This window comes from Dryocola sp. LX212 (assembly GCA_041504365.1).
Taxonomy (GTDB): domain Bacteria; phylum Pseudomonadota; class Gammaproteobacteria; order Enterobacterales; family Enterobacteriaceae; genus Dryocola.
In genome coordinates this window covers 3,449,820-3,507,490 of the sequence record CP167917.1, presented here as the reverse complement: position 1 = coordinate 3,507,490, position 57,671 = coordinate 3,449,820, and the positions used below count along the sequence as shown (strand labels likewise).

The window sequence follows — 57,671 nt, the reverse complement described above, 5'->3', positions numbered from 1 at the left end:
CCGGCAGCGTGAGGGTAAGCTGCGCGGACTGCCCGCCAAGCAGCGGCGCGGTCAGCCAGGTTTTTTCCACCTTATATTGCTCGAACTGCTGGGTTATATCGTTGAATTTGTAAATATAAAGGTCGAAGGTCGACAGCAGCGCCACCCCACCCACGTTCGCCTGCAATGTCAGGGTGCGCGTAGAGCCTTCATCCACGTCGAAGATTATCGGGTTGGCCATGTTGGCCAGCACGTTCAGGCTCAGCACGTTGCCCAGCCCGACGCCAACCACCGAGAAGCCGCTCTGGGAGGAAGGCCCGTGGTTGACCGCTTCAACATCGGTACTGTAGGTCAGCGCCGCCGTGTTATCCGTAGGCGTGACGGTGCTGGCAGGCAGCGGATTACCCAGCGTGACCACCAGCTGAGCCGAATCGCTCACGCCGTTGTGGGTGATGGTGTAGGTAAAGTTCTCCGTGCGGCCAATGACCGACGGCGATGTACTGGTCAGCGTGTAGGTGTAGCTGCCGTCCTGATTAATGTGCAGAACGCCGTACTGCCCCTGAATATCTACCCCGCCAGCGCCGACCGGCGTACTGACGCCCATCGCGTTGGCGACCGAGGTGACGACCGTTCCGGCCGGCGCGTTATCCTGCCCGCCGTTCGGATCCACATCGGTGATCACGTTGCCCGGTACGGTTGTGGTGCCCGCGAGCGTGCCCGGGCTGGAGTTAAGCAAGGTGACGTCGAGGCTGGTCAGCGAACCTGTTGCCAGCAGGCTGGTGTTGTAGCTCAGCACCCGGTAGGTGCCGCCGCTAAGCCCGGCGATGTTCATGGTGACGCCGCTTGCCCCGAGGGTCAGCAGGTTGGCAAACTGCGGCGCCGAGGAGTCGATAATCGTGCTCCACGTGCCGGTCGTCGAATCATACTTCTGAATCGCGATTTCCAGCGTATTCAGCAATGAGAGCACTACGCCGGTTGCGGCTGCGTCAATGGTGACCGCGCCGCTGCCACCCTCGGCGATGGTGAAGCCGACCTGCGCGGTGTCATTTCCCAGTACCGAAGCCGTATCCCCCAGCGCGCCTACCAGCAGCACGCCGTAATCGCTGTAATGTTCGGTGGTGACGGTGGAGGTGGTGGTTAACGCCAAATCCACTACGTTGCTGTCCGCCGCCAGCGGCAACGTTGGCGCGTTAACGCTCAGCGCTGGGCCGGTGTTGCCCGCCGCGTCCGTTGCGCTGACCGAAAGCGCCTGGCCTTCAATCTGGCGCACCGGCAGCGTGGCGCTGTAGTTTCCGCTGGCGTTGGCCGTGGCGGTGATGCTTCCGCCGCCGGTCAGGGTAATGGTCACCGTGCTGTTGGCTTCAGCGATACCGCTGACCGTTGAGCCATCCGCACTGACTATCGCTGTCGGAATCGCTGGAGGCGTAATATCCACTATGACTGTTGCGGCAGAAGAGAAGCTGCCCGTGCCGTTGGCGTTGGTCGCCGTGGCGGTAAAGGCGTGGGAGCCTTCGCTGAGCGCACCGGTTGGCGTGAAGCTCCAGCTGCCGCTGCTGTTGGCGGTAGTGTTGCCCATCAGCACGCCGTTGTTGTAGACGTTAACGGTTGCCCCGGCCTCGGCCGTCCCGTTGATGGTCGGCGTGGTGTCATTGGTGCTCAGCCCGTTCGCCACGGTGCCAACCTGTGGATTAGTGTCATCCACAATGCTGGAGATAAGCGGCACTCCCGGCACGCCGGTGAACGGCGCGGTAAAGCCTGCGGAGACCCCAAGGTTCCCGGCCGCATCCGTTGCAAAGGCCAATAGCGGCTGGGCGCTGGTCTGGGCTGGGGAAATGGCGATGGTGAACGTACCCGTACCGTCCGCCGTTGCCGTACCCAGAACGGTCCCGGTTGCGCTGGTGATGGTGACGGTGCTGCCCGCTTCGGCAGTCCCCGTGACGCTGGTCCCCGTGGCGTTCACCGTGATACCCGTTGGTGCCCCCGGCGCCACGGTATCCACAACGATCGCCGCAGGCAGGCTGGTGGAGCTGGTGTTACCCGCCGGGTCCGTTGCGGTGACGGTAAAGGTGTGGTTACCCTGAGCAAGCGCTGCCGTTGGGGTATAAGTCCAGCTGCCGCTGCCGTTGGCCGTGACGGTGGTGAGAAGCAGGCCATTATCGTAAATGCTGACCGTCGCGCCCGCTTCCGCCGTGCCGTTAAGCGTAGGCTGCGCGTCGTTGGTTGGCAGGCTGCCAATTGCGCCGACGTTTGGCCCAACATCATCGACAATCGAAGTGATGGCGGGGGTAGCCGGCACGGTGGCATCCACCACCAGGGTGAAACCAGCCGTTGCGGCGCTGGCGTTCCCGGCAGCATCCGTGGCGATGGCGGTCAGCGTGTGGGATCCTGCCGTCAGCGGTGTGGTGGGGGTAAATGTCCAGGCACCGTTGACTACGGTTGTGGTACCGAGCAGCGTGCTGCCGTCGTAAATGGAGAGGGTGCTGCCCGTTTCGCCGGTACCGTTCAGGGTAGGGCGTGTATCGTTGGTCGCCTGCCCGTTGGTGAGCGGCCCGTTAAATACGCCGCCCGCCACATCGTCCACAACCGTTACCAGCACCGGCAGGGTTGGCGCAACGCTGTCGATAACCAGGCTGAAATTACCGGAAATTGGCCCGACGTTGCCCGCAGCGTCCGTGGAGGTCGCGGTAAAGGTATGGCTTCCTTCGCCCAGCGCGGTGCCTGGCGTGAAGGTCCAGGCGCCTGCACCATTGGTGGTCGTAGTGCCCAGCAGATTGCCGTTATCGTAGAGGGTGACCGTGGAGTTCGCTTCCGCCGTTCCGCTCAGCAGAGGCTGTTTGTCGTTCGTGGTCTGGCCGCTGACCAGCGGACCGGTGCCCGGTGCGGCGTCATCAAACGCCTGGATGACCACCGGAGAGGTGGGTGCCTGCGTGTCCACAACTATCGTGAACGGGCCGGTCGCCGGGCTTACGTTGCCCGCCACATCGGTAGACGTTGCCGTAAAGATGTGGCTGCCGTTGCCGAGGGCATTGCCGGGCGTGAACGTCCAGGCCCCCGTGCCGTCCGCAGGCGCGGTGCCAATCAGCGTCCCGTTGTCGTAAATGTTAACCGTGGCGTTGGCTTCCGCCGTGCCGGTGAGTTTCGGTGTCGCGTCGTCCGTTGTCTGCCCACTGGTAATGTTGCCAACGGCGGTGCCCGCGTCATCTGCCACTGTGGTTATTGTCGGCGCAACCGGTGCTGCGATATCCACCACCAGGTTAAACCCGGCGGAAGGCGCGCTGATGTTGCCGATAGAATCCGTGGCGGTGACGGTCAGGCTGTGCGATCCGCTGGCGATCGCGGTGGCTGGCGTAAAGCTCCAGGTTCCGCCAGCGCCGACCGTGGTGGTGCCGATAGCGGCGCCATCGTTATACACGGTGATAGTCGCACCGACTTCTCCCGTACCGGTCAGCGCCGGACGAGTTTCGTTGGTGGCGATGCCGCTGGTCACTGGCCCAATGGACGGTGCGGTGTTGTCCGTAACCGTCACGATGGCCGGTGGCGTTGGCGGCGTAGAATCCACCACGATGGCAAACGCAGATGACGGATTACTGATGTTCCCGGCGACATCGGTTGCGGTGACGGTCAGGCTGTGGCTGCCCTGGCCGAGCGGTGCGGTTGGCGTGAAGGTCCAGTTGCCGGTGCCATCTGCCGTGGTCGTGCCGATAACGTTGGCACCCTCACGAATAGTCACAATGGCGTTGGCTTCGCTGGTGCCGTTCAGTGTCGGCAGGGTGTCTTTCGTCAGCTGCCCGTTGGTCAACGTCGTATCGGTGCCGATCACCGTCTGGTCATCAATCACCGTGGTAATGACCGGAACGACAGGCGCTGCGGTATCGACCACGACGTTGAATGCTGCGGACGCAGGGCCAGCGTTGCCCGCTGCATCGGTAGCGGTAAGAGTCAAATTATGACTGCCCTCTGTAAACGGCGTGGTCGGCGTAAAGTTCCAGTTGCCTGTGCCATCGACGTTAACCGTGCCGATTATTACGCCGTTATCGCGGACGGTGAGCGTGGTGTTCGGCTCCGCGGTGCCGGTCAGGGTAGGCGTATTGTCATTGGTTGGCTGGCCGGAGATAACCGGTCCAGGCGTTGGGCCATCATCAGCCACCGCCGTGATAACAGGGGCGGATGGGAGGGTGGTATCTACGTTCACCACGAACCCGGCCGAAGAGACGGTTGTGTTTCCTGCGGAGTCCGTGGAGGTTACCGTCAGGTTATGCTGCCCATCAGGAAGGTCGGCACCGGGAATTAAGCTCCAGCTCCCCGTAGGGCCAACAACAACGCTGCCGACGGAGACGCCGTCGCTGAGCACATTAATAGTCGAGCCAATCTCGCCGGTACCGGTGATTGTCGGGCGCGGGTCGTTAGTGGCATCATCGCTGTTCAGCAGGCCGGTTCCCGGCGTGACGTCGTCAGTTACTGAGGTAATTGCCGGAATGGCTGGCGCAGCGGTATCTACGACGATGGTGAACTGCGGCGACTGGCCGCTGGTCAGGAAATCCGTTGTCGTCTGGCTGACGGCAAAGGTGTGTGTCCCCTGGGCGAGCGCTTGTGTGAACTGGTAGTTCCAGTTGCCGAGGTTATCCGCTTCCACCGTGGTGAATAACACACCATCCACATAGATATTAACGATGGCGTTAACCGCCGCACCCGATCCGGTTAGCGTTGGCAGGGTATCGTCGGTGCTTGCGCCGTTTGTGAGGTTGCCGACAATTGTGCCAGCATCGTCCGCCACGGTATTGATCACCGGCGGCTGAGGAAGGCCGGATGTTACCGCAGTAAACCCTGTTTCACCGCTTTGGTTGCCCGCCGGATCCTGTGCGGTTGCCGTTAGTGCCCCTCCCCTGGTTTGTGCCGGGAAGACAGTTACCGTCCAGTTGCCGGTAGCGCCTGGCCCCGGCGTTCCATCGGTTACGGCGCTGCCTAATATATTCCCCTGGGCATCTTTGATAATTACCGTGCTTCCGGCTTCCGCCGTGCCGCTAATCAAGGTTCCGGTAGGATCGGTCGGAGCCGTAACAACAGGCGCATCCGGCGGCGTGTTATCCACGGTGATGCTGATGGCTTCCGCTGGTGCAATGACGTTGCCAGCCGCATTGGTCGCACCCAGTTTCAGCGTATGCTCGCCGTCTGCGAGCGTTGAAGTAGTAATCGTCCAGGTGCCATCCGCACCGACCACAGCGCTGCCCAGCGCGGTAGTCCCGTCGTTTTCATAAACGGTAATGGTGCTGCCCACGGTGCCGGTGCCGCTCAGGGTTGGCGTGGAGTCGTTGGTGGCGCTGCCGTCGAGCAGTTGAATCGGTGTGGCTGGCACGTCGTCGTCTACCGCTGCGTTCAGGACCGGTGCGTTCAGCGGCGTGGTATTAACGATGAGATCAAACGTATTCGATACCAGGCTGATGTTGCCAGCAGGATCTGTGGCCGTTGCGGTCAGGCTGTAGGCACCGTCAGGCAACGGTGTAGAGGGGGTAATCGTCCAGACACCACCCGTGGTCACTACCGCCGTGCCGATAACATTGGTACCGTTATAAAGCGTGATGGTGTCGCCTTCGTTGCCCATCCCCTGGAAAGCAGGAAGGTTGTCATCGGTAGTGCTGCCGCTAATCTGGTTGCCCGTGAGATCGCCAACATTATCGTTTGCGAACGTAATTTCTGGCGTATCAGGAGCCGACGTATCCACATCGAAACTGACCGTATTGGACGGCTGGCTACTGTTACCTGCCGGGTCCGTTGCAACCGCGGTGATGTTATAGGTGCCTTCCGGCAGCGGCGTGGCAGGTGTGACGCTCCATGTGCCATCGGCACGGACCGTCGCGCTGCCCAGCTCTGTCGTACCGTTGTTATAGATCGTGATGGTATCGCCAGCCGTACCCGTTCCGGTAAAGATTGGCGTGGTGTCGTTGGTTTCACCATCCGGGGCGACGGTGCCCAACCCTGGCGCCTGGTCATCGTTGATAACCGGCGCTTGTGGCGCGTCAGGCACCACGTTGTCGACCGTCAGCGTAAAGCCTGCGGAAGGAACACCGGCGTTGCCTGCAACATCCGTTGCGACCGCGGTCAGCGTGTGTGTGCCCTGTCCCAGAGCCGGTGCTGGCGTGAGGGACCATGTGCCGTCACCCAGCACGGTAGTGGTGCCCAATGAGACGCCATTCTCAAAGATCTCAATTTTCGCGCCCGCTTCGCCTTTCCCGGAGAGAAGCGGATCGCCGCTTTGCGTGCTGCCACCGTTGGTAATATCGGCAGGCGTACCGGCTACATCTCCCTGCGCCAAAAGGATTTGCGGTGCGCCAGGAGGGGTGGTATCCACCGTCAGGGTAAAGCCTGCTGCCGGACTGGCGTTACCGGCTGCGTCAGAGGCGATGGCTGTTAGCGAGTGCGCCCCTTCGCTTAACGGCTGTGCAGGGGTAATGGTCCAGTTGCCGCTGCCGTCTACGGTTGCGGTGCCGATGGCCGTTGTGCCTTCATACAGCGTAATGGTCGAACCGCTGGCCCCCGTGCCGTTGAACTGCGGCTGGGTATCATCGGTCACCGCGCCGCTGAGCAGCGGGGTTGTCACCGAGCCTGCGTTATCGAACGCGTTGGTAAACGCAGGCGTTGCCGGAATGCCGGTGTCGATGGTAACGGTGTAAACGTCGGAACGAGGCGTGGTGTTACCAGCCCCATCCGCAGCGGTGACCGTGAAGCTGTGTACGCCGTCAGCCCTGTTCGCCGTGGTGTAGGTCCAGGTTCCCGAGTCGCCCACTGTCAGGGTAGTCAGCAGCGTATCGCCATCGTAAATGCTTACAAAGGTGTTTGGTTCGCCCGTACCGCTAAGGGTTGGCGTTGGATCGTTGCTGACGCCGTTATTAGCAACGGTGCCCGTGAGGGTTCCCACGTCGTCGCTGATCTGCGTGATCGTTGCCGCGAGCGGCCTTACGGTATCCACGACGAAGCTGAATGTAGCCGCCGGGCTGGTGTTGCCTGCGGCATCGGAAGCCGTAACGGTCAGATTATGCAGGCCCTGACCCAGCGCGATGGCTGGGGTAAAGCTCCAGGTTCCCGTGCCGTCGATGACAATGCTGGTGAGAAGCGTGCCGTTGTCATAGATATTCACGGTTGAGCCAACGTCTGCTGTGCCGGTGATCTGGGGCCTGTCGTCATTGGTTGGCTGCCCGCTGATGACGTTACCGGTGACGGTATCCACATTATCAATAACGGCTGAAATAACCGGCGTATCTGGTGCGGTGAGGTCCGGGGCGGTCGTTTCGGCAGCCGGACCCGTATTGCCCGCTTTATCCGTTGCCGTCACGTCCAGCGTTTCGCCGTTGGTCTGCGGCGGGGTAATCGGTACGCTGAAGCTGCCTTTATCGTCGGCCTTACCTTCGCCAATTGTGGTGCCGGTATCATCTTTGACGGTGACGGTGCTACCCGCTTCGGCGGTGCCCGTCACCGTCGTACCGTCGTCGGAGACAGCTACGCCCGTCGGCGCTTGCGGAAGGGTGGAGTCCTGGGCGACTACGTTGCCGTCCGGGCTGGTGTTTCCCGCACCGTCTGTCGCATTTACGGTAAGCACTTCACCGTTAGTCTGGGCAGGATCCAACGGAGATATATCGAAAGCGCCGGTGACCGGGTCGGCCTGGCCTGTGCCCAGGACTTTGTTATCAGCGTCTTTGATAATGACCGTGCTGCCTGGCTCTGCGGTGCCGGTGACATGAAGGCCATCAGCAGATACGACGAGATCGCCTGGTGCTGTTGGGGCCGTATTATCAAGCGCGTTGAAATTTGTCGCGCCGCTGGCGTTACCTGCCTTGTCAGTTGCGGTTGCCGTGAGCGCTTCGCCATTGGTCTGCGCCGGTGAAATCGTCACGCTAAAATTACCGCTACCGTCGGCGGTAGCGGTGCCGATCGTGTCGCCGCCTGCGTTTTTAATCGCGATCTGACTGCCCGCCTCGGCTGTCCCGGTCACCGTTAACCCATCTACGGAAACAGCCTGCACTACCGGGTCGGCAGGGGGGGCCGTGTCAACGCTCAGCGTGAAGGACGAAGATGTGCCGCTGGTGCCTTTGTCGTTTGTCGCGTTGAAGGTGAGGTTGTAGGTGCCGTCTGCCAGAGCGGGATCTGGCGTGAATGTCCAGTTCCCAGACCCGTTAACGAGAGCCGTGCCAATGCTAGCCCCGTTGTTTAAAATAGTGACCGTGCTGCCCGCTTCTCCGGTGCCGACCAGGGTCGGCGTGCTGTCATCGGTCGCGCTGCCGCTGCTTATCGTGCCGACGATCGCTCCCGTATCGTCGGTTACAGAAACCAGCACAGGGACGGTTGGGAAGCCGGAATTGGAGGCGGGAACCGTCGCGTTGTCGCCAACGTTCCCGGCACCGTCCTCTATTTTAACCGTCAGGTTCCCGCCCTGTGTCTGGGCTGGGGTGATATCGGCGGTAAACTTACCCCCTGTATCCACGGTTGCCGAACCGAGGAATGTACCATTGCTGTCGTATACGCTGATGCTTGCACCAGCTTCTGCCGTGCCGCTGACTGTAGTGCCATCAAGGCTTGTAGCAAGTTCCGTTGCGGCATCAGGCGGCGTCGTATCAATGGTAAAGGTCGGCAGGGTCGTGGTGCTGCTGACGTTACCTGCCGGGTCTGCCTGTTCCAGGGTGATAGTATGAGTGCCGTCTGCCAGCGGGTCTGTCGGGGTATATGTCCAGTTGCCTTCGCTGTTTACCGTTACCTGCGCAATCATGACATTGTTGTCGTAGATAGTGACGGTATCGCCCGGCTCTCCTTTACCGTTAAGCGCTGGTTTCGATTCGTCCGTAGGCGCGTTGGTACCGATGGCTCCTGTAATGGTGCCCGCGTTATCGACCAGCGGGGTGACGGTTGGCGCATCCGGAGCAATGGTATCAACAACGACGGTGTAGCTTGCAGAAGGAGAGCTTTCCCCCTTGATATTGACCGCTACCGCCGTAAACGCATGGCTGCCGTCGGCCAGGGCGCTGCCCGGCGTAAAGCTCCAGTTGCCCTGATCGTTCACATCGGCAGTGCCGATTTCTGTGCCGTTATCGTAGATATGCACAACTGAACCGGCGGTGCCGTAGCCCTGCAGGGTAGGGGTGCTGTCGTCCGTCTGCTGATTATTGGGGGTAATGCCGGCAATTGGCGCGACGTCATCGATGATATTGGCTATTTCTGGCGTCGCGGGCAGAGGGATATCCGGTGCGGAGACGGTGGCTGATGGGCTGGTATTGCCCGCTTTGTCTGTCGCAGAGACACCAAGCGTTTCACCACTTATCTGCGGTGTAGTAACCGCAATAGTAAAGTGTCCATTGCTCCCTGCGGTGCCAGTACCGATGACGTTTCCGATGCCGTCTTTGATTGTTACAGTGCTGCCAACCTCAGCGGTGCCCGTGACGGTTTTACCGTCTGCCGATACGGTTAAGGCTGTTGGTGCTGCTGGCGGTGTTGTGTCGACGGTGAAGGTGGGCAGGGTTTTCGTCACGCTGACGTTTCCTGCCGGGTCGGTTTGCTGCAGGGTGATGCTGTGTGAACCTTCCGCTAACGGGCCTTTCGGGGTAAACGTCCAGTTCCCGCTGCTGTCGACTTTGATTTGGGCAATGACCTTTCCGTTATCGGACAGGGTAACGGTATCACCAGGTTCGCCTTTGCCGCTGATGACCGGCTTTGACTCATCCGTTGGGCTGTTAGTGCCAATCACGCCGGTAACGGCACCTACTTTATCCAGCAGCGGATCGATAGAAGGGGCATCCGGGGCTGTAGTATCAACGATGATTGTGTAGCTGGCGGAAGGGCCGCTTTCTCCTCTTACATTAACGGCGATCGCCGTTAATGCGTGGCTGCCGTCGGCTAAAGCGCTGCCAGGAGTGAAATTCCAGTTACCCTGAGCGTTCACAGCGGCGGTGCCAATTTCTTTGCCATTGTCATAAATATGCACGATCGAACCGGCGGTCCCGTAACCCTGCAGGGTAGGGGTGTTGTCATCGGTTGCCTGATTTTTGGCAGTAATGCCCGCGTTTGGTGCAATATCATCGATGATACTGGCGATCTCAGGCGTAGCCGGCGCCGGGACATCAGGTGCGGTGACAGTAGCTGCCGGGCCGGTATTTCCTGCTTTGTCGGTTGCGGTTACGTCCAGCTTTTCGCCGCCGATCTGCGGATTAGTCACCGGGATCGTAAAGTGACCATCGCTGCCCGCCGTGCCCTTACCTATTATCTGGCCGTTGCCGTCTTTAACGGTGACGGTACTTCCAGGCTCAGCGGTACCGGTTACAGTTTTACCGTCGCCAGATACGGCAAGATTTGCTGGGGCTGTAGGAGGGGTAGTATCACCGTTGGAGCCACCGGGACTGCCGTTATCACCATCACCACCGCCATCACCACCGCCGTCGTTGCCGCCATTGCCGCCATTATTTGAATCGTCACTGCCACCACCTCCGCCGCCTCCGCTACCGGCTGCGATACCGATTCCTGCAGCAACGGCTACGCCGCCCAGTACCCACGGCCAGATAGCGCCTCCTTCTGAGTGCGCACCCGTGGCGGTCATCAGCTCATCAATGTTGGCAATGGATTCGAAATGGAAGCCCCCTGAGGTATCCTGTACCCACCACAGCGCACCGTTACTGTCCTCCAGCACCAGCTGGTTACCACCTTGATCGGCGTACGCATAGAAGTTTTTAACGGTGATAACTTCACCGTCACGCAGCGTAACGATCATGTCCTGGTTGGAGCGCACAATGCTGGCGATATCGGCACGTTCGGCCTTAAGCTCGACAATCGACGGCGCATTCAGCGTAATTTCAGAGGCTTCAACGTTATTAGTTACGCCGGTTAATTTTGAGATGACGGATATTGATCGCATTGTTATCACTCCATTCGGGATGAACGTGGGTGTAGTCTTAAACGGAACTTAAGTAAGTAAACTTTCCCGGGATAGGCATCAGTTAAATTAAGGGCGCACGATCCCTGCCAGCAAAAAATGCTGGCTTACAGAGGGGATAAATAGTGGTTTTGTTGGGCGCGACCGTTCTTAATTAAATCTAAGAATCATAATGCATTAACTTTTTTAATCCGGGCTATTGATGATATAGACAGGAATAAAACAAAGCGCAAATGAAGCTGTGTTTAATTAATAGTTAAGTAATGATGAAGTTTGGGCGGTGTAACGATGCGAAAAAATGACATGTACAAAGGGAGGTAAGGTTGTAGAAGTTTATATGATGTTATCTTGCTGATTTTAATGGTTTTATTTAAAAATCAGGCAGGTAAAATTATCTACGCTATACTTCGCAATTGTGCGGGTATTATGCATAAAAGGTGTGTGGGTATTAGCCAGAAAAAATGACTAATACTTAAGTGTGAGGCTGGGGATTTATTTCACTAAATTGTAAAAATGCCAACTTCGTCAAAATGAGCCAAAGGCGAAATATACAATATCATATATCCTTCGACATTTTTATTGCTGAAATTAATTTTTGCGTTGCAGGTGTCATTATTTGGTGCTAGTACATGCTTGATGTAATGGCAAATAAATATGGAAGATTTAATGCTGGCCCTTAGCATTAAGGGCCAGCAGGAAAGCAATTAGCGACCGGCGTGTTTCATAATGCGCGCTTTATCTACCGCCCATTCACGATCTTTAAGATCGGTACGCTTGTCGTACTGCTTTTTACCTTTGGCGACGCCGATTTTCACTTTGCACCAGGCATTTTTCCAGTACAGAGAGAGGGCGACCACGGTGTAGCCATCGCGGTTGATGCTGCCATAGAGGTTATCCAGCTCGCGCTGGTTCAGCAGCAGTTTACGGGTACGCGTTGGGTCGCAGACAACATGGCTTGAGGCCACATTCAGCGGGATGAAGTTAGCTCCAAACAGGAATGCTTCGCCGTCGATCAAAATGACGTAGCTGTCGCTGATGTTCGCCTTCCCGGCACGCAGAGATTTTACTTCCCAGCCTTGCAGTACGAGGCCCGCTTCAAATTCATCTTCGATAAAATATTCGTGACGGGCGCGCTTATTCTGCGCAATGGTGGCTGAGCCTGGTTTGTTTGCTTTTTTCTTAGTCATAGTGCTGCTCAGTATACGCAATCAAGAGTTCAAAGACACCCCGCGTAGCTCACGGGCGGAAAGCAGATATCTTAGCATGCCCGGCGCCGAGAGTTTTTCATTGCGTGAGGATAAATGTTATTATTTATGCGTTGGATGACCCACAGGAAATGCTATGCCGCAGATCAGTCGTACTGCTCTGGTGCCCTACAGCGCCGAGCAGATGTATCAGTTAGTGAATGACGTGAAATCCTACCCGGACTTTTTACCTGGTTGCACCGGCAGCCGGGTTATCGACGCCTCCCCGGACCAGATGACCGCCGCGGTTGACGTATCCAAAGCGGGGATCAGCAAAACTTTTACTACCCGTAATACGCTTCACAGCAACCAGAGCATTCTGATGCACCTGGTCGACGGCCCCTTCAAATCTCTGATGGGCGGCTGGAGGTTTACGCCGCTCAGTGAAGAAGCCTGCCGCATTGAGTTCCAGCTTGATTTTGAGTTTACCAACAAGCTGATTGAGCTGGCGTTTGGCCGCATCTTCAAAGAGCTTGCCGGAAGCATGGTACAGGCGTTCACCGTGCGGGCAAAAGAGGTTTACCGTGTCGCCTGACATCTGCGTTGAGGTGGTTTACGCCCTGCCACAGAAGCAGTACCTGCGGCGAGTTTCGCTGCCCGCTGGTAGCACAGTGGAGCAGGCAATTATTGCTTCGGGCCTGCTAGAGCTGCGCAGCGATATCGATCTGGCTAAAAACAAAGTGGGCGTCTATAGCCGCCCGGTAAAACTTTCTGACGTGCTTAATGACGCAGACAGGGTGGAGATCTACCGCCCGCTAATTGCGGATCCAAAGGAGCTTCGTCGTCAGCGCGCGGAGAAAGCCACGAAGAAAGAGTAATTTGCCCCTATCGGAAACATAAAAAAGGCGCCTTTGGCGCCTTTTTCGATCAGCAAGCTAGCGGACTACTTTTTTTCCAGCTTCGGCTTGTTGTCGATATTAGTCAGTACGCCGCTGCTGTTGAAGGTTAGGGTCAGCGTTTGCTGAGTCACGCTTTCATGGCCAGGCTGCTGGCGGAACACGTAGAACCAGGTGTTGGTACCAAACGGATCGCTCATCATCGGCGTACCCAGGGCATAAGCAACCTGCTGTTGGGTCATACCTGTGCGGATCTTCGACACGTCATTCGGTGTCAGGTAGTTCCCCTGGTTGATATCGGGGCGGTAAACCACTCGCTCCAGAGTGGAACAGCCGGCGGTCAACATAAGAAGAACCGCTGCGGCAGCAGTCAGCGTTTTACAGCGCATAGTGATTTGATTCCTTTTCGGGCCCGAGCAGCACGTGGCTCATTCGTAATATGCCGATGATAATAAACCTTTTCGCAGTTTAAAACCTTAAGGCGCTCAACTCAGACCGTGAGAGGGCAAAAAAGTTGGCTTAAAAGCTGCGCAATTCGCAAAGTGTGGCCTGAATGCTGTTTATTTGCACAGGTCACGGCATAAACTATTCCCGTACCGCTGTGGTGACTCAGGCCGCGAGAAGCTCTTTAGCATTAGCCAGCGTGTTGCGGGTCACTTCGCTACCGCCGAGCAAGCGGGCCAGTTCCTGCAGGCGAGAGCGCTTATCAAGCGGCTGCATGTGGGTTTCGGTCATTTCGCCGTCGGTCTCTTTGCTGACGTAAAAGTGCTGATGTCCACAACCCGCGACCTGCGGGAGGTGAGTCACACACATTACCTGAGTGGATTCACCCAACTGACGCAGTAATTTTCCGACTACGGCTGCGGTGGGTCCACTGATCCCGACGTCCACCTCATCGAAAATCAGCGCCGGCGTTTCCATTTTACGGGCGGTAATCACCTGAATAGCCAGCGCAATGCGCGACAGTTCACCGCCAGAAGCCACTTTTGCCAGCGGTTGTAACGGCTGCCCCGGGTTGGTGGTGACGCGGAAGTCGATACGGTCAGCGCCTTCTGCGGTAAGGTGATTTTCATTAAATTCTACGTCGATAGCCAGTTTGCCGTGCGGCATGGAAAGCGAATGCATACTTTCGGTGATTAACCCGCACAGTTCAGCGGCGTAATGAACCCGACGCTGATGCAGTTCGTGAGCCACGGACAGAGCCTGTTGATGGTGAAGCGCCACGGCCTGCATCAGCTCATCCTGCGAGCTGGCCTGATCGTCCAGCTGCTGCTGTTCTTCAAGCAGCTTCTGGTGGAACAGCGGCAGCTCTTCCGGGGAGATATGGTGCTTACGCGCCAGGGCGATTTGCCGGGAGATACGCTGCTCCAGCTCGTATAACCGGTTTGGATCGAGATCCAGATGGTCGCAATAGTGGCGCAGCTCGTCGCTGGCCTCCGAAATTTGGATGGCGGCTTCTTCCAGCATATCGAGCACGCCGGAAAGCTTGTCGTCCAGCCCGACCAGTTCGGTCATCAGCTGGCGCACGCTGTAGAGCTGACTCTGCAGGTCGCTGCCTTCGCCATTTGCCAGAATGCTGAGCGCCTGCTGGCTGGTGGACAGCAGCTGACCGCTGTTTGCCAGGCGTTTGTACTCTTCGTCGATCTGTTCGAACTCGCCGGCAACGGGGGCGAATTCGTTCAGCTCTTTTAGTTGATAGTTGAGCAGCTCGGCGCGGGAAGCGCGCTCCTGAGCAAGCTGCTGATGCTGCGCAAGGTCGCGGCAGCTCTGGTGCCATGCGCGGTAACGCTCCGCCATTTGTGCAATAAGGGATTGCTCCCCAGCGTAGCCGTCCAGCAGGTTTTTTTGATGTTCCGGTTTTAGCAGCAGCTGGTGAGCATGCTGACCGTGAATCTGAATCAGCAGCTGGCCGAGGTCGCGCAGCTGAGAAAGCGGTACGGCGGTGCCGTTGATGAAGCCACGGGAGCGGCCGTCGCTGCTGATGACACGGCGCAGCAGGCACTCGCGGCCCTCTTCAAGCTGGTTCTCTTCCAGCCAGCGCAGGGCGGCAGGGGTATCTTTCAGAGAGAAACGGGCGCAAAGATCGGCGCGGGTTGCGCCCCGGCGTACCATATCCGCTTCGGCGCGGCCGCCCAGGCACAGCCCCAGAGCATCAATCGCAATTGATTTACCGGCACCGGTTTCGCCGGTGATGGCGGTCATACCTTGGTGAAAATCGATTTCCAGTTCACGAACAATTGCGAAGTTATTGATGGTGAGTTGAGCGAGCATAGCCACCTTCCTGTACGAAAAACCATGACTGTAATTGCATACAGTATAGCCTGGTATTATATACAGTAAAGTGGCCCGGTGACTTTTTAGAACAATTTTTTTGACCAACCGAGTTTCGAGCTCAACGTATTGAAATAGCTGTAGTCTTTTGGATGGATAAGATTGAGATGGTAATCACAGCGGCGGATCAGCACGTCTTCACCTTCCTGTATTGGCAGAGCGATCTGGCTGTCGCAGCTGATCTCAAGGTCGCTGCGCATGTGCGAAAAACGCAGGCGGATGGTGCTACTACTATTGATAACAAGCGGGCGCGCCGACAGCGTGTGCGGAAACATAGGCACCAGCGTTATCGCATCCAGCGAAGGGGTCAGTATCGGGCCTCCAGCTGAAAGCGAATAGGCCGTGGAGCCAGTGGGCGTGGAGATAATCAGGCCATCGGAACGCTGGGAGAACGCGAAGATTTCATCAATGTAGACTTCAAATTCAATCATGTGTGCGATTTTGCCGGGATGCAGAACGACCTCATTGATGGCGGTGCTCAGACGGGTGGCCTTGTCGTGCTGGCATACCTGGGCTTCAAGCAAAAAACGTTTTTCACTGATGTAATGGCCTTCCAGCACGTCCGCCAGCTGCTGCTGGGCGTTGTCCGGGTCAAGGTCAGTCAGAAAGCCCAGATTGCCACGGTTGATGCCGATAACTTTGATATCGTAACGGGCCAGTACGCGGGCCGCGCCAAGCATATTGCCGTCGCCGCCAACGACCACGGCCAGGTCGGCAAGCTGACCAATTTCTGCCAGCGTGCCGGTTTTCACATTCTTGAGGTCCAGCTCCTGGGCAATTTGCTGTTCCACGATAACGTCGTAACCTTTGACACACAGCCAGCGATAGAGCATTTCGTGCGTGGTAAGTGCGGTAGGGTGACGGGGATGCCCAACGATGCCAATGCAGTTAAAATGGGCGTTCTTGATCGTGGTCGTCATCGTGGTGGTCCTTATTACGCAAACGTTTATGACAATATGTCACGTTCCCTTGAATCCCGGAAACTGATCCCCATAATAAGCGAACCAGCGAGATGAATGCTAAAAACGCGGAGAATTTCATGAGTAGTAAAGAACAGAAAACACCAGACGAGCAAGTCTCAGACGAAATTGCAATGGACAGCCACGAAGAAGTCGAGGCCGTAGAAGGTGCCGAGGTGGTGGATCCGCGCGACGAACAGATTGCCGATCTGACCGCACAGCTTGAAGAAGTCCAGCAGCGTGAGCGCGATAGCCTGTTGCGCACCAAAGCCGAGATGGAAAACCTGCGCCGTCGTACCGAGTTAGATATTGAGAAGGCGCACAAGTTCGCGCTGGATAAATTCGTCAACGAACTGCTGCCGGTTATCGACAGCCTTGACCGCGCGCTCGAAGTTGCTGACAAATCCAATGCGGATCTGGCGGCGATGATCGAAGGTATCGAACTGACCCAGAAATCCATGCTGGACGTGGTTCGCAAATTCGGCGTGGAAGTGGTTGGCGAGACTAACGTGCCGTTCAACCCGGACGTTCACCAGGCGATTGCCATGGTTGAGTCCGAAGAGGTTGAGCCAAACCACGTGCTGATGGTGATGCAGAAGGGTTACACCCTGAATGGCCGCACCATTCGCGCCGCGATGGTTTCCGTGGCAAAAGCGAAGTAAGTTTGCCCGAAAAAAAAGCCAGCCCTTAGCGGCTGGCTTTTCTTTGCCTGTTATTCCTCGACGCTCTGTCGCAGTGGCGTAACGGGCGTGACGCGCACCTGCTTAATCATGTTGTCCTGCACGTCCAGAATATCAATATCGTATTGCAGGATACGCACGCGCGTGTCGTTCGCCGGGATTTCCTGTAGCTCTTCCAGCAGCATGCCGTTAACGGTGCGGGCTTCGTCTTCCGGCAGCGTCCAGTTGAACGCCTTGTTGATTTCGCGCACGTTGGCGCTGCCTTCGATGATCACCGAGCCGTCGTTCTGCGGCGTGACCTCTTCGGCGAGCGTTGGGGACATTGACGTGGTGAAGTCACCGACGATCTCTTCAAGAATATCTTCTACCGTGACCAGCCCCTGTATGTCACCGTACTCGTCCACCACGAGGCCAACTTTCTTCTTGTTACGCTGGAATTTGACCAACTGCACGCTCAGCGGTGTGCCTTCCGGAACAAAGTAGATTTCATCGGCGGCGCGCAGCAGCGTTTCTTTGGTGAACTCCTGCTTTTCCGTCATCAGGCGGTAGGCTTCGCGCACGCGCAGCATGCTCATGGCATCGTCCAGCGTATCGCGGTAGAGCACGATGCGGCCATGGGGAGAGTGGGTCAGCTGGCGGACGATGGATTTCCAGTCGTCGTTGATATCGATACCGACGATTTCGTTGCGCGGCACCATAATGTCGTCGACGCTCATCTTTTCCAGGTCCAGCACCGACAGCAGCATGTCCTGGTTACGGCGGGAAATCTTCGAATGGGATTCATGCACGATAGTGCGCAGCTCGTCTTTACTGAGCGCGGCGCTGATCACGTTATCCGTCTTTATCCCCACCATGCGCATCAGCATACGGGTAATGACGTTCAGCAGCCAGACCAGCGGCATCATCAGAATTTGCAGCGGGCCAAGCAGGACGCTGCTCGGGAAGGCGACTTTTTCCGGATAGAGGGCGGCGATGGTTTTTGGCAGCACTTCCGCAAAAATCAGCACGATAAAGGTCAGTACGCCGGTTGCGATTGCCACGCCTGCATCGCCATACAGACGCATGCCGACAATCGTAGCGAGCGCCGAAGCAAGGATGTTGACAAGATTATTACCAATCAGCACCAGACTGATTAAACGGTCTGGTTTGCGAAGTAATTTCTCGACGCGTTTGGCCGCGCGGTTGCCCTGTTTGGCAAGGTGGCGCAGGCGATAGCGGTTTAACGTCATCATGCCGGTTTCTGAACCGGAGAAGTACGCTGAAACCACCACCATGATGATCAGGGTGACGATCAGCGTGGTGGTTGAGATGTGTTCCAAAAGGGTTGTCCTTTAATAATGCAGGTTAGCTAACAAACTGTTGCAGGACCCGGCTACCGAAGTAGGCAAGGGTAAGAATCGCCGCACCGGCGACGTTGAACCACACCACGCGGCGACCGCGCCAGCCTTCATGATAGTGCCCCCACAGCAGAACGACGTAGACAAACCATGCGAGAATCGACAGCACGGCTTTATCGACGTTTTCCATGCTGAACAGATTATGCATGTAGAACAGGCCGGTGGAGAGCGTGAGGGTAAGCAGTACCACGCCTACTTGGGTGATATGAAACATTTTACGCTCAATAACCATCAGCGGCGGCATCTCCGCGCTGAACGCCAGTTTCTTGTTCTTCAGCTGGTAGTCTATCCAGGCAAGCTGCAGGGCATAGAGCGCGGCAATGATAAGCGTAGCGTAGGCAAAGAGCGCGAGACCAATATGAATCATCATGCCCGGTGTGGCTTCCAGATGGGTGATGAATTCGTTAGGCATAAAACTGGCTAAAGCCAGATTGATCAGCGCAAAGGCGTAGACAATAGGCAATAGTAGCCAGCCGCGGTTACGTGAGGCAACGATCGTCATTACTGTACAGATCATTAGGCTGACCAGCGAGCCGACGTTTAGCAGGCTAAGGTTCTGTCCGCCATCGCCGGTAAAAATTCTGGATTCCAGCGCCAGGGCATGACTGATAAGCGCAATGGTGGCCGATAAAATGGCTAAGCGGCGCCACGCACTGTTCTTCCGAAGCAGTCCGGGAATGATCAGCGCAAGGCTGACGGAGTAGGCTACAAGCGCAAGGATGGCGAAAACAGGCATATAAGGTGTCGGTCAATTAGCCAGAGATGAAAAAAGGCAGTATAACGTTACCAGCCGCCTGCTCCAACTCTAACCGTTGCATCACATGCCGGGCGGCTTCATGTTATAATCCGCCAAATTCTGTTTTGTGTCGCGTACCGCGGCCTTAGTTACCACGTTAGGCAAAATACAATGTTTGATAATTTAACTGACCGTCTGTCGCGTACCTTGCGCAATATCAGCGGCCGTGGGCGGCTGACTGAAGAGAACGTTAAAGAAACCCTGCGCGAGGTGCGTATGGCCCTGCTGGAAGCGGACGTTGCGCTGCCGGTCGTGCGGGATTTCATCAGCCGCGTAAAAGAAAAAGCGGTTGGCCATGAAGTTAACAAGAGCCTGACTCCGGGTCAGGAGTTCGTCAAAATTGTCCGCGCCGAACTGGTGGCAGCAATGGGCGAAGAAAATGCCGTGCTGGACCTCGCCGCGCAGCCACCAGCCGTTGTGCTGATGGCGGGCCTGCAGGGTGCAGGTAAAACCACCAGCGTCGGTAAGCTGGGTAAGTTCCTGCGTGAAAAGCACAAAAAGAAAGTGCTGGTCGTCTCCGCCGACGTCTATCGCCCTGCGGCGATCAAACAGCTGGAAACGCTGGCCGAACAGGTTGGCGTGGAGTTTTTCCCGTCTGACGTCGGGCAAAAGCCTGTCGATATTGTTAACGCCGCGCTGAAAGAAGCGAAGCTGAAGTTCTTCGACGTGCTGCTGGTGGATACCGCCGGTCGTCTGCACGTTGACGAAGCGATGATGGACGAAATCAAACAGGTTCACGCCGCGATTAACCCGGTTGAAACGCTGTTTGTGGTAGATGCGATGACCGGCCAGGATGCCGCGAACACCGCGAAAGCCTTCAACGAAGCGCTGCCGCTGACCGGTGTGGTACTGACCAAGGTCGACGGTGACGCACGCGGTGGTGCTGCGCTGTCCATTCGTCATATCACCGGTAAGCCAATCAAGTTCCTCGGCGTTGGCGAGAAAACCGAAGCGCTGGAGCCGTTCCACCCGGATCGTATTGCCTCCCGTATTCTGGGGATGGGCGACGTGCTCTCGCTTATCGAAGATATTGAAAGCAAAGTTGACCGCGCGCAGGCAGAAAAACTTGCCAGCAAGCTGAAAAAGGGCGACGGGTTCGACCTCAACGACTTCCTTGAGCAGCTCAAGCAGATGAAAAACATGGGCGGTATGGCGAGCATGATGAGCAAGCTGCCGGGCATGGGCCAGCTGCCGGACAACGTTAAATCGCAGATGGACGACAAAGTGCTGGTGCGCATGGAGGCGATTATTAACTCCATGACGCTGAAAGAACGCGCCCAGCCAGAAATCATTAAAGGCTCCCGCAAGCGCCGTATCGCGCAGGGTTCCGGTATGCAGGTTCAGGACGTCAACCGCCTTCTTAAACAATTCGACGACATGCAGCGCATGATGAAGAAGATGAAAAAAGGCGGAATGGCGAAAATGATGCGCGGCATGAAAGGTATGATGCCGCCAGGTTTCCCAGGCCGTTAAGCTCATTTAGATTGCTTTTTGCGCCCAAATGAGTAAAATTTTCGGGCTTTTAATATGACACCGGGCTCCGTCCCTCGATGGGGCCCGGTGTTTTATTCACTAAAGAGGATGTTATGGTAACTATTCGTTTAGCACGTCACGGCGCAAAAAAGCGTCCGTTCTACCAGGTTGTTGTTACTGACAGCCGTAATGCACGTAACGGTCGCTTCATTGAGCGCGTTGGCTTCTTCAACCCTATCGCTGGTGAAAAAGATGAGGCTTCCCGCCTGGATCTGGATCGCATCGAGCATTGGGTTGGCCTTGGTGCTACCGTTTCCGATCGCGTATCTGCGCTGATCAAAGCTACAAAGAAAGCAGCTTAATCTGTCACGGTGGTCATGATGAGCAATCAACTCTCCGCAAAGGCTCCTGTTAACCCAATTGTATTGGGCAAGATGGGCTCCTGCTACGGTATTCGTGGTTGGCTCAGAGTGTTTTCCTCCACCGAAGACGCCGACAGCATTTTTGACTATCAGCCCTGGTTTATCCAGAAGGCGGGTCAGTGGCAGCAGGTACAGCTGGAAAGCTGGAAGCACCACAATCAGGATCTGATCATCAAGCTGAAAGGCGTTGACGATCGGGATGCCGCAAATCTGTTGACCAATTGCGAAATTGTCATCGATTCTGCGCAGTTGCCTAACCTCGAAGAGGGTGACTACTACTGGAAAGACCTTATGGGCTGCCAGGTAGTGACAACTCAGGGGTATCAGCTAGGTAAAGTCATCGACATGATGGAAACCGGCTCCAATGACGTTCTCGTCATTAAGGCAAACCTGAAAGATGCGTTCGGTATCAAGGAGCGGCTGGTTCCGTTCCTCGATGGGCAGGTTATCAAGAAAGTCGATCTCGCTACTCAAACGATTGAAGTAGATTGGGATCCTGGTTTCTAAACCTCCGGATAAACGGTAATAACAACGGCGTGATGGGGAAAGGCTTGTGTTTATTGGTGTAGTTAGCCTGTTTCCAGAAATGTTCCGCGCGATTACCGATTACGGGGTAACTGGCCGGGCAGTTAAAAATGGCCTGTTGAGCATCCAGAGCTGGAGTCCTCGCGACTTCGCTTACGACCGGCACCGTACCGTGGACGAACGTCCTTACGGCGGCGGACCGGGTATGCTCATGATGGTTAACCCGCTAAGGGAAGCCATCCACGCAGCGAAAGCGGCGGCAGGGGAAGGCGCAAAGGTTATCTACCTTTCACCTCAGGGGCGCAAGCTTGATCAGGCGGGCGTCTGTGAACTGGCAACAAATGAGAAGCTAATTCTGGTTTGTGGCCGTTACGAGGGAATCGATGAGCGCGTGATCCAAACCGAAATTGACGAAGAATGGTCAATCGGCGATTACGTTCTCAGCGGCGGTGAGTTACCGGCAATGACGCTGATTGACTCCGTCTCACGGTTTATTCCGGGAGTACTGGGCCATGAAGCATCAGCAATCGAAGATTCGTTTGCTGACGGGTTGCTGGACTGTCCTCACTATACCCGTCCTGAAGTGTTAGAAGGGATGGAAGTACCGGCGGTGTTACTGTCGGGCAACCATGCCGAGATACGCCGTTGGCGCCTGAAACAGTCGCTGGGCCGCACCTGGCTTAGAAGACCTGAACTTCTGGAAAACCTGGCTCTGACTGAAGAGCAAGCAAGGTTGCTGGCGGAGTTCCAACGGGAGCACGCACAACAGCAACATAAACATGATGGGCAAGGTTAATACCTCCCAATACATCAGTTTACCCAGGATAAGAGATAAAATTATGAGCAACATTATTAAGCAAATTGAACAAGAACAGATGAAACAGGATGTACCTTCCTTCCGTCCGGGCGACTCCGTGGAAGTGAAAGTATGGGTCGTTGAAGGTTCTAAAAAACGTCTGCAGGCATTTGAGGGCGTGGTTATCGCAATCCGTAACCGCGGTCTGCACTCTGCATTCACTGTTCGTAAAATTTCCAACGGCGAAGGTGTTGAGCGTGTATTCCAGACTCACTCCCCGGTAATCGACAGCATTGCTGTTAAACGTCGTGGTGCCGTTCGTAAAGCTAAACTGTACTACCTGCGTGAGCGTACTGGTAAATCTGCTCGTATCAAAGAGCGTCTTACCAAGTAAGATTTCGCTAACGCGACATCCCTATAAAAGGGCTGCCATTGGGCAGCCCTTTTTTTTGCTCTGAAGGGAGGAGCGGCCAAGGTGCGATGGCTGACTAATTAAGGCGTGACGCCTTTATCCCTGCATCGGTCGCCGTTTGCCAGGTTGCTCTTAACGCTTCGGTATCGGGGAGTTTTTCGCAGCTCTGCGGGAAGGATTTCCCGGCGTTGCCCTGAACCTTCAGGAAGTCCGGATCGCAAATACGCTGCTGGCCTTTGGCATAGCCCCTGAGCCACTCTTGTCTGTCCACCTCGTCATCGTTATGAACATGGGCCAGGACTAAATCACTTCTTATGGGATCACCTGCCATAGCATCGTCCCAGCCCGCCTGATACCAGTCTGTAGGGCCTGGCTTTGGCGCGGGAGCATAGGGATCGAGATAACAGCCAGAGAGCGTTAAGACCAGCATGACAAGACAGGCGCGGCGCATAGTTGTGTCCTTCATCAGAAGATAACTGATCATAGAAGCGCGTGAATGATTTCGCTGGCCCAGGGGCAAATATTTGTATTTTTGCACAATCCATAGGCATATTTATTCATCGAGCTCCGCGCGTTGTACAATTTAATTTACGATTAAGGCCTGTTAAAGGCATGATGTTGATGTGTGTAACGTATTGTTTACGCAATTTGGATTGCAATCTTTACTTCTCATGGTAAGGTAGGCATATCTTCACCCAGAAACGACAATCGCAAACGAGCTAAACGGGACCGCCATCATGCAAAAAGACGCGCTGAACAACGTACATATTTCTGACGAACAGGTTTTGATTACTCCGGATCAGCTGAAAGCCGAGTTCCCTCTTACTGCCGCTCAGGAAGCGCAGATCCAGCAATCTCGCCAGACCATCTCCGACATTATCGCCGGTCGCGATCCTCGTCTGCTGGTGGTGTGTGGACCTTGCTCGATCCACGACCCGGAAGCCGCGATTGAATATGCCCGTCGTTTTAAAACCTTGTCTGAACAAGTCAGCGATAGTCTGTACCTCGTCATGCGCGTCTACTTTGAAAAGCCACGTACTACCGTGGGCTGGAAAGGGCTGATTAACGATCCGCACATGGACGGCTCTTTTGATGTGGAAGCAGGTCTGAAAATTGCGCGTCATCTGCTGGTTGAACTGGTCAGCATGGGACTACCGCTGGCAACGGAAGCGCTCGATCCGAACAGCCCGCAATACCTTGGCGATCTCTTTAGCTGGTCTGCTATCGGCGCGCGCACGACCGAATCCCAGACCCACCGCGAAATGGCTTCAGGCCTTTCCATGCCGGTGGGCTTTAAAAACGGTACCGACGGCAGCCTGGGCACTGCTATCAACGCTATGCGCGCTGCTGCGATGCCGCATCGCTTTGTCGGTATTAACCAGGCGGGTCAGGTTTGCCTGTTGCAGACCCAGGGTAATCCGGACGGGCACGTGATCCTGCGCGGCGGGAAAGCGCCAAACTACAGCCCTGCAGACGTTGCCCAATGTGAAAAAGAGATGGAACAGGCGGGACTGCGTCCGGCCTTGATGATAGATTGCAGCCATGGAAATTCAAACAAAGACTACCGCCGTCAGCCGGGCGTGGCAGAATCCGCTATCGCTCAGATTAAAGATGGTAACCGTTCGATTATTGGCCTGATGATTGAAAGTAACATCCACGAAGGTAATCAATCTTCAGAGCAGCCGCGCAGCGAAATGAAATACGGCGTATCCGTGACTGATGCTTGCATCAACTGGGAAAGCACGGAAAGCCTGCTGCGTGAGATCCACCACGATCTGAACGGTACGCTTGCGGCACGTCAGGCATAAGAGGTTTTATTATGGTTGCTGAATTGACCGCGTTACGCGATCAAATCGACGGAGTGGATAAGGCGCTGCTGGATCTGTTGGCTAAGCGCCTTGAGCTGGTAGCGGAAGTTGGCGAAGTAAAAAGCCGCTTCGGCTTACCGATTTATGTGCCCGAGCGCGAAGCAACGATGTTGGCCTCCCGCCGCAAAGAAGCTGAGACGCTCGGCGTCCCCCCCGATCTCATCGAAGATGTGCTGCGCCGCGTAATGCGTGAGTCCTACTCGAGCGAAAACGATAAAGGCTTCAAGACGCTGCAACCCACGCTCAGGCCGGTGGTCATCGTCGGTGGTGGCGGGCAGATGGGACGCTTGTTCGAAAAAATGCTCACGCTTTCCGGCTATCAGGTGCGGATCTTCGAAAAAGAAGACTGGCCGCGCGCCGCGGAGGTTATGGCAGATGCAGGCATGGTTATCGTCAGCGTGCCTATCCACCTGACCGAACAGGTAATTGGCCAGCTCCCGACGCTGCCGGAAGATTGCGTGCTGGTTGACCTCGCTTCGGTGAAAAATGGTCCGTTACAGGCCATGTTAGCGGCACATAGCGGCCCAGTTCTGGGCCTGCACCCGATGTTCGGACCGGACAGCGGCAGCCTGGCAAAACAGGTTGTTGTTTACTGTGACGGCCGTCAGCCGGAAGCCTACCAGTGGTTCCTGGAGCAGATTCAGGTGTGGGGGGCGCGTCTGCACCGTTCCAGCGCCGTAGAGCACGATCAGAACATGGCCTTTATCCAGGCGCTGCGCCACTTTGCCACGTTCGCCTACGGTCTGCATCTGGCCGAAGAGAACGTGCAGCTGGAGCAGCTTCTGGCGCTCTCGTCACCTATCTACCGCCTGGAGCTGGCGATGGTTGGACGCCTGTTTGCGCAGGATCCCCAGCTTTACGCCGATATCATCATGTCGTCCGAAAGCAATCTTGCGCTGATCAAACGTTACTACAAGCGATTCGGTGAGGCGATTGGTCTTCTGGAGCACGGCGACAAGCAGGCCTTCATCGACAGCTTCCGTAAGGTGGAACACTGGTTTGGCGATTACGCCCAGCGTTTCCAGACGGAAAGCCGGACTTTGCTGCGCCAGGCAAATGACAGCCGCCAGTAACGGTAAAAAGGTTTTATAATCAAAGCCAGCGGGAAATCCGCTGGCTTTTTTTTGCGAAAAGGAAACCCGAGATGGCGCAGCCGCAAGTTCTGTTTGATTACACCGGTCACCTGCCCGAATGCCCGACGTGGCACGATGAAGAGAAGAGCCTCTACTGGACGGATATTCTCGAAAACGAGATCCATCGTTTTCATCTTCCCAGCGGTAAGCATGATGTTATTCAGTTCTCCGAGGAGGTCGGCTGTTTTGCCTTCCGCGAGAAAGGCGGATTAATTGTCGCGCTGCGCAGCGGCATCTATCTGACCAACCGCACCGGCCTGATAACCCAAAAAGTTTGTGATAACCCGAGTAATCCCGAGCTTGCTCGGTTCAACGACGGCGGGACGGATCGCGATGGACGCTTTTACGCGGGCACATTCTGGGGGCCAATGGATTATAACGGGGCGCTGCTGTGCCGTGTGGACTGCGATTTAACGCCGCACGTTATCCAGCATGACATCATGGGCGCCAACGGTCTCGCCTTCAGCGAAGATAAACAGTGGATGTATACCTCTGATACCCCAAACGCCGTCATCTACCGGACGCCGCTAAACGAGCAGGGTGAACCTGGCAAGCGGGAGGTGTTCAGACGTTTTGCAGCGGGTGAGGGTATTCCCGATGGGGCCGCCATGGACGTTGAGGGCTGTTACTGGACGGCGCTGTTTGATGGCTATCGTATTGCCAGGATTTCGCAGGAAGGGGATATTCTTGAAGAGTACAGGCTCCCGGTGCGCTGCCCGACGATGGTCTGCTTTGGGGGCGACGAAATGAAGACGCTGTTTATCACCACCACGCGTGAAAATATGGATGCCGCAGAAATTGCGGAGTGCCCGCTATCAGGGGCCGTTTTCACGCTGGCCGTAAGCGTAGCCGGGTTACCTAAGCTGAAGTTTAAAGAACAATAGCGGGCCAGTTTGACGCTGGCCCGCTAATCCCGGCGTCAGATGGGATCGACAGGCACGACGTTTTCGCTTGGGTAGCTGCCCAGCACTTTCATCGAGCGGGTGATCTCACCCAGCTCACGCAGGGCTTTCTGCATCTCCAGATCCTGCAGGTTAGCCTGGATATCCAGGTAGAACATCTCTTCCCACGGATTACCGTTGATCGGGCGGGACTCCAGTTTGGTCATGATCAGGTTATGGTTACGGAGCACCAATAGTGCTTCAACCAGCGCGCCGGCCTGCTGGCCCGTCGCCATCAGCAGCGTAGTTTTCGCCGGCACCTGTTCTGAAACATCTATTGCTTTGCGAGCCAGTACGACAAAACGAGTAATATTCTGCGTCTGATTTGCCAGATTGCGTTCCAGCACCTGCAATCCGTAAAGCCCGCCGCCGGCTTCGCTGCCCAACGCTGCAACGTGCGGCGAATTTGCCTGGGCAACCTTTTCCATCGCCGCCGAAGTGCTTTCGCAGTATTCAATTTTCCAGTGCGGGTAGCGGTTTATGAACTGGCTGCACTGCTGGAATGGCTGCGGATGGCTGTAAACCGTTTCGATTTTTTCTAAATTCGTGGTACCGCTGACCAGCACGCAGTGATCGATAGGCACCGTCATCTCGCCGACGATGGACAGGCTGGTGTGCTGGAGCAGGTCGTATACGTCATTAATCGCCCCGGAACTGGTGTTTTCGATAGGCACCACGGCGTAATCTGCCTGGCCGGTTTCAACCTGATTAAAGATGTCGTGGAATTTGGCGCAGCCGCTTTCAATAAACTGTTCGAAATGGCGTGCGGCATACTGACGTGCAGCCAGGTGAGAGTAAGAGCCTTTCGGACCTAGGAAGGCAACGCGGGCAGAGTGCGGATTGGTTTTATTTAAATGTTGTTGCAGCAGTGCCTGCTGGGTCAGAACAGAATCTTCAATAATGAGCTGGAAGAGGCGGGTGATATAATGTGCGTCCAGATGATGCGCTTTGCCAAGCGTAATCAGGCGTTCAAGCAGGTCTCTTTCGCGGTCGATATCGCGAACCGGGCGATGCGACTCAAGCTTCGCTTTACCAACCTCTACGGCAAGCCCGCGGCGCTCGGCCAGCAGGGCCAGCAGCTTCTCATCCAGGGCGCTAATTTTATCGCGTAGTGCCAGCAAGGGGTTTATCTCAGTCATAACGCTACCTTTTCGATGTCCATAAAAAAGGCCTCCCACTTTGGGAGGCCTGTTTGTTCGTCTTCGCATTCTTTATCACACGACGAATTGCCTCCCGTTCAGGGGAAGGTAAAAAAGAATGCGAAGAAAAACGGTTGATGTCTCATGGCTGATTCCTGACAAGTCTGAGGGTTAACTTACTCGCTCTGTTTAAAACCTGTCAATAAAAAACGCGCCCGGAGGCGCGTTGCAAATGGTGTTTGACTTGAAAATTACTCTTCTTCTTCTTCACTCTCGGCGAAGACGGCGTCTTTCATTGAGCCGTTGGTACGGCGTGCTTCACCTTTGTGCTGAACTTTATTCAGCTGCCGCTCAAGTTTGCTAATTAAGTCGTTGATGGCCGTATACATATCATCGTGCCTGGCGCTCGCGACGAGCTGGCCGTTTGGCGTACTAATGGTTGCATCGGCCACAAAACCCTGGGGTTCTTTGGACAAAATAATGTGTGGATTTATAAGATGTGTTTGCCACTTGTCCAGTTTAGAGAGACGGTCCGCGACGTGCTGGCGAATAGCTGGGGTGATGTCCATTTGCTTGCTGGTAATGTTCATTGTCATAAAGTTACCTCTTGTCATTCCCGTCTTGGTAACTCCAGCATACCTCTCTCAATGTCAAAAAGTGTGATGTAAATCACGTAATTTTGTCACTTTTTGTCAAGTGAGCCTTTTTGTGAGTCAGGGCAGGATATCGGCTGATAGTGCTTGTAGTAACAGGAAAAGACGTCCATATTTGATGGGATAACCTGACGCTAAACCGTTTCAGTTTGGCGCTAAAAGGCAAAAAAAACGGCAGCCGAGGCTGCCGTTCTGTATTTATGAAAGAGGCTAATCAGGCTTTGCTGCCGTTAGCGGCAATGATTTTCGCGACTTTGTCGGCTTGAGCCGTCATTTGCATTTCGCGATAAGCATTTTCCATCAGTTTTAACCCGTCGCGCGTTGCCTGGGTATCAGGGTAATCACGCAGCATTCCTTCTACGCGATTAACTACTGCCACCCACGCGCCGCGTTTGGTGTAGTATTGCGCCACGGAAAGTTCATATTTGGCCAGACGATCTTTCAGGTACACCAGACGTTTGGTCGCGTCGGTGACATACTGACTGTTCGGATAGCCACGAACCAGCTTTGAGAAATCGTTGAAGGCATCACGCGCGTGCTGCGGGTCGCGGTCGGAGCGATCGACACCGAAGAACCCCTGCAATGCACTGTCATCCAACGCCATATCCGTCAGGCCACGCATATAAAGTACGTAGTCGATGTTCGGATGGGTAGGGTTCAGACGCATAAAGCGATCGATCGCGGCTTGAGCCAGCGGCAGATCGGCGTTCTTGTAGTAAGCGTAAATCAGATCCAACTGCACCTGCTGCGAGTAAGGCCCGAACGGATAACGGTTATCCAGCGCTTCCAGTTGCGTTATTGCCGCTTTAAAGTTACCGTCCTGCAACTTTTGTTGGGCAGTCGCATAAATCTCAGAAGGCTGATTATCAGGAACCTCATCCTTGGTACTGGAGCAACCAGCCAAAGCCAGGCTCAACGTGGCAGCTGCCACCAGATATTTCATACGCGTCATGACGTTTGACTTTCCTAAGTAATGTTATTCCGGGAGGCTCGCAGTTCCAGCTCCCAATAAAGACCAGCTACAATAGCACACTATATTAAACGGCATTGCCGTAAAACCCAACGTAAACGAAGAAGCTGTCTATGGCACAACTAGTACAACTCAACGCAACAGTATCCGATTCACAGCTCGGTCAACGCTTAGATCAGGCTTTGGCCGAATTGTTCCCGGATTATTCACGTTCGCGTATAAAAGAATGGATTCTCGATCAGCGCGTGCTGGTTAATGGCAAGCTTAGCGACAAGCCGAAAGAAAAAGTGTTGGGGGGCGAAAGCGTCACCATCAATGCGGAAATCGAAGAGGATGTACGCTGGGAGCCGCAGGATATCCCGCTCAATATTGTCTATGAAGATGACGACATTCTTGTCATCAACAAGCCTCGCGACCTGGTTGTTCACCCAGGAGCAGGTAATCCGGACGGCACGGTACTCAACGCTTTGCTGCATTATTATCCGCCGATTGTTGATGTACCGCGCGCGGGCATCGTCCATCGTCTGGATAAAGACACGACCGGTTTGATGGTAGTGGCGAAAACCGTTCCAGCTCAGACTCATCTGGTAGAGGCGCTGCAGCTGCGTGAAATCACCCGTGAGTACGAAGCGGTGGCAATTGGTCATATGACCGCTGGTGGCACGGTCGACGAGCCTATCAGCCGTCACCCGACAAAACGCACGCACATGTCGGTTCACCCTATGGGTAAGCCTGCGGTGACGCATTACCGCATCATGGAACATTTCCGTGTTCATACGCGTCTGCGTCTGCGTCTGGAAACAGGTCGTACGCACCAGATTCGTGTTCACATGGCTCACATTACTCATCCGCTGGTGGGCGATCAGCTGTACGGTGGCCGCCCGCGCCCGCCGAAAGGTGCATCGGAAGAGTTCGTCTCTGTTCTGCGTAAGTTTGACCGTCAGGCACTGCATGCTACTATGCTGCGTCTTTACCATCCGATCAGCGGTGTTCTGATGGAATGGCATGCGCCAATTCCCCAGGATATGGTGGATCTGATTGAAGCACTGCGTGCGGATACCATCGCCTACAAGGATCAGCTGGACTGGCTATGAGCAAAATTATCATCCCGCAATGGCCGTTACCTCCAGGCGTTGGCGCCTGTAGCTCGACCCGTATCGGCGGGGTGAGCCTCTCCCCTTATGACGCGATGAACCTTGGGGCCCACTGCGGTGACAACCCGGATTGCGTCGAAGAGAACCGCCGTCTTTTCTATGCTGCCTCGGGTATGCCTTCTAAGCCTGTATGGCTTGAGCAGGTGCATGGAAAAGCCGTGCTGCGGTTAACGGGCGAACCTTACGCTTCTAAACGAGCGGATGCTTCCTATAGTAATACGCCGGGCACGGTTTGTGCCGTAATGACGGCGGATTGCCTGCCGGTGCTATTCTGTAATAAGGCAGGCACAGAAGTCGCCGCCGCCCATGCCGGATGGCGTGGATTATGCGACGGCGTCCTTGAAGAGACCGTCGCCTGCTTTAAAGACAGTCCGGAAAACATCATTGCGTGGATGGGGCCAGCTATTGGTCCTGGCGCGTTTGAAGTCGGCCCGGAAGTCCGTGAGGCGTTCATGCAGAAAGATGCGAAGGCCGATGCGGCTTTCCGTCCGGCGGGTGAAAAATATTTTGCTGATATCTACGACCTGGCGCGCCAGCGCCTGGCGAATGCGGGTATCGGACAGGTCTACGGCGGCGATCGCTGCACCCATAGCGAAGCGGGTGATTTCTTCTCGTATCGTCGGGACAGAATCACCGGCCGTATGGCAAGTTTCATTTGGCTGACATAACCTATAGAATCAAGACGATCCAGTGCGGGTAACTATTACTTCACATATTTCAGGTCATTAACCTTGAATAATTGAGGGATGACCTCATTTAATCTCCAGTAGCAAATTTGACCTGTTAATGGGAGGAGTTATGCGTCTGGATCGTCTTACCAATAAATTCCAGCTTGCTCTCGCTGATGCCCAGTCTCTCGCACTTGGGCAAGACAACCAATTCATCGAACCCCTTCATCTGATGAGTGCTCTGCTCAATCAGGAAGGTGGATCTGTACGTCCTTTACTGACCTCCGCAGGTGTCAACGCGGGGCAGCTACGCACAGCCATTGAACAAGCGTTGAGCCGCTTGCCGCAGGTGGAAGGTACCGGTGGCGATGTCCAGCCATCTCAGGATCTGGTGCGTGTCCTGAACCTGTGCGACAAACTCGCGCAAAAACGAAATGACAACTTTATCTCGTCTGAACTCTTTGTTCTTGCAGCGTTGGAGTCGCGTGGCTCACTGACAGACCTGCTGAAAGCTGCGGGTGCCACCACGGCAAACGTGACTGCTGCAATTGAGCAAATGCGTGGAGGGGAAAACGTGAACGATCAGAATGCCGAAGATCAGCGTCAGGCATTGAAGAAATATACTGTCGATCTGACCGAGCGTGCCGAGCAGGGCAAGCTTGACCCGGTCATCGGCCGTGATGAAGAAATTCGCCGTACCATCCAGGTACTGCAGCGTCGTACCAAAAATAACCCGGTGTTGATCGGTGAGCCGGGCGTAGGTAAAACCGCCATTGTTGAAGGACTGGCGCAGCGCATCATTAATGGTGAAGTCCCGGAAGGGCTGAAGGGCCGCCGTGTGCTTGCTCTTGATATGGGGGCGCTGGTGGCCGGTGCGAAATACCGCGGTGAGTTTGAAGAGCGTCTGAAAGGCGTGCTCAACGATCTCTCTAAACAGGAAGGGAACGTCATTCTGTTTATTGATGAGCTGCATACCATGGTCGGTGCCGGTAAAGCCGATGGCGCAATGGATGCGGGCAACATGCTTAAGCCTGCCCTGGCACGTGGTGAACTGCACTGCGTGGGGGCCACAACGCTTGATGAGTATCGTCAGTATATTGAAAAGGATGCGGCCCTTGAGCGTCGCTTCCAGAAAGTATTCGTGGCTGAGCCAACCGTGGAAGATACCATCGCTATTCTGCGTGGTCTGAAAGAGCGCTATGAGCTGCATCACCATGTGCAGATCACTGACCCGGCAATCGTGGCGGCGGCAACCTTGTCGCATCGTTACATTGCAGACCGTCAGCTGCCGGATAAAGCCATCGACCTTATCGATGAAGCAGCGTCCAGCATCCGTATGCAGATCGACTCAAAGCCGGAAGAGCTGGATCGCCTTGACCGCCGTATTATCCAGCTAAAGCTGGAACAGCAGGCGCTGAAAAAAGAATCGGATGAGGCGAGCCAAAAACGTCTGAACATGCTGGAAGAAGAGCTCGGGCAGAAAGAGCGTGAATACTCCGTTCTGGAAGAAGAGTGGAAAGCAGAAAAAGCGTCGCTCTCCGGCACCCAGACAATTAAAGCCGAACTGGAACAGGCGAAGATTGCCATCGAGCAGGCTCGCCGTGTGGGTGACCTCGCTCGCATGTCCGAGCTGCAGTATGGAAAAATTCCGGAGCTTGAGAAACAGCTGGAAGCGGCGACGCAGAGCGAAGGTAAGACCATGCGCTTGCTGCGCAATAAGGTGACTGACGTTGAGATTGCTGACGTCCTGGCGCGCTGGACGGGGATTCCTGTTGCCCGCATGCTTGAAGGTGAGCGTGAAAAACTGCTGCGTATGGAGCACGATCTCCATCATCGGGTTATCGGTCAGGATGAAGCAGTGGAAGCGGTATCGAACGCGATTCGTCGTAGCCGTGCAGGTCTTTCCGATCCAAATCGTCCGATCGGTTCGTTCCTGTTCCTGGGGCCAACCGGCGTCGGTAAAACAGAACTGTGTAAAACGCTTGCGAACTTTATGTTTGATAGCGATGACGCGATGGTGCGTATCGACATGTCCGAGTTCATGGAGAAACACTCTGTCTCGCGGCTGGTTGGGGCACCTCCGGGTTATGTCGGTTATGAAGAAGGCGGATATCTGACCGAGGCTGTTCGTCGTCGTCCTTATTCCGTCATCCTGCTTGATGAGGTGGAGAAGGCGCATCCGGATGTCTTCAACATCTTATTGCAGGTGCTGGATGATGGGCGACTCACCGACGGGCAGGGCAGAACGGTCGACTTCAGAAACACCGTCGTCATTATGACGTCTAACCTCGGTTCTGATTTGATTCAGGAGCGTTTCGGCGAGCTGGACTACGGGCATATGAAGGACCTGGTACTGGGCATTGTCAGCCAGAGCTTCCGTCCGGAATTCATTAACCGCATCGATGAGGTTGTGGTTTTCCATCCGTTAGGAGAGCGCCATATTGCTTCTATTGCACTGATTCAGCTGCAGCGGCTGTATAAGCGTCTTGAAGAACGTGGCTATGAAGTCACTCTCTCTGACGATGCGCTGAAGCTGCTGAGCGAAAGCGGTTACGACCCGGTGTATGGGGCAAGGCCGTTGAAACGTGCCATTCAGCAGCAAATTGAGAACCCGCTGGCGCAGCAAATCCTCTCTGGTGAGCTGATCCCGGGTAAAGCCGTCAGGCTGGAAGTAAAAGATAATCATATTGTGGCAGTACAGTAAGTCACAAAAAGAAAGAAACGAGCCCTTCGGGGCTCGTTTTTGTTTAAAAACCAGGCAACAGTAGGCGATTCTCACTATGGTTGCCTGGAAAGCAATCAAACGAAATGTTTTTTTGAATTTATACTTGTCAGTTTTCTAAAAGTCCCTATACTGCGCCTCCACTGACACGGCACAACGGCTTACAAACCGGCCCGTCAGTCAGACGAAAGCGAAAATAAACGCTTGACTCTGAAAGAGGAAAGCGTAATATACGCCACCTCGAGTTAGCAAGCGAAAGCGCGTAACTCACTGCTCTTTAACAATTTATCAGACAATCTGTGTGGGCACTCGCAGGATTGATATCTCAGCATCTTCGGATGCAAAAAAAATATCAAGTCTTGAAGAGTGACCAAGCAGTAATTCATTTAGTTGAATTATTACGAAAGTTAATTTTTGAGCACCGCTTCACGAGTTGAAGCAAATCAAGCTTTTAATTGAAGAGTTTGATCATGGCTCAGATTGAACGCTGGCGGCAGGCCTAACACATGCAAGTCGAGCGGTAGCACAGGGAGCTTGCTCCTGGGTGACGAGCGGCGGACGGGTGAGTAATGTCTGGGAAACTGCCTGATGGAGGGGGATAACTACTGGAAACGGTAGCTAATACCGCATAACGTCGCAAGACCAAAGAGGGGGACCTTCGGGCCTCTTGCCATCAGATGTGCCCAGATGGGATTAGCTAGTAGGTGGGGTAATGGCTCACCTAGGCGACGATCCCTAGCTGGTCTGAGAGGATGACCAGCCACACTGGAACTGAGACACGGTCCAGACTCCTACGGGAGGCAGCAGTGGGGAATATTGCACAATGGGCGCAAGCCTGATGCAGCCATGCCGCGTGTATGAAGAAGGCCTTCGGGTTGTAAAGTACTTTCAGCGAGGAGGAAGGCATAAAGCTTAATACGCTTTGTGATTGACGTTACTCGCAGAAGAAGCACCGGCTAACTCCGTGCCAGCAGCCGCGGTAATACGGAGGGTGCAAGCGTTAATCGGAATTACTGGGCGTAAAGCGCACGCAGGCGGTTTGTTAAGTCAGATGTGAAATCCCCGGGCTCAACCTGGGAACTGCATTTGAAACTGGCAAGCTTGAGTCTTGTAGAGGGGGGTAGAATTCCAGGTGTAGCGGTGAAATGCGTAGAGATCTGGAGGAATACCGGTGGCGAAGGCGGCCCCCTGGACAAAGACTGACGCTCAGGTGCGAAAGCGTGGGGAGCAAACAGGATTAGATACCCTGGTAGTCCACGCCGTAAACGATGTCGACTTGGAGGTTGTTCCCTTGAGGAGTGGCTTCCGGAGCTAACGCGTTAAGTCGACCGCCTGGGGAGTACGGCCGCAAGGTTAAAACTCAAATGAATTGACGGGGGCCCGCACAAGCGGTGGAGCATGTGGTTTAATTCGATGCAACGCGAAGAACCTTACCTACTCTTGACATCCAGAGAACTTTCCAGAGATGGATTGGTGCCTTCGGGAACTCTGAGACAGGTGCTGCATGGCTGTCGTCAGCTCGTGTTGTGAAATGTTGGGTTAAGTCCCGCAACGAGCGCAACCCTTATCCTTTGTTGCCAGCGGTTCGGCCGGGAACTCAAAGGAGACTGCCAGTGATAAACTGGAGGAAGGTGGGGATGACGTCAAGTCATCATGGCCCTTACGAGTAGGGCTACACACGTGCTACAATGGCGCATACAAAGAGAAGCGACCTCGCGAGAGCAAGCGGACCTCATAAAGTGCGTCGTAGTCCGGATCGGAGTCTGCAACTCGACTCCGTGAAGTCGGAATCGCTAGTAATCGTAGATCAGAATGCTACGGTGAATACGTTCCCGGGCCTTGTACACACCGCCCGTCACACCATGGGAGTGGGTTGCAAAAGAAGTAGGTAGCTTAACCTTCGGGAGGGCGCTTACCACTTTGTGATTCATGACTGGGGTGAAGTCGTAACAAGGTAACCGTAGGGGAACCTGCGGTTGGATCACCTCCTTACCTGAAAGATACGAACTTGCGTAGTGCTCACACAGATTGTCTGATGAAAGTAAAGAAGCAAGGCGTCTTGCGATTGAGACTTCAGTGTCCCCTTCGTCTAGAGGCCCAGGACACCGCCCTTTCACGGCGGTAACAGGGGTTCGAATCCCCTAGGGGACGCCACTTGCTGGTTTGTGAGTGAAAGTCGCCGACCTCAATATCTCAAAACTGACTCTCTGAGTTATGTTTGAGATATTTGCTCTTTAAAAATCCGGAACAAGCTGAAAATTGAAACGACATGTCGTCTCATTCCTCCGTAATAAGGAATGGGAATACGATATGTTCGAGTCTCTCAAATTTTCACAACATACGATTGTGTCTTACGAGACACCTTCGGGTTGTGAGGTTAAGCGACTAAGCGTACACGGTGGATGCCCTGGCAGTCAGAGGCGATGAAGGACGTGCTAATCTGCGATAAGCGTCGGTAAGGTGATATGAACCGTTATAACCGGCGATTTCCGAATGGGGAAACCCAGTGTGTTTCGACACACTATCGTTAAGTGAATACATAGCTTAACGAAGCGAACCGGGGGAACTGAAACATCTAAGTACCCCGAGGAAAAGAAATCAACCGAGATTCCCCCAGTAGCGGCGAGCGAACGGGGAACAGCCCAGAACCTGAATCAGTTTGTGTGTTAGTGGAAGCGTCTGGAAAGTCGCAGGGTACAGGGTGATACTCCCGTACACTAAAATGCACATACTGTGAGTTCGAAGAGTAGGGCGGGACACGTGGTATCCTGTCTGAATATGGGGGGACCATCCTCCAAGGCTAAATACTCCTGACTGACCGATAGTGAACCAGTACCGTGAGGGAAAGGCGAAAAGAACCCCGGCGAGGGGAGTGAAACAGAACCTGAAACCGTGTACGTACAAGCAGTGGGAGCCCCATCACCAAAGCGTTTCGCTTTGTGTGATGCACAAAAGCTTCACATCAGCACTGATGGACGGTTAACGGAGCGAAAGCGACGTTCAACTCAAAAATCAAGCAGTGAAGCGTTTTGGGATGGGGTGACTGCGTACCTTTTGTATAATGGGTCAGCGACTTATATTCTGTAGCAAGGTTAACCGTATAGGGGAGCCGCAGGGAAACCGAGTCTTAACTGGGCGTTAAGTTGCAGGGTATAGACCCGAAACCCGGTGATCTAGCCATGGGCAGGTTGAAGGTTGGGTAACACTAACTGGAGGACCGAACCGACTAATGTTGAAAAATTAGCGGATGACTTGTGGCTGGGGGTGAAAGGCCAATCAAACCGGGAGATAGCTGGTTCTCCCCGAAAGCTATTTAGGTAGCGCCTCGTGAACTCATCTTCGGGGGTAGAGCACTGTTTCGGCTAGGGGGCCATCCCGGCTTACCAACCCGATGCAAACTACGAATACCGAAGAATGTTATCACGGGAGACACACGGCGGGTGCTAACGTCCGTCGTGAAGAGGGAAACAACCCAGACCGCCAGCTAAGGTCCCAAAGTCATGGTTAAGTGGGAAACGATGTGGGAAGGCACAGACAGCCAGGATGTTGGCTTAGAAGCAGCCATCATTTAAAGAAAGCGTAATAGCTCACTGGTCGAGTCGGCCTGCGCGGAAGATGTAACGGGGCTAAACCATGCACCGAAGCTGCGGCAGCGACGCTTATGCGTTGTTGGGTAGGGGAGCGTTCTGTAAGCCGTCGAAGGTGGACTGTGAGGTCTGCTGGAGGTATCAGAAGTGCGAATGCTGACATAAGTAACGATAAAGCGGGTGAAAAACCCGCTCGCCGGAAGACCAAGGGTTCCTGTCCAACGTTAATCGGGGCAGGGTGAGTCGACCCCTAAGGCGAGGCCGAAAGGCGTAGTCGATGGGAAACAGGTTAATATTCCTGTACTCGGTGTTACTGCGAAGGGGGGACGGAGAGGGCTATGTTAGCCGGGCGACGGTTGTCCCGGTTTAAGCATGTAGGCGGGAGTTTTAGGTAAATCCGGAACTCTATCTAACGCTGAGGTGTGATGACGAGGCACTACGGTGCTGAAGTAACAAATGCCGCACTTCCAGGAAAAGCCTCTAAGCATCAGGTAACATCAAATCGTACCCCAAACCGACACAGGTGGTCAGGTAGAGAATACCAAGGCGCTTGAGAGAACTCGGGTGAAGGAACTAGGCAAAATGGTGCCGTAACTTCGGGAGAAGGCACGCTGCTGGTAGGTGAAGGGACTTGCTCCTGGAGCTGAAGGCAGTCGAAGATACCAGCTGGCTGCAACTGTTTATTAAAAACACAGCACTGTGCAAACACGAAAGTGGACGTATACGGTGTGACGCCTGCCCGGTGCCGGAAGGTTAATTGATGGGGTTAAGCGCAAGCTGAAGCTCTTGATCGAAGCCCCGGTAAACGGCGGCCGTAACTATAACGGTCCTAAGGTAGCGAAATTCCTTGTCGGGTAAGTTCCGACCTGCACGAATGGCGTAATGATGGCCAGGCTGTCTCCACCCGAGACTCAGTGAAATTGAACTCGCTGTGAAGATGCAGTGTACCCGCGGCAAGACGGAAAGACCCCGTGAACCTTTACTATAGCTTGACACTGAACACTGGTCCTTGATGTGTAGGATAGGTGGGAGGCTTTGAAGCGAGGACGCCAGTTCTTGTGGAGCCAACCTTGAAATACCACCCTTTAATGGCTGGTGTTCTAACGTAGACCCGTAATCCGGGTTGCGGACAGTGTCTGGTGGGTAGTTTGACTGGGGCGGTCTCCTCCTAAAGCGTAACGGAGGAGCACGAAGGTTAGCTAATCACGGTCGGACATCGTGAGGTTAGTGCAAAGGCATAAGCTAGCTTGACTGCGAGAGTGACGGCTCGAGCAGGTGCGAAAGCAGGTCTTAGTGATCCGGTGGTTCTGAATGGAAGGGCCATCGCTCAACGGATAAAAGGTACTCCGGGGATAACAGGCTGATACCGCCCAAGAGTTCATATCGACGGCGGTGTTTGGCACCTCGATGTCGGCTCATCACATCCTGGGGCTGAAGTAGGTCCCAAGGGTATGGCTGTTCGCCATTTAAAGTGGTACGCGAGCTGGGTTTAGAACGTCGTGAGACAGTTCGGTCCCTATCTGCCGTGGGCGCTGGAGAATTGAGGGGGGCTGCTCCTAGTACGAGAGGACCGGAGTGGACGCATCACTGGTGTTCGGGTTGTCATGCCAATGGCATTGCCCGGTAGCTAAATGCGGAAAAGATAAGCGCTGAAAGCATCTAAGCGCGAAACTTGCCCCGAGATGAATTCTCCCTGACTCCTTGAGAGTCCTGAAGGAACGTTGAAGACTACGACGTTGATAGGCTGGGTGTGTAAGCGTAGCGATACGTTGAGCTAACCAGTACTAATGATCCGTGAGGCTTAACCTTACAACACCGAAGGTGTTTTGGTGAGAGATTTGATTTTCAGCTGAATGTTCCAGATTTAAGTTGATGGTTATACGGAAGTATAACGGTCAATACACAGAATATGCCTGGCGGCACTAGCGCGGTGGTCCCACCTGACCCCATGCCGAACTCAGAAGTGAAACGCCGTAGCGCCGATGGTAGTGTGGGGTCTCCCCATGCGAGAGTAGGGAACTGCCAGGCTCCAAATAAACATCAAGGCCACTCGAAAGAGTGGCCTTTTTGTCGTTGGTTATTTATGAACAAATCTGCCAAAATGCTTAGCCTGCTCACAAAAATCACTGCAAATCCTGCGTAACTGACTACTCCCTCTCCCATTTTTGCTGTTACCTGCTGTACTGAATGCTGGGCTATTGCCCATTCAGGAAGACAGGAGATAATAATGACTGAAGCAGCAACAAACGAAAACAAAGCTGCTCTTACGGGTTCCGATACGCGGCGGCGTATCTGGGCAATTGTGGGAGCTTCATCTGGTAACCTGGTCGAGTGGTTCGACTTTTACGTCTACTCATTCTGTTCGCTTTACTTTGCGCATATCTTTTTCCCCTCGGGAAATACAACGACGCAGCTGCTACAGACCGCAGGTGTTTTTGCCGCTGGCTTTCTGATGCGCCCGATAGGTGGATGGCTGTTTGGCTATATTGCAGATAAGCACGGGCGTAAAACATCCATGCTCATCTCTGTCTGCATGATGTGCTTTGGCTCGCTGGTTATTGCCTGTTTGCCGGGTTACGCCACTATCGGTACGTGGGCTCCAGCCCTTTTATTGCTGGCTCGCTTATTTCAGGGATTGTCAGTTGGTGGTGAATATGGGACGAGCGCTACCTACATGAGTGAAGTGGCTGTAGAAGGACGGAAAGGGTTTTACGCATCTTTCCAGTACGTGACGTTAATTGGCGGCCAGCTTCTGGCCTTGCTGATCGTTGTTGTCCTGCAGCAAATATTAAGCGACGGGGAGCTACGCAGCTGGGGGTGGAGAATTCCATTCGCAATTGGCGCAGTGCTGGCCGTTGTGGCGCTGTATCTTCGTCGTTCGCTGGATGAGACATCAGATAAATCCACCCGGGAGCATAAAGATGCCGGGACGCTGGGTGGTCTGTGGAAAAATCGCCGTGCCTTTATCATGGTGCTTGGATTCACGGCTGCCGGTTCATTGAGCTTTTATACCTTCACCACCTATATGCAGAAGTATCTGGTAAACACCTCGGGCATGCATGCCAACGTTGCCAGCGTACTGATGACCTTTGCCCTGTTTATCTTCATGCTGCTGCAACCGCTGTTTGGCGCGCTGTCAGATAAAATTGGCCGTCGGGCATCCATGCTTTGTTTTGGTAGTCTTGCGACGGTTATGACGGTACCGATTCTGACTGCGCTGCAAAACGTGAGTTCACCTTACGCTGCGTTCGGGCTTGTCATGCTGGCTATGCTGATCGTGAGTTTTTACACCTCGATTAGCGGCATTCTGAAAGCGGAAATGTTTCCCCCGGAGGTGCGCGCCCTGGGAGTAGGGCTTTCTTATGCCATTGCAAATGCGCTTTTCGGCGGCTCCGCCGAGTATGTAGCGCTATCGCTTAAGTCGGTTGGCATGGAAACGACATTTTTCTGGTACGTATCAGCAATGGCGGCGATAGCCTTCCTGGTCTCTCTGATGCTTCACCGCAAAGGAAAAGGGATTAAGCTTTAATGTTCTGCTAACTGCCAGAGCGTATAGCCGGTAGCTGCACCGGCTATATCCCATGTGAAATCTTTCCAGCTCCAGCCGCTGCCTTCCGGGCGGCTGTCCCACAGCTCTTTTGATGCTCCAAGCCCTACGGAAAAAAGTAGCCCGAAGCTGGCGCTACGGGAATTGCTCCACCCCTGGTGCTGTCCGTACTCATTGCCTGCTGCGGCGAGAATTGCAGATGCCGTAAAGTGCTGTGCCTTATCCTGGCCAGACCACTGGTCCTGTGCCAGATGGCTGCAGCCGGTCAGCAAAAATATTGCGGGCAGGATAATCCGACGCATCTACAAGCTCCCTATAAAAAAGCCCTGCTAAGCAGGGCCTTAAGTATAGAAGAATTACAGAATTCGGCTTATCAGGCGGTCTATTCGGATGCGGCGCAAGCGGCGTATCAGCTTGCGGACCTTGACGGGATATTCGGCAATACTCTGCAGGTCGCGGTAGTGCTGGACGACCGTGGTATGGGTGCGGATAAGCTCCAGCTCCCGGGTACGCAGAGGCTCCAGCTCCTGCTTAGGATCGTGGATCAGAATCGCATTTTCCAGATCGAGGCGCCAGGCTCTTGGATTGAGGTTGTTGCCGGTGAGCAGCATCCATTCGTCATCCACCCACATGCCTTTGAGGTGGTAGCTGTTATCGTCGTCTTTCCACAGGCGAACAATAAGCTGATCGCTGTTCACGTAATATTGCAGGCGGCTCAGAAAACGGCGGAGGTTGATTTCGTACAGATAGGGCAGGGCACCTATGATCTTAAAAGGCTGCTCTTCAGGAATATAAAAATCATTGGCAGTTTTGTCGCCGACAATAATTTCAACCTGCTTACCGTCGCGCAGCAGCTGGATGATATTGCGGACCAGCACCGCGGGCAGGTTGAAATAAGGTGTGCAGATAACCAGCTTCTTCTCCGTGCAGGGCATGAGATGGAAGATGGTTTTATTCAGCAGGCTGGTTTTACCCAGCCCAACCAGCGGGGTCACCGACAGCTGCTCGTTGTCCGCGTTGCCCTCAAAATGAAAAGTGGCGTCGCGAAGCTCCTGACGGAACAGACGAATGTCATTTTTTATCTCAGGGCTTTTCGGACGATGTTCGGCGTCCAGACGATGTACGGCACGACCGCGAACGAGGTTTTGATTAACCCAGTCATACATCACATCGGCAAGGCGAGGGTTGCTGATGACCTGATAACGGTCGTAGCGATATTTATCGTGCTGATGCAGATATACGTCGTTGAGGCTTGCACCGCTGTATATCACGGTGTCATCAATAATGAAGCCTTTGAAATGAAGCACGCCCAGGGCTTCACGGGTATTGATTGGCACGCCGTAAACCGGGATATCAATGCCCGGGAACTGCTCGGACATACGCAGATACCAGTCCGCATTGGTGTTGGTTGCCGCAACGCCAATTCTGCCACGCTGCGCGCGGTGCCAGTCGACTAATATCGTGACTTCTATGTCCGGACGCTTTTGTTTCGCTTCGTACAGCGCCGAAAGAATACTTTGACCCGCGTCGTCCTGCTCAAGGTAGAGCGCGACGATACAAACGCGGCGGGTGGCGCTGGCAATTTTTTGCAGCAAGGCTTCGCGGAAATCCGCAGGGGAGAAAAGGGTTTCTACATCATCAACTGACTGAGAAAGCTTGGGTAATTGAGCAAGGTGTTGTTGATGTTTATTGCGTTTAAATTTAGACAACATCACAGTGCGTATCTTCTCTATTCATTGGATGGCCTTCTGCAAAATCCAGACGTCAGAACCTGCTGATAATACCACTACTGACCGTCAAAGTGAGTATGTTTTCCAGTGTGTTACTCACGCTGAGGTGGTTTTCATCAGGGGCAAAGTCAGGCTAACGATACCATCTTCAAGCTGTATGTCGACCTCAAAGCCCAGTTTTCTGGCAAGCGTTACCATGCCCTGATTGTTCGGCATCGTGATGCCATTTAATCGCTGAAGTCCATGTTCAGCCGTGTAAGCGATAAGCTTTTCAAGCAGCCGGCGACCCAGCCCCAGCCCTTTCAGGTCAGATCGCACCAGCACGGCAAATTCGGCGTCAATATTGTCAGGATCTGAAATAGCACGCGTCACGCCAAGGATCTCTTCGTGGCCGTCCTGTCGACGTATTGCCACAAAGGCCATTTCTCGATCGTAGTCGATCTGGGTCATGTTGGCTAAATCTTCATGGCTAAATTCGTTGATCTCACTGAAATATCGATAGTAAAGATCTTCTTTTGTGACCTGGGCAATAAAGCGCTGCAGCTGTGGTTCGTCCTCCGGGAGGATAGGGCGGAAAAGGCAGCTTTCACCATTCTTCAGGATCACCACCTCTTCCAACTGATGAGGATACGGGCGCACGGCCAGACGTGAATCCGGATCGCCTTCGAACGGTGCCAGCTGCAGGGTGACGTCAAGCAGCGTGAATTCGCTACCTGAGGCCAAAAGGGGATGAATATCCAGCCAGTGGACCTCCGGGCAGTCGACTATCAGGTTTGATACCTGAACCAGCAGCTGGCTGATGCCGGTTATATCAAGCGGACGAAGCGAACTACGCCCACGAATTTTGCCGCTCTTAATTGCCTGGATCACCAGATAACGGGCCAGATTCATATTGAGCGGGGGCAGGGCAACGACGGCTTGTTGGTCGGGCCGCCATTCAATGCCGCCTTCACCCAGCATAATTAAGGGGCCAAAAATGGGATCCTGCTCCACTACCACCCGCAGTTCCTGGGCTCCGGCACGGTTCGCCATGCTTTGCACCAGCAGGCCATGGATCCGAGCCTGCGGCCACGCCATCTTTACGCGATCGATTATGGCGTCGGCAGCCTGCTGCACTTCGCTCGCCGTGCGCAGATACAACATCACGCCCTGTACTTCTGACTTATGGGGAATATCCGGCGAGCGGAGCTTAAGGGCAACGGGATAACCAATTTGTTCAGCAATATGCACGGCTTCGGCGCTGTCGCAGGCGATCCAGGTCGGGAGCGTATTCAGCCCGTATGCTTTGAGAATAGGGCTTACTTCATGAGTATCGAGTGCCGTAATACCATCCTGAAGCGCCTGCTGGATAAGTTCATGAGCATCGCTGGTATTCGCAGCAAGATTCGCCGGCAGAGCCGGTGTCTCCCTGAGCTGCTTCTGGTTTCTGCGATACTCCACCATATGCATAAACGCTGTCACCGTCCCTTCCGGCGTGCGATAGGTTGGTATGCCCGCATCGCTGAATAACCGGCGTGCTTCCTGTGAAGAGAATTCCCCGCACCAGTTTGTAATCAGCGTGACATATTTTCCTCGGGGGTGGCGTTGAAGTAATTCAATAATTGCTGAGGCGCTGGCCGTTCCCGGCGCGGCGGCACTGGGGGCGTGAATAATCATCAGTGCATCAAAATCATGGCTCTCGAGCAGAACCTCGATGGCGCGCAGATAGCGTTCTGGTGTCGCATCGTCCCTTAAATCCAGCGGGTTGCCACTGTCGACGCTCACTGGCAGCGCTGCTTTCAACCGGGTCAGCGTTTCGCCGCTCAGCGCTGCCAGTTTGCCATTGCGTAACCATAGTTCGTCAAGAGCCAGAGCGGCAGGCGCGGCCCCATTGCTGACGATCATTAATTTCTCGCCGCGCAGCGGCCGCATGTGGCTTAGCGTTTCGACGGCTGAAAATAGCTCATGCGTATCCTGGACGCGTAACAGACCAGCACGCTGGATTGCGGCATCCCATGCGGAATCCAGGCCTGCATGCGTTTTCAACAAGGCCTGGGCTTTTGCGCTACGCCCGCTCTTAATCACCAGAATCGGCTTGTTCCGGGAGGCGCTTCGGGCTGCCGAAACGAAGCGGCGGGCGTCGCTGAGATGTTCGAGATAAAGCAGAATCGCGCTGGTTTTGGTGTCCCGAGCCAGATAATCCAGCAGCTCGTCGACATCAATATCCAGACTGTCGCCCAAAGCGATAAACCAGGAGAAGCCCATTTCCCGCTGCTGCGCCCAGTCGAGGATGGTGTTTGAAACCGCTGCCGACTGCGAAATAAAAGCAAGTTTGCCTTTCTGGATTGGCACCGGGGAAAAGCTTGCGTTAAGTCCCTGCCACGGAGCGAGAAGGCCCAGGCTGTTTGGGCCAAGTAGCCGCATTTGCCAGCGGGTGGCGCGGGCTAGCAGTTCAGGGAGCTGCTCAGGCGTGGCGGAGAGAATAATACAGGCTTTACAGCCTTTCACGCCCAGCGCCTCAAGCAGTTCAGGGTTACGTTTGGCGTTTGTGCAGATGACGGCGAGATCGGGCGGGAACGGCAGGCTGGCAACATCGGGCCAGGCGAGTACGCCGCAAACGGCTTTATGGGCTGGCGTGACCGGCATGACGGGACCGTTAAATCCTCCGGCCAGCAGGTTGCGCATCATCAAATAGCCCGCGCGATCGGTTTTGGCAGACGCGCCGATCACGGCGATTGATTTAGGACGCAGCAGCGCCTCCAGCCCACGTTGACTCATTGCTCTCTCTCCTGAGAAATATCTACGTGAGTTTAAACGCTTTCTGGCTCCGCTGCTGTGACGCTGCCCTGATGATGAGGTTTACCCGCAAGATAGCGTTCACGGAAAAGCGTGAAATGTTCCGTCAAACCTGCTGAAGCCTGGACATCTCCCGCCTGTTCGAGCAGGGCGGCGGCGACTTCGGCCGTGCAATATTGGCCTTCAGCGTGAGCTACACGCAGGCGATAGGCCGAAGAAATGCTCAGATCAACTGAAATAACAGGCAGCTCGTCAAGCCAGGGGCTTTTGCGGAACATTTTGCGTGCTTCCGTCCAGGTTCCATCCAGCATAATAAACAGCGGTGGCTTGCCGGTCAGCGGCGGTGCGGTTAGCACGGTTCTGCCCGCATCGGCATAAGAGGCAGGAAAAACAACCATAGGCTGATAATCAGGACTGGCGACCAGATCCAGCATCGCCTGTGGTGGCTCGGTACGGGACCACTGAAATGCTTCGGTATCCGGCAGGATATCGGCAATCAAACGCCCGGTGTTGCTCGGCTTCATTGGCTCGGTATCGAACATGACCAGACAGAAGCGGCTGCGGGCGGACTGAGGCCGCAACGAGTCGCACAGGCAAGTTTTCAACGGCAATAAGCAGCGCTGGCAGCGCCGTACGCGGTTACCACGGGCAAGAAAAGGTCGGGTTGCGCGCGCCAGGCGTTCAGCGCGAAGACGAAGGACTGCGTTATCGGTCATCAGGGATACGGGAGCAAAAACGCTATTCTAACGTAGATAAGAGAGCGGGGCACTGGAATAGTGCCCCGGCAGGAAAGTCAGAGATTTTCGTTCAGCCAGCCGTCAAACGGACCTTTTGGCATGGCGCCGTTGAGCATATCCACCATTTCGCCTTTCCTGAAAATCATAATGGTTGGAATACTGCGAATGCGGAAGCGGGCGCTCAAAGCAGGTTCGGCTTCTGTGTTAACCTTAACGAAGCGGACTTTTCCGCTGCGTTCTTCGGCTACGTCTTCAAAAATTGGCGCGAAATTAACGCACGGGCCACACCACGGAGCCCAGAAGTCGACGACAACAGGCAGATCGTCCTGCAGCAGCTTATCCAGCGTCTCGCTGGTGGCGTTGATCACTTCACCATCAAACAGCTCATGGCCGCAGCGGCCACATTTAGCACCATCGTCAATACGGTCGTCAGGGAGGCGATTTATCGCCTGACAGGCGGCACAAACGGTATTCATAGCTAACCTCTAAAGATATTTGGCCAGATTCTCGGTGGGATAACCGATGATGTTTCTGAGATGTTAAAGAGTATCGGTGATTATTCTGCTGTCAACAAAGCGATTTATTCGATGGGTACAATAGTTATTAGCTTTTGACCAAAGTTAATGGCTAAGCGGTGCCACATCGGGTAATCTGCGCGCCACGCGCTCAGCCAGGTGGAGAGAAGAATGAACGACGATTTAAAAGGTAAAAGCGGCAAGGTCAAAGTGATGTATGTCCGCAGTGACGATGACAGCGAAAAACGCAGCCAAAACCCGCGTACTGGTAAAGGTGGTGGGCGTGCGACAGCTCCGTCACGCGCAGAGGGCGGTCGCCGTCCACGTCGCGATGATAAACCTGGCGCCGGGCGCGAGCGGAGTCGAAGTGACGATCGTGATGACCGTGGTGATTCACCATGGCGCACTGTTTCCCGAGCACCTCGTGCAGTGGAAGAGTCTACTACGCCCGATCACGGTGGTATCAGCGGTAAGAGCTTTGTAGACCCTGAAGTTATCCGCCGTCAGCGCGCGGAAGAAACGCGTGTTTACGGGGAAAATGCTTGTCAGGCTCTGTTCCAGAGCCGGCCAGACTGCATCGTACGCGCCTGGTTTATCCAGGGCGTAACGCCTCGCTTTAAGGAAGCATTGCGCTGGATGGCAGCTAACCGTAAAGCCTACCACGTGGTAGACGATGCGGAGCTGACCAAGGCATCAGGTACGGAGCACCACGGCGGTGTTTGCTTCCTGATCAAAAAACGCAGCGGGATTAGCGTACAGAGCTGGCTGTCTAAAGCGGGTGAGGACGATTGTGTTCTGGCCCTGGAAGACGTCGGCAACCCGCATAACCTCGGCGGTATCATGCGTAGTTGTGCGCATTTCGGCGTGAAAGGTCTGTTAGTTCAGGACGCTTCGCTGCTGGAATCCGGTGCGGCAGTTCGTACCGCAGAAGGTGGCGCTGAGCACGTTCAGGCAATCAGCGGTGATACATTCACCGACGGCCTCGAGCAGTTCCGCAAAGCAGGTTACGCCATCGTAACCACCTCCAGCCACAAAGGCACTCCGCTGTTCAAAGCAGAGCTGCCGAAGAAAATGGTGCTGGTGCTGGGTCAGGAACGCGAAGGCGTAACGGAAGCGACTTTCGATAATGCTGATATGAGCATTGCCATCGACGGTACGGGCAACGTTGAAAGTCTGAACGTGTCCGTAGCAACCGGCGTACTGCTGGGTGAGTGGTGGCGTCAGAACAAAGCGTAAGAACGCTTAAGATTCAGAACTCAAAAAGCCAGCGCAAGCTGGCTTTTTTGTATCTGCTATTCCGGTAGCTTCGGCGTCCAGTCTATTGGCGGCAGCCCCCGACTAATCAAATAATCATTAGTTTTTGCGAAATGTCCACAGCCCAAAAAACCCCGGTGTGCTGAAAGCGGGGAGGGGTGAGGGGCCTGCAGCACATGGTGGCGATTGCGATCGATAATGCTGCCCTTTTTCTGCGCGTGAGATCCCCACAGTAAAAAGACCACGCCTTCGCAATGGTGATTGATCAGCGCGATCACCTTGTCGGTGAAAGTCTCCCAGCCCAGCTTAGCGTGAGAATGTGCTTTCCCTGCCTCAACGGTTAAAACCGTGTTTAGTAAAAGTACGCCCTGGCGCGCCCAGCTCTCGAGATAACCGTGGTCTGGACGCACGAAATCCGGGAAATTGTTCTGCAGCTCTTTATACATATTGCTCAGCGAAGGGGGAACGGCTACGCCCGGCAGCACGGAAAACGACAGGCCGTGCGCCTGATTCGGGCCGTGATAGGGATCCTGCCCTAGGATCACGACTTTGACATCCCCAAGCTCGGTAAAGCGAAAGGCATTAAAGACATCTTTCTGCGGCGGGTAGACGGTGACGCCTGCAGCACGTTCAGTCGCAACGGTGCTGAGCGTATTAATGAAATAAGGCTGCTGCTTTTCTTCTGCCAGCACGTCGTGCCATGTGAGTGAAGCGGTCATCTCGCTCTCCTGCGAATTGTCATGGCGATAGCTTAACTTCTTCTTTCTGCATAGCAAAATCTGTTGCTCAGAGAATTGGGGTGGCCCTAAAAAAATTTGAAAATTTACATTTTTTTTAATTTGATTGGGCCTGCCTAAGTTGATGTAAAACAAATAAATGCTATCATACCCACAATTACCACATGGGCTTTATTGATTTAAATCAATGTTTACCGGTGGTGCGACTGGTATATAGATCAGCAAGGCAACAAAGGTTTTACCAATGAGCCAGAGTGTGGCCCAAAAAAATTACCCATAGGGAGACATAAAATGATTACTGGTATCCAGATTACTAAAGCAGCAAACGACGAACTTCTGAACTCTTTCTGGCTGCTGGACAGCGAGAAAGGCGAAGCACGTTGTGTTTGTGCGAAAGCAGGCTTTGCAGAAGATGAAGTAGTAGCCGTAAACAAACTGGGTCAGTTTGAATACCGTGAAATTCCAATGGAAGTGAAGCCAGAAGTTCGTGTGGAAGGTGGTCAGCACCTGAACGTGAACGTGCTGCGTCGTGAAACGCTGATGGACGCCGTTGAGCATCCGGAAAAGTATCCGCAGCTGACAATCCGCGTTTCTGGCTACGCGGTGCGTTTCAACTCACTGACTCCAGAACAGCAGCGTGACGTTATTGCTCGTACTTTCACCGAAAGTCTGTAATAGCTAATTAGCTGCAAAAGCCGGCTCAGCAATGAGCCGGCTTTTTTATTGCTTCGTTACTGCCAGCGGTCGAAAGCGATATAAGTGCGTATAAAGGTATAAAAAAACCGCCTCCGGAGAGACGGTTTATTGTCACGCTGATGAATTATTCAGCTGAGTCAGTTTTCGCCGTGCTAGGTTTACGGCGCTTACCCACGTTTTTCTTATCGCGATGGCGTACCTTCACGCGCGGTTTTTCTTTCTCGTCCTTCTTCTTCTCTTCGCGTTTAGCCAGCACTTTCTTAGAAGGCTTGCCGGTCAGCTTCTCGCTTGGCGCGCGCGTTTTCGGACGCAGCTCGTCAATTACTCGTGATTTCAGCGGTTCTTTCATGTAGCGGGTAATTTTACCCAGCAGCAGATGGTCGTGCGCTTCAACCAGAGAAATCGCCGTGCCCTTCAGGCCAGCACGGCCAGTACGGCCAATGCGGTGCAGGTAGGTATCTGCGGTGCGAGGCAAATCAAAGTTGAAGACATGGCTTACTTCAGGGATATCAATCCCGCGTGCGGCAACGTCGGTGGCAATCAGCACGTTTACACGCCCGTCGGTCAGGCGTTTGATCGCTTCTGTACGTTTCATCTGAACCATCTCGCCTTCGAGATAGCAGGTATTAATGCCCGCTTCGCGTAGCCAGGCAACCAGCTCATGCACTCGCTCGCGCTTGCGTACAAAGACGATAGAGCGGGTGGTTTCCGGCTGCTGAAGAAGATTTACCAGCAGGGCGGTTTTATGCTCAATATCATCAGCACGGTAGTACCACTGGTGAATTTTCTTGCGTTCACGCGTGGACGAGGTTGCTGAAACTTCTACAGGATCTTCCAGCAGACGTTCGGCAAAATCTTTAACCGCATTGCCTTCCAGCGTGGCTGAGAAGAGCATGGTCTGTTTGCGCCAGCGGGTTTCTGCGGCGATGGTTTCGATATCCTGCGCGAAACCTAAATCCAGCATACGGTCGGCTTCATCAAGAATCAGCGTTTCTACCGCGCGGCAGTCAAAGTTTTCTTCTTTGATGTACTGCAGCAGGCGTCCGGTAGTCGCGACCACGATATCCTGGTTTTCACTGAAAACTTCAGCGTGGTTCATATAGGCCACGCCGCCGGTGATAGTAGCGATATCCAGATGGGTATGCTTCGCCAGTTCACGGGCATGTTCCGCTACCTGCACCGCCAGCTCACGGGTTGGCGTAACGATCAAAATGCGCGGCGGGCCTGATTTCTTGCGGGGGAAGTCGATCAGATGCTGCAGCACTGGCAGCAGATAGGCGGCTGTTTTGCCGGTACCTGTTGGCGCGGAACCCAGAACGTCACGCCCCTCAAGCGCAGGAGGAATGGCGGCAGCCTGAATAGCTGTCGGTCGAGTAAAGCCTTTGTCCTGAAGTGCATTCAAAAGGCTTTCGTCTAGTTCGAGTTCGGAAAAAGTGCTTACAGTCATGTTCTACCTCTATGTGGGGCGCCGATTATAGACGTTATGGCTGCGATCTTCATCTGTTAGTGTGTCAACGTGATGCTTTTCCTGGCCCCTGCTTTGCCTTATGCTACTGCGGTTTCTTTACAGGGTTAAAAAGATGTCCAGGCAGAAAGCGAATTTGCGTCGTGATGGATTCACATTCAAACAGTTTTTTATCGCACACGATCGCTGTGCCATGAAAGTCGGTACCGACGGTACGTTGCTGGGCGCGTGGGCGCCGGTCGCCAATGTTAAGAGTGTATTGGATATCGGTACGGGCAGCGGCCTGCTGGCTCTGATGCTTGCACAGCGTACCGGAGATGATGTGCCCATCGATGCGGTGGAACTCGATCCTGTCGCCGCAGAACAGGCCGCGGAAAATGCCAGCACCTGCCCCTGGGCATCCCGTATTAACGTACATTGTGCAGATATTCGCGAGTGGGCGCAGCAGGCGTCCCAGCGCTACAACTTAATCGTCAGCAATCCACCGTTCTTTGAGCAGGGCAGCACCTGTGCATCGCCTGAACGCGCTCAGGCGCGTTATACGACCACACTGGATCATAGCGCGTTACTGAACAGCGCCACGCAGTTAATTACCGAAGACGGTTTTTTCTGTGTGATCATGCCGGAGACGGCGGGAACAGCATTCAGCGAGCAGGCAAAAAGCCAGGGCTGGTTTGTGCGTTACCGCGCGGATGTGGCAGATAACGAAACGCGCCTGCCGCATCGGGTGATGCTGGCGCTTTCGCCGACGGACGGGGAGTATTTCACCGAGCGGCTGGTTATCCGTGGGCCAGACCAGAACTGGTCAGAAGGTTACTGTGGTCTGACCCAGGATTTCTATTTGTTTATGTAAAGCGGGGAGAGAATGCTCGGTCCAGAGTGTTCCGCCAGCTCCGGATAGTCCAGAGTATAGTGCAGACCCCGGCTCTCTTTGCGCATCATTGCACAGCGGACAATCAGCTCAGCAACCTGCACCAGGTTGCGCAGTTCGAGCAGGTTATTAGACACCCTGAAGTTCGCGTAATACTCGTCAATTTCTTGTTGCAGCATAGTGATGCGACGCAGGGCGCGCTCAAGACGACGCGTCGTTCTGACAATCCCCACGTAATCCCACATAAACAGGCGCAGCTCATGCCAGTTATGCTGAATAACGACCTGCTCATCCGGGTTATCCACGCGGCTGTCGTCCCATTCCGGAAGCGATTTCGTTTCCCGTGCGAAAGGCATGCGCTTTATGATGTCTTCTGCAGCAGACCAGCCGTACACCAGACATTCCAGCAGGGAATTTGACGCCATGCGGTTTGCGCCATGCAACCCGGTATAGGTGACTTCACCGATAGCATAAAGTCCGTCTACATCGGTACGTCCGTTCTCATCGATCATCACGCCGCCGCAGGTATAGTGCGCGGCGGGCACGACGGGGACGGGTTCCTTCGTCAGATCGATTCCCAGGCCCAGCAGCTTTTCGTAAATGGTCGGGAAATGGTGGCGGACGAACTCTTCGGGCTTATGGCTGATATCCAGATACATGCAGTCCGCGCCAAGACGCTTCATTTCATGATCGATTGCGCGGGCGACGATATCGCGCGGGGCAAGCTCGCCGCGTTCATCAAAGTCAGGCATGAATCGGGTGCCGTCAGGGCGCTTGAGATAAGCCCCTTCGCCACGCAGCGCTTCGGTCAGCAGGAAGTTACGGGCCTGGGGATGGAAAAGCGCCGTTGGGTGGAACTGATTAAATTCGAGATTCGCAACGCGGCATCCCGCACGCCACGCCATGGCGATACCGTCGCCTGAAGAGATGTCAGGATTGGTGGTGTATTGATAAACTTTGGAAGCTCCGCCGGTTGCAAGAACGACGGCTTTCGCCCGGCAGGTTTCAACCTCTTCGCGATTGCGGTTCCAGATCCATGCGCCGACCACGCGCCGGGTGCCCGGCAGGCCTATCTTATCTGAAACAATCAAATCCACGGCGTTGCTGCGTTCGATCACCCGGATATTAGGATGGCTCAGGGCTTTACCCACAAGCGTCGTTTCGACTTCTTTGCCCGTGGCGTCAGCGGCATGAAGAATACGACGGTGGCTGTGGCCGCCCTCGCGGGTCAGATGATAGCTCTCAGAGCCATTCGCCTGGATTTCCGTATCGAACAGAACGCCCTGATCGATCAACCATTGCACGCAGTGACGCGCATTGCTGGCAACAAACTCCACGGCACCGCGATCGCAGATTCCCGCGCCGGCGATAAGCGTATCTTCAACGTGTGAATCGACGCTGTCAGTTTCATCAAATACGGCGGCAATTCCGCCCTGAGCATATAAGGTCGATCCTTCGTTGATTGGCCCTTTACTAAGGACAATCACTTTGCTGCTTTCCGCCAGGCGTAAGGCCAGAGAGAGGCCAGCAGCACCGCTACCAACGATCAGCACATCACAGGCAAGTTCGGGATTTGTCTTCATGGTGTTTAATTTACTAAACAAAGGTCAGGCCAGCATAGCACCCACTGCCAGCGGCAACACGCTTTTTTTCCGCTTCTGTTATTTCAACTAAACAAGTGGCGGATTACAGAGGAAGAGCTAATGAAGCGTGAAAAGAAATGAAAATATGTGTGAAAAGGGGCGTTAGTAACAGATTTACTGATGAAAAATAGCTATTCGTGCGATACTCTGCAGTCGACTGAAAAAAGATTTTCAGATAACCGATTGTCACCGTTTTGCGTAGCCGAACTTATAATTAAGAAGAGATCAGTCGCAAAACAGAACAGAAAAACAAAGGCGTAACGGAACTTTGCTCCGGTCGGGCACTCAAACCCAGAACTTGCTCATACTTCAGAGTTCGGGTGGCTTTTCGATTACGCGTGGAAATTAGGTTTGGGGAGACATTACCTCGGATGAGCGAGCAGTTAACGGATCAGGTCCTTGTCGAACGGGTCCAGAAGGGAGATCAGAAGTCCTTCAATTTGCTGGTAATACGTTATCAGCATAAGGTGGCGAGTCTGGTTTCCCGCTATGTACCCTCTGGGGACGTCCCGGATGTGGTACAGGAATCTTTTATAAAAGCTTATCGCGCGCTGGATTCTTTCCGTGGCGATAGCGCGTTTTACACGTGGCTGTACCGCATTGCGGTCAACACCGCGAAAAATTATCTGGTTGCTCAGGGGCGTCGACCGCCAGCCAGCGATGTGGATGCAATAGATGCTGAAAACTTCGAAAGCGGCAGTGCGCTGAAAGAAATTTCGAACCCTGAGAACTTAATGTTGTCTGAAGAACTGAGACAAATAGTTTTCCGTACTATTGAGTCGCTCCCCGAAGATTTACGCATGGCAATCACGTTGCGGGAGTTGGATGGTTTAAGCTATGAAGAGATAGCCGCCATCATGGATTGCCCGGTAGGTACAGTGCGATCTCGTATTTTCCGCGCGCGGGAAGCTATTGATAATAAAGTTCAACCGCTTATCAGGCGTTGACGATAGCGGGTTACTGGAAGGGTATTTAGGATGCAGAAAGAACAGCTTTCCGCTTTAATGGATGGGGAGACTCTGGATAGCGAGCTGCTGGGTACGTTGTCGAAAGACGCGTCGTTGCAGCAAAGCTGGGAGAGCTACCACCTGATCCGCGACACCATGCGCGGAGATACCAGTGAGCTACTTCATTTTGATATTTCTGCCAAAGTTATGGCGGCGATTGAAAATGAACCAGCGCGTCAGGTCACGCCAATTATTTCGGAGCAGCAACCTTTGCCTCAGCAATGGCAGAAAATGCCGTTCTGGCAAAAGGTGCGTCCATGGGCCAGCCAGCTCACCCAAATGGGCGTTGCCGCATGCGTATCGCTTGCGGTGATCGTTGGGGTGCAGCACTATAACGGTCAGTCAGATAATGCTGCACAGCCAGAAACGCCGGTTTTCAATACCCTACCTATGATGGGTAGAGCAAGCCCGGTCAGTTTAGGCGTGCCTTCTGACAGCACCGCCAGTACCGGTCAGCAGCAGGTTCAGGAACAGCGCCGTCGTATCAACGCTATGCTGCAGGATTACGAATTGCAGCGCCGTTTACACTCTGAACAGCTCCAGTTTGAACAGGCGCAAACCCAGCAGGCTGCGGTGCAGGTGCCAGGAAACCAGACTTTAGGAACTCAATCGCAGTAATGAAGCAACTTTGGTGTGCTCTGTCTCTGATGGCGGGCAGCCTGTTGTTCACCTCCAACGCCTCGGCGGACACCGTTTCGTCCGGGGCGTTGTTGCAGCAGATGAACCAGGCGAGTCAGTCCCTCGATTACGAGCTGGCGTTTATCAGCATTAACAAGCAGGGGATAGAGTCTTTACGCTATCGCCATGCGCGGCTTGATAATCGACCGCTTGCGCAATTACTACAGATGGATGGCCCGCGTAGGGAAGTTGTCCAGCGTGGGAGTGAGATCAGCTATTTTGAACCGGGCCTGGAACCTTTCACGCTCACCGGGGATTACATCGTTGATTCGCTGCCGTCCATCGTTTATACCGATTTCAAGCGCTTAACTCCCTACTACGATTTTATCGCCGTGGGCCGCACGCGCGTTGCCGACAGGCTGTGTGAAGTTATTCGCGTGGTCGCCCGGGATGGAACGCGTTACAGCTATATTGTCTGGATGGACACGGAAACCAAGCTGCCGATGCGCGTCGATTTACTGGACCGCGACGGTGAAACCCTTGAGCAGTTTCGGGTCATCTCCTTCTCGATAAACACCCAGGTCAGCGGCACGATGCAAAACCTCGCGAAAGCAAACCTGCCGCCGCTGCTCTCTGTCCCGAGCAGCGATAAAGCAAACTTTACCTGGGCACCCACCTGGCTGCCACAGGGGGTCAGCGAAATTTCAAGCAGCCGTCGTCCGCTGCCAACCGTTGATGTTCCTATCGAGTCACGTCTCTATTCCGACGGCTTGTTTAGCTTCTCGGTGAATATCAGCCAGGCGGGCACCGCCAGCAGCGATCAGCTGTTGCGTACCGGCCGCCGTACGGTCAGTTCTGTCGTGCGTGATAAAACCGAGATTACCGTCGTCGGTGAACTGCCGCCGCAAACGGCTAAGCGCATCGCGGACAGCATTAAATTCAGGAATGCCCAATGATTAAAGAGTGGGCAACGGTTGTCTCCTGGCAGAACGGCGAAGCCATTCTGCGCTGCGACGTCAAGGCATCCTGCAGCAGCTGCGCCTCTCGTGCAGGCTGCGGCAGCCGCTTGTTGAATAAGCTGGGGCCGCAGAATCACCACATGCTGTCCGTAGCGAGCGAACAGCCGCTGGTGGCAGGGCAAAAAGTTGAGCTGGGAATTGCCGAAGGCAGCCTGATCGGCTCGGCGCTGCTGGTCTATATGTCGCCGCTGGTGGGCCTGTTTATCGTCGCCGCGCTTTTCCAGGCGCTGTTTGGCTCTGACCTCGCCGCGTTTTGTGGTGCGGTGCTGGGCGGCGTTGGCGGCTTTTTAATAGCGCGAGGGTTTTCAGCAAAGTTGAGCCACCGTGCCGACTGGCAGCCCGTTATTCTTAGCGTTGCGTTACCGCCCGATGCGCTACGCGTCGAGACAATCACCTCCGCTGATGGCCGCTAATCCTCCTCCAGCTGCTCTCCGATATACCCCTTCCGCCCGGCCTCCGTTATTGCCTCAGCGAAGCTTGCAGGATGAGCAGTTTCCTCGCTTTCTGGTTGTAGTGTAGAATGCGTCGTTTCAGGCAGAAATCAGCCATGACATCCTGCTCCGTACAGCGCGAAGCGCCGAGCTCTCAGGCCATTTGTAAGGCATAAAAACCTCTAAATATGAAGAATATACGTAACTTTTCTATTATTGCCCACATCGACCACGGTAAATCGACGCTGTCTGACCGTATCATCCAGATTTGCGGCGGCCTGTCCGACCGCGAAATGGCAGCCCAGGTTCTGGATTCCATGGATCTGGAGCGTGAGCGCGGCATTACCATCAAAGCGCAGAGCGTGACGCTCGATTACAAAGCAAGCGATGGCGAAACTTATCACCTGAATTTCATCGACACCCCAGGCCACGTTGACTTCTCTTATGAAGTCTCGCGTTCTTTAGCCGCCTGCGAAGGCGCTCTGCTGGTGGTGGATGCCGGACAGGGCGTAGAAGCCCAGACTCTGGCGAACTGCTATACCGCGCTGGAAATGGACCTGGAAGTTGTTCCGGTACTGAACAAGATTGACCTGCCGGCCGCCGATCCCGAGCGCGCGGCGCAGGAAATTGAAGATATCGTTGGCATTGACGCCGCCGATGCGGTGCGCTGTTCAGCGAAAACCGGTCTGGGCGTGACGGACGTTCTGGAACGTCTGGTGCGTGATATTCCGGGGCCGGAAGGCGATCCGGAGGCGCCGCTGCAGGCGCTGATCATCGACTCCTGGTTCGATAACTACCTTGGCGTTGTCTCTCTGGTGCGTATCAAAAACGGCACCATGAGAAAAGGCGACAAAATCAAAGTAATGAGCACCGGCCAGGTATATAACGCCGACCGCATCGGTATCTTTACGCCAAAACGCGTAGACCGCGATATGCTCGGCTGCGGCGAAGTAGGCTGGCTGGTTTGTGCTATTAAAGACATTCTGGGTGCGCCGGTTGGCGATACCCTGACGCTTGCTCGTAACCCGGCGGAAA

General features: G+C 54.5%; 43 protein-coding genes, 1 tRNA gene, 3 rRNA genes, 1 pseudogene and 1 other annotated feature (2 of these 49 cut by a window edge). Of the genes and pseudogenes, 28 read left to right on the top strand and 20 right to left on the bottom strand.

Annotation, left to right across the window (positions count from 1 at the left end; translation table 11 throughout):
• Both ACA108_16875 and smpB read right to left on the bottom strand, forming a co-directional pair.
• Positions 1 to 10,867 carry the 5' portion of a BapA/Bap/LapF family large adhesin gene (locus ACA108_16875; GenBank protein XEX95020.1) on the bottom strand. It extends 1,523 nt beyond the left edge of the window, so only the first 10,867 of its 12,390 coding nucleotides appear in the window; its start codon is at positions 10,865 to 10,867; its stop codon lies off the left edge, out of view.
• Between the two features lie 722 nt (positions 10,868 to 11,589).
• Entirely contained in the window at positions 11,590 to 12,072 is a 483-nt protein-coding gene (smpB, locus tag ACA108_16870) for an SsrA-binding protein SmpB (GenBank protein ID XEX95019.1), read from the bottom strand.
• Between the two features lie 154 nt (positions 12,073 to 12,226).
• On the opposite strand from smpB, the gene ACA108_16865 reads away from it, so the two are divergent.
• Positions 12,227 to 12,664, top strand: coding sequence for a type II toxin-antitoxin system RatA family toxin (locus ACA108_16865; GenBank protein ID XEX95018.1), 438 nt, complete (start codon positions 12,227 to 12,229; stop codon positions 12,662 to 12,664).
• Complete coding sequence (locus tag ACA108_16860; protein ID XEX95017.1) at positions 12,654 to 12,947, top strand: RnfH family protein; 294 nt, start codon at positions 12,654 to 12,656, stop codon at positions 12,945 to 12,947. Before ACA108_16865 ends, ACA108_16860 begins: the two co-directional genes overlap by 11 nt.
• Positions 12,948 to 13,012: 65 nt before the next feature.
• Here ACA108_16860 and bamE read toward each other — a convergent pair whose 3' ends face one another.
• From bamE to nadK, 3 genes are all read right to left on the bottom strand, one after another.
• The gene (bamE, locus tag ACA108_16855) at positions 13,013 to 13,354 is read right to left on the bottom strand and encodes an outer membrane protein assembly factor BamE (protein ID XEX95016.1); all 342 of its coding nucleotides are present in this window, start codon (positions 13,352 to 13,354) and stop codon (positions 13,013 to 13,015) included.
• A 220-nt stretch (positions 13,355 to 13,574) separates the two neighbouring features.
• On the bottom strand, positions 13,575 to 15,236 hold the full coding sequence (gene recN, locus ACA108_16850) for a DNA repair protein RecN (protein ID XEX95015.1): 1,662 nt from the start codon (positions 15,234 to 15,236) through the stop codon (positions 13,575 to 13,577).
• Between the two features lie 86 nt (positions 15,237 to 15,322).
• Complete coding sequence (gene nadK / locus ACA108_16845) at positions 15,323 to 16,216, bottom strand: NAD(+) kinase (protein ID XEX95014.1); 894 nt, start codon at positions 16,214 to 16,216, stop codon at positions 15,323 to 15,325.
• Positions 16,217 to 16,335: 119 nt separating this feature from the next.
• On the opposite strand from nadK, the gene grpE reads away from it, so the two are divergent.
• Complete coding sequence (gene grpE, locus ACA108_16840; GenBank protein XEX95013.1) at positions 16,336 to 16,917, top strand: nucleotide exchange factor GrpE; 582 nt, start codon at positions 16,336 to 16,338, stop codon at positions 16,915 to 16,917.
• 50 nt (positions 16,918 to 16,967) lie between these two features.
• Here grpE and ACA108_16835 read toward each other — a convergent pair whose 3' ends face one another.
• Complete coding sequence (locus tag ACA108_16835; GenBank protein ID XEX95012.1) at positions 16,968 to 18,254, bottom strand: HlyC/CorC family transporter; 1,287 nt, start codon at positions 18,252 to 18,254, stop codon at positions 16,968 to 16,970.
• Positions 18,255 to 18,279: 25 nt separating this feature from the next.
• Positions 18,280 to 19,068: an inner membrane protein YpjD gene (locus ACA108_16830; GenBank protein XEX95011.1), complete on the bottom strand. Its 789-nt coding sequence runs from the start codon at positions 19,066 to 19,068 to the stop codon at positions 18,280 to 18,282.
• Positions 19,069 to 19,239: 171 nt separating this feature from the next.
• Here ACA108_16830 and ffh point away from each other — a divergent pair, with 171 nt between their 5' ends.
• The 5 genes from ffh (at position 19,240) to rplS (ending at position 22,738) form a co-directional block, all read left to right on the top strand.
• On the top strand, positions 19,240 to 20,601 hold the full coding sequence (gene ffh / locus ACA108_16825; protein ID XEX95010.1) for a signal recognition particle protein: 1,362 nt from the start codon (positions 19,240 to 19,242) through the stop codon (positions 20,599 to 20,601).
• A 113-nt stretch (positions 20,602 to 20,714) separates the two neighbouring features.
• Positions 20,715 to 20,963, top strand: a complete 249-nt coding sequence (gene rpsP, locus ACA108_16820; protein ID XEX95009.1) for a 30S ribosomal protein S16 — start codon at positions 20,715 to 20,717, stop codon at positions 20,961 to 20,963.
• 18 nt (positions 20,964 to 20,981) lie between these two features.
• The gene (gene rimM / locus ACA108_16815) at positions 20,982 to 21,530 is read left to right on the top strand and encodes a ribosome maturation factor RimM (protein XEX98142.1); all 549 of its coding nucleotides are present in this window, start codon (positions 20,982 to 20,984) and stop codon (positions 21,528 to 21,530) included.
• 46 nt (positions 21,531 to 21,576) lie between these two features.
• A complete protein-coding gene (gene trmD, locus ACA108_16810; protein XEX95008.1) occupies positions 21,577 to 22,344 on the top strand; it encodes a tRNA (guanosine(37)-N1)-methyltransferase TrmD in 768 nt (255 codons plus the stop codon).
• A 43-nt stretch (positions 22,345 to 22,387) separates the two neighbouring features.
• Positions 22,388 to 22,738 (top strand): 50S ribosomal protein L19, encoded by a 351-nt coding sequence (rplS, locus tag ACA108_16805; GenBank protein XEX95007.1) that lies wholly within the window; start codon positions 22,388 to 22,390, stop codon positions 22,736 to 22,738.
• A gap of 94 nt (positions 22,739 to 22,832) precedes the next feature.
• Here the strand turns inward: rplS and ACA108_16800 are convergent, their stop codons facing one another.
• Positions 22,833 to 23,240 carry a DUF2799 domain-containing protein gene (locus ACA108_16800; GenBank protein ID XEX95006.1) on the bottom strand — a complete coding sequence of 136 codons (408 nt, stop codon included), beginning with the start codon at positions 23,238 to 23,240 and terminating at the stop codon, positions 22,833 to 22,835.
• Positions 23,241 to 23,493: 253 nt separating this feature from the next.
• On the opposite strand from ACA108_16800, the gene aroF reads away from it, so the two are divergent.
• The 3 genes from aroF to ACA108_16785 all read left to right on the top strand — a co-directional run bounded on the left by aroF (position 23,494) and on the right by ACA108_16785 (position 26,641).
• Entirely contained in the window at positions 23,494 to 24,564 is a 1,071-nt protein-coding gene (gene aroF, locus ACA108_16795; GenBank protein ID XEX95005.1) for a 3-deoxy-7-phosphoheptulonate synthase AroF, read from the top strand.
• 11 nt (positions 24,565 to 24,575) lie between these two features.
• Positions 24,576 to 25,697, top strand: coding sequence for a bifunctional chorismate mutase/prephenate dehydrogenase (tyrA, locus tag ACA108_16790; GenBank protein ID XEX95004.1), 1,122 nt, complete (start codon positions 24,576 to 24,578; stop codon positions 25,695 to 25,697).
• A gap of 71 nt (positions 25,698 to 25,768) precedes the next feature.
• A complete protein-coding gene (locus tag ACA108_16785) occupies positions 25,769 to 26,641 on the top strand; it encodes an SMP-30/gluconolactonase/LRE family protein (GenBank protein ID XEX95003.1) in 873 nt (290 codons plus the stop codon).
• 35 nt (positions 26,642 to 26,676) lie between these two features.
• Here ACA108_16785 and pheA read toward each other — a convergent pair whose 3' ends face one another.
• From pheA to bamD, 4 genes are all read right to left on the bottom strand, one after another.
• Positions 26,677 to 27,837, bottom strand: coding sequence for a bifunctional chorismate mutase/prephenate dehydratase (gene pheA / locus ACA108_16780; GenBank protein ID XEX95002.1), 1,161 nt, complete (start codon positions 27,835 to 27,837; stop codon positions 26,677 to 26,679).
• 21 nt (positions 27,838 to 27,858) lie between these two features.
• Positions 27,859 to 27,984: a sequence feature (Phe leader region), on the bottom strand.
• Positions 27,936 to 27,983 carry a pheA operon leader peptide PheL gene (gene pheL / locus ACA108_16775; GenBank protein XEX98141.1) on the bottom strand — a complete coding sequence of 16 codons (48 nt, stop codon included), beginning with the start codon at positions 27,981 to 27,983 and terminating at the stop codon, positions 27,936 to 27,938. It overlaps the preceding feature by 48 nt.
• Before the next feature lie 104 nt (positions 27,985 to 28,088).
• The gene (gene raiA / locus ACA108_16770) at positions 28,089 to 28,433 is read right to left on the bottom strand and encodes a ribosome-associated translation inhibitor RaiA (protein XEX95001.1); all 345 of its coding nucleotides are present in this window, start codon (positions 28,431 to 28,433) and stop codon (positions 28,089 to 28,091) included.
• Positions 28,434 to 28,704: 271 nt separating this feature from the next.
• On the bottom strand, positions 28,705 to 29,442 hold the full coding sequence (gene bamD, locus ACA108_16765) for an outer membrane protein assembly factor BamD (GenBank protein ID XEX95000.1): 738 nt from the start codon (positions 29,440 to 29,442) through the stop codon (positions 28,705 to 28,707).
• Between the two features lie 131 nt (positions 29,443 to 29,573).
• Here bamD and rluD point away from each other — a divergent pair, with 131 nt between their 5' ends.
• The 8 genes from rluD (at position 29,574) to ACA108_16725 (ending at position 41,120) form a co-directional block, all read left to right on the top strand.
• Positions 29,574 to 30,554 (top strand): 23S rRNA pseudouridine(1911/1915/1917) synthase RluD, encoded by a 981-nt coding sequence (gene rluD, locus ACA108_16760; GenBank protein ID XEX94999.1) that lies wholly within the window; start codon positions 29,574 to 29,576, stop codon positions 30,552 to 30,554.
• Positions 30,551 to 31,282, top strand: coding sequence for a purine nucleoside phosphorylase YfiH (gene yfiH / locus ACA108_16755; GenBank protein XEX94998.1), 732 nt, complete (start codon positions 30,551 to 30,553; stop codon positions 31,280 to 31,282). The genes rluD and yfiH overlap by 4 nt, the downstream gene beginning before the upstream one ends.
• A gap of 130 nt (positions 31,283 to 31,412) precedes the next feature.
• Positions 31,413 to 33,986: an ATP-dependent chaperone ClpB gene (gene clpB / locus ACA108_16750; GenBank protein XEX94997.1), complete on the top strand. Its 2,574-nt coding sequence runs from the start codon at positions 31,413 to 31,415 to the stop codon at positions 33,984 to 33,986.
• 470 nt (positions 33,987 to 34,456) lie between these two features.
• A 16S ribosomal RNA gene (locus tag ACA108_16745) occupies positions 34,457 to 35,996 on the top strand.
• An 86-nt stretch (positions 35,997 to 36,082) separates the two neighbouring features.
• Positions 36,083 to 36,158 (top strand) — tRNA-Glu (locus tag ACA108_16740).
• Between the two features lie 221 nt (positions 36,159 to 36,379).
• A 23S ribosomal RNA gene (locus ACA108_16735) occupies positions 36,380 to 39,400 on the top strand.
• A gap of 103 nt (positions 39,401 to 39,503) precedes the next feature.
• Positions 39,504 to 39,619, top strand: a 5S ribosomal RNA gene (gene rrf, locus ACA108_16730).
• Together the 16S, 23S and 5S rRNA genes with 1 tRNA gene alongside form the textbook arrangement of a ribosomal RNA operon.
• Before the next feature lie 199 nt (positions 39,620 to 39,818).
• Positions 39,819 to 41,120 (top strand): MFS transporter, encoded by a 1,302-nt coding sequence (locus ACA108_16725; GenBank protein ID XEX94996.1) that lies wholly within the window; start codon positions 39,819 to 39,821, stop codon positions 41,118 to 41,120.
• On the opposite strand, the gene ACA108_16720 is transcribed toward ACA108_16725, so the two are convergent.
• The 5 genes from ACA108_16720 to trxC all read right to left on the bottom strand — a co-directional run bounded on the left by ACA108_16720 (position 41,117) and on the right by trxC (position 46,856).
• The gene (locus ACA108_16720; GenBank protein ID XEX94995.1) at positions 41,117 to 41,440 is read right to left on the bottom strand and encodes a YfiM family lipoprotein; all 324 of its coding nucleotides are present in this window, start codon (positions 41,438 to 41,440) and stop codon (positions 41,117 to 41,119) included. The genes ACA108_16725 and ACA108_16720 overlap by 4 nt on opposite strands.
• A gap of 54 nt (positions 41,441 to 41,494) precedes the next feature.
• On the bottom strand, positions 41,495 to 42,850 hold the full coding sequence (pssA, locus tag ACA108_16715) for a CDP-diacylglycerol--serine O-phosphatidyltransferase (protein XEX94994.1): 1,356 nt from the start codon (positions 42,848 to 42,850) through the stop codon (positions 41,495 to 41,497).
• Between the two features lie 114 nt (positions 42,851 to 42,964).
• The gene (pat, locus tag ACA108_16710; protein ID XEX94993.1) at positions 42,965 to 45,625 is read right to left on the bottom strand and encodes a protein lysine acetyltransferase; all 2,661 of its coding nucleotides are present in this window, start codon (positions 45,623 to 45,625) and stop codon (positions 42,965 to 42,967) included.
• A 32-nt stretch (positions 45,626 to 45,657) separates the two neighbouring features.
• A complete protein-coding gene (locus tag ACA108_16705; GenBank protein ID XEX94992.1) occupies positions 45,658 to 46,359 on the bottom strand; it encodes a tRNA-uridine aminocarboxypropyltransferase in 702 nt (233 codons plus the stop codon).
• A gap of 77 nt (positions 46,360 to 46,436) precedes the next feature.
• Positions 46,437 to 46,856 (bottom strand): thioredoxin TrxC, encoded by a 420-nt coding sequence (trxC, locus tag ACA108_16700; GenBank protein ID XEX94991.1) that lies wholly within the window; start codon positions 46,854 to 46,856, stop codon positions 46,437 to 46,439.
• A 210-nt stretch (positions 46,857 to 47,066) separates the two neighbouring features.
• Between trxC and ACA108_16695 the strand changes: the two genes are divergently transcribed.
• Positions 47,067 to 48,131 carry a tRNA/rRNA methyltransferase gene (locus ACA108_16695; GenBank protein ID XEX94990.1) on the top strand — a complete coding sequence of 355 codons (1,065 nt, stop codon included), beginning with the start codon at positions 47,067 to 47,069 and terminating at the stop codon, positions 48,129 to 48,131.
• Positions 48,132 to 48,187: 56 nt separating this feature from the next.
• On the opposite strand, the gene ung is transcribed toward ACA108_16695, so the two are convergent.
• A complete protein-coding gene (gene ung, locus ACA108_16690) occupies positions 48,188 to 48,868 on the bottom strand; it encodes a uracil-DNA glycosylase (GenBank protein ID XEX94989.1) in 681 nt (226 codons plus the stop codon).
• A gap of 309 nt (positions 48,869 to 49,177) precedes the next feature.
• Between ung and grcA the strand changes: the two genes are divergently transcribed.
• Positions 49,178 to 49,561, top strand: coding sequence for an autonomous glycyl radical cofactor GrcA (grcA, locus tag ACA108_16685; GenBank protein ID XEX94988.1), 384 nt, complete (start codon positions 49,178 to 49,180; stop codon positions 49,559 to 49,561).
• Between the two features lie 145 nt (positions 49,562 to 49,706).
• On the opposite strand, the gene srmB is transcribed toward grcA, so the two are convergent.
• A complete protein-coding gene (srmB, locus tag ACA108_16680; protein XEX94987.1) occupies positions 49,707 to 51,029 on the bottom strand; it encodes an ATP-dependent RNA helicase SrmB in 1,323 nt (440 codons plus the stop codon).
• A 133-nt stretch (positions 51,030 to 51,162) separates the two neighbouring features.
• On the opposite strand from srmB, the gene ACA108_16675 reads away from it, so the two are divergent.
• Complete coding sequence (locus ACA108_16675) at positions 51,163 to 51,900, top strand: tRNA1(Val) (adenine(37)-N6)-methyltransferase (GenBank protein ID XEX94986.1); 738 nt, start codon at positions 51,163 to 51,165, stop codon at positions 51,898 to 51,900.
• On the opposite strand, the gene nadB is transcribed toward ACA108_16675, so the two are convergent.
• On the bottom strand, positions 51,885 to 53,501 hold the full coding sequence (gene nadB / locus ACA108_16670) for an L-aspartate oxidase (protein ID XEX94985.1): 1,617 nt from the start codon (positions 53,499 to 53,501) through the stop codon (positions 51,885 to 51,887). The genes ACA108_16675 and nadB overlap by 16 nt on opposite strands.
• A gap of 381 nt (positions 53,502 to 53,882) precedes the next feature.
• On the opposite strand from nadB, the pseudogene rseD reads away from it, so the two are divergent.
• The 6 genes and pseudogenes from rseD to lepA all read left to right on the top strand — a co-directional run.
• Positions 53,883 to 53,936, top strand: a pseudogene (gene rseD, locus ACA108_16665) (rpoE leader peptide RseD).
• Positions 53,933 to 54,508 carry an RNA polymerase sigma factor RpoE gene (gene rpoE, locus ACA108_16660; GenBank protein XEX94984.1) on the top strand — a complete coding sequence of 192 codons (576 nt, stop codon included), beginning with the start codon at positions 53,933 to 53,935 and terminating at the stop codon, positions 54,506 to 54,508. The pseudogene rseD and the gene rpoE overlap by 4 nt, the downstream one beginning before the upstream one ends.
• A 30-nt stretch (positions 54,509 to 54,538) precedes the next feature.
• Positions 54,539 to 55,186, top strand: coding sequence for an anti-sigma-E factor RseA (gene rseA / locus ACA108_16655; protein XEX94983.1), 648 nt, complete (start codon positions 54,539 to 54,541; stop codon positions 55,184 to 55,186).
• On the top strand, positions 55,186 to 56,142 hold the full coding sequence (rseB, locus tag ACA108_16650; protein XEX94982.1) for a sigma-E factor regulatory protein RseB: 957 nt from the start codon (positions 55,186 to 55,188) through the stop codon (positions 56,140 to 56,142). Before rseA ends, rseB begins: the two co-directional genes overlap by 1 nt.
• Entirely contained in the window at positions 56,139 to 56,618 is a 480-nt protein-coding gene (gene rseC, locus ACA108_16645; GenBank protein XEX94981.1) for a SoxR-reducing system protein RseC, read from the top strand. Before rseB ends, rseC begins: the two co-directional genes overlap by 4 nt.
• A 206-nt stretch (positions 56,619 to 56,824) precedes the next feature.
• Positions 56,825 to 57,671, top strand: the beginning of a protein-coding gene (gene lepA / locus ACA108_16640) for a translation elongation factor 4 (GenBank protein ID XEX94980.1). Its footprint extends 953 nt past the window's final position; the window shows 847 of its 1,800 coding nt (coding positions 1–847); the start codon lies at positions 56,825 to 56,827; the stop codon falls past the right edge of the window.

Excerpts from the sequence above, each read along its gene's own strand:
- ACA108_16695 (XEX94990.1), top strand. The coding sequence starts at position 47,067 with ATGAACGACGATTTAAAAGGTAAAAGCGGCAAGGTCAAAGTGATGTAT.
- nadB (XEX94985.1), bottom strand. The coding sequence starts at position 53,501 with ATGAAGACAAATCCCGAACTTGCCTGTGATGTGCTGATCGTTGGTAGC.
- ffh (XEX95010.1), top strand. The coding sequence starts at position 19,240 with ATGTTTGATAATTTAACTGACCGTCTGTCGCGTACCTTGCGCAATATC.
- nadK (XEX95014.1), bottom strand. The coding sequence starts at position 16,216 with ATGACGACCACGATCAAGAACGCCCATTTTAACTGCATTGGCATCGTT.
- pssA (XEX94994.1), bottom strand. The coding sequence starts at position 42,850 with ATGTTGTCTAAATTTAAACGCAATAAACATCAACAACACCTTGCTCAA.
- ACA108_16865 (XEX95018.1), top strand. The coding sequence starts at position 12,227 with ATGCCGCAGATCAGTCGTACTGCTCTGGTGCCCTACAGCGCCGAGCAG.
- grcA (XEX94988.1), top strand. The coding sequence starts at position 49,178 with ATGATTACTGGTATCCAGATTACTAAAGCAGCAAACGACGAACTTCTG.
- rpoE (XEX94984.1), top strand. The coding sequence starts at position 53,933 with ATGAGCGAGCAGTTAACGGATCAGGTCCTTGTCGAACGGGTCCAGAAG.
- ACA108_16800 (XEX95006.1), bottom strand. The coding sequence starts at position 23,240 with ATGATCAGTTATCTTCTGATGAAGGACACAACTATGCGCCGCGCCTGT.
- srmB (XEX94987.1), bottom strand. The coding sequence starts at position 51,029 with ATGACTGTAAGCACTTTTTCCGAACTCGAACTAGACGAAAGCCTTTTG.
- ACA108_16785 (XEX95003.1), top strand. The coding sequence starts at position 25,769 with ATGGCGCAGCCGCAAGTTCTGTTTGATTACACCGGTCACCTGCCCGAA.
- ACA108_16720 (XEX94995.1), bottom strand. The coding sequence starts at position 41,440 with ATGCGTCGGATTATCCTGCCCGCAATATTTTTGCTGACCGGCTGCAGC.
- ACA108_16830 (XEX95011.1), bottom strand. The coding sequence starts at position 19,068 with ATGCCTGTTTTCGCCATCCTTGCGCTTGTAGCCTACTCCGTCAGCCTT.
- rplS (XEX95007.1), top strand. The coding sequence starts at position 22,388 with ATGAGCAACATTATTAAGCAAATTGAACAAGAACAGATGAAACAGGAT.
- bamE (XEX95016.1), bottom strand. The coding sequence starts at position 13,354 with ATGCGCTGTAAAACGCTGACTGCTGCCGCAGCGGTTCTTCTTATGTTG.
- smpB (XEX95019.1), bottom strand. The coding sequence starts at position 12,072 with ATGACTAAGAAAAAAGCAAACAAACCAGGCTCAGCCACCATTGCGCAG.
- trxC (XEX94991.1), bottom strand. The coding sequence starts at position 46,856 with ATGAATACCGTTTGTGCCGCCTGTCAGGCGATAAATCGCCTCCCTGAC.
- ACA108_16675 (XEX94986.1), top strand. The coding sequence starts at position 51,163 with ATGTCCAGGCAGAAAGCGAATTTGCGTCGTGATGGATTCACATTCAAA.
- ACA108_16705 (XEX94992.1), bottom strand. The coding sequence starts at position 46,359 with ATGACCGATAACGCAGTCCTTCGTCTTCGCGCTGAACGCCTGGCGCGC.
- rseC (XEX94981.1), top strand. The coding sequence starts at position 56,139 with ATGATTAAAGAGTGGGCAACGGTTGTCTCCTGGCAGAACGGCGAAGCC.
- pheA (XEX95002.1), bottom strand. The coding sequence starts at position 27,837 with ATGACTGAGATAAACCCCTTGCTGGCACTACGCGATAAAATTAGCGCC.
- tyrA (XEX95004.1), top strand. The coding sequence starts at position 24,576 with ATGGTTGCTGAATTGACCGCGTTACGCGATCAAATCGACGGAGTGGAT.
- clpB (XEX94997.1), top strand. The coding sequence starts at position 31,413 with ATGCGTCTGGATCGTCTTACCAATAAATTCCAGCTTGCTCTCGCTGAT.
- rluD (XEX94999.1), top strand. The coding sequence starts at position 29,574 with ATGGCACAACTAGTACAACTCAACGCAACAGTATCCGATTCACAGCTC.
- raiA (XEX95001.1), bottom strand. The coding sequence starts at position 28,433 with ATGACAATGAACATTACCAGCAAGCAAATGGACATCACCCCAGCTATT.
- bamD (XEX95000.1), bottom strand. The coding sequence starts at position 29,442 with ATGACGCGTATGAAATATCTGGTGGCAGCTGCCACGTTGAGCCTGGCT.
- yfiH (XEX94998.1), top strand. The coding sequence starts at position 30,551 with ATGAGCAAAATTATCATCCCGCAATGGCCGTTACCTCCAGGCGTTGGC.
- pat (XEX94993.1), bottom strand. The coding sequence starts at position 45,625 with ATGAGTCAACGTGGGCTGGAGGCGCTGCTGCGTCCTAAATCAATCGCC.
- rseA (XEX94983.1), top strand. The coding sequence starts at position 54,539 with ATGCAGAAAGAACAGCTTTCCGCTTTAATGGATGGGGAGACTCTGGAT.
- grpE (XEX95013.1), top strand. The coding sequence starts at position 16,336 with ATGAGTAGTAAAGAACAGAAAACACCAGACGAGCAAGTCTCAGACGAA.
- recN (XEX95015.1), bottom strand. The coding sequence starts at position 15,236 with ATGCTCGCTCAACTCACCATCAATAACTTCGCAATTGTTCGTGAACTG.
- rimM (XEX98142.1), top strand. The coding sequence starts at position 20,982 with ATGAGCAATCAACTCTCCGCAAAGGCTCCTGTTAACCCAATTGTATTG.
- ACA108_16725 (XEX94996.1), top strand. The coding sequence starts at position 39,819 with ATGACTGAAGCAGCAACAAACGAAAACAAAGCTGCTCTTACGGGTTCC.
- rpsP (XEX95009.1), top strand. The coding sequence starts at position 20,715 with ATGGTAACTATTCGTTTAGCACGTCACGGCGCAAAAAAGCGTCCGTTC.
- rseB (XEX94982.1), top strand. The coding sequence starts at position 55,186 with ATGAAGCAACTTTGGTGTGCTCTGTCTCTGATGGCGGGCAGCCTGTTG.
- aroF (XEX95005.1), top strand. The coding sequence starts at position 23,494 with ATGCAAAAAGACGCGCTGAACAACGTACATATTTCTGACGAACAGGTT.
- ung (XEX94989.1), bottom strand. The coding sequence starts at position 48,868 with ATGACCGCTTCACTCACATGGCACGACGTGCTGGCAGAAGAAAAGCAG.